The organism is Gilliamella sp. W8136, from assembly GCF_016101285.1.
In the GTDB taxonomy this organism is placed as follows: Bacteria; Pseudomonadota; Gammaproteobacteria; order Enterobacterales; family Orbaceae; genus Gilliamella; species Gilliamella apicola_N.
Genome location: NZ_JACFQU010000011.1, coordinates 57,672 through 115,342, shown reverse-complemented (window position 1 = coordinate 115,342; position 57,671 = coordinate 57,672). Strand labels below are relative to the sequence as shown.

The following is a 57,671-nucleotide window of genomic DNA, read 5'->3' as shown; positions in this document are numbered from 1 at the left end:
CAAGCTGGTGCTAAGAAAGTTGTTTTAACTGGTCCTTCTAAAGATAGCACTCCTATGTTCGTAATGGGTGTTAATGATAAAGACTACGCTGGTCAAGATATCGTTTCTAACGCTTCATGTACTACTAACTGTTTAGCGCCTTTAGCTAAAGTTATCAATGATAACTTTGGTATCGTTGAAGGTTTAATGACTACTGTTCACGCTACAACAGCTACTCAAAAAACTGTTGATGGTCCATCTCACAAAGATTGGCGTGGTGGTCGTGGTGCTGCTCAAAACATCATCCCATCTTCAACTGGTGCTGCTAAAGCTGTAGGTAAAGTTATCCCTGAATTAAACGGTAAATTAACTGGTATGGCTTTCCGTGTTCCTACTCCAGACGTTTCTGTAGTGGATTTAACTGCGCGTTTAGCTAAACCAGCTAAATACGAAGATATCTGTAAAGCTATCAAAGCAGCTTCTGAAGGCCCAATGAAAGGTGTTCTTGGTTATACTGAAGATGCAGTTGTTTCAACTGACTTCTTAGGTGAAGTTTGTACTTCTGTATTTGATGCGAAAGCAGGTATCCAAATCAGCGATACTTTCGTGAAACTTGTTGCTTGGTATGACAACGAAGTAGGTTATTCTAACAAAGTATTAGATTTAATCGCTGTAGTTTCTAAATAATAGAAGCAATTCTTACTTATTTCAATAAGCGGCCTTTGGGTCGCTTTTTTATTGCAAGATTGTTATCAATTTATAAATGCACAATTTAAAAATGCAATAAAAAGCCCATTTGGTTAAATGGGCTTTTGCATTCAAACTAATAAAGAAATTAGTTGGTTAAATAACAACAACTTCAGCTGCTGCTGGTCCACGAGGGCTATCTTGGATAGCAAATTCGACTTGTTGACCTTCAGCTAAAGTTTTAAATCCGTCGCCGGAAATAGCTGAGAAGTGAACAAATACGTCCTTACTTCCATCGGTAGGGGTTATAAAACCGAAACCTTTACTCTCGTTAAACCATTTTACTTGGCCAGTTTTCTTATTCATTTACTAGACATCCTAACAATAATTAATAATTTGCCTTTAAGGCACGAATAGACCTTCACTTAGTATTATTAATTCAACTCAAAACTAAAAATATGATTAACGTTACATAAAAAAAGTTAATCGTTTTCATAATAAAATACTGCGTTATAAGTCTGCTACTATTACCGCATAAATTATAATCGAAAGCAAGGTTTTAATGACAATTTTTTCATCTTAGAGTGCCGTTTTATATAAATTTTTGTTTAAAATAAATTTAATTTGATATAAAACAATTAAAACATGACAAAAAAATTATGTATATTTCGAAAGTCAAAGTTTACTCAAAAAAAAAGAGTCACTAAACATTTTTTAGCGACTCTTTTTTTAACGTTTACTTAATATAAGTTTTGTAAATTTTTTAGTTAAGTCTATTTTTTGTTAGCTCTTTCGAAAGATTCGATAATTTCTTTACGAGCTGCATCTGCGTTTTCCCATCCATCAACTTTAACCCATTTACCTTTTTCGAGTGCTTTGTATTGTTCGAAAAAGTGTTTGATTTGGGATTTTAGTAATTCTGGTAAATCCTCAACATCTTTAATATGGTCATATTCTTTTGAAAGTTTAGTATGTGGTACTGCAACTAATTTAGCATCTTCACCCGCTTCGTCGGTCATTTTTAATACGCCAACTGGGCGACAACGAATAACTGAACCTGGTTGTAATGGGTATGGAGTTGGGACTAATACATCAACAGGATCACCATCAAGGGATAATGTGTTATTGATATAGCCATAGTTACAAGGATAAAACATAGCTGTTGCCATAAAGCGGTCAACAAATACTGCGCCAGTATCTTTATCTACTTCATATTTGATTGGATCTGCATTGGCAGGAATTTCAATCACAACATAAATATCATCGGGTAATTCTTTACCAGCTGGTACATTTAAAAGTCCCATTTTTGTATCCTCTATCTAGATTAATAATAGTTTAGTTCATCAGTAATGAGCGTACATTATAAAACTTATTCTGTATCGCTCAATTCTTTTAAATATTGAAAAATTTGTCTTGCTGTTTTAGGTGGCTTATTGGATTGCAACTCTTTTTTGGCTAAACGAGCTAAAGTACGCAGTTGTTGCCTGTCAGCATTTGGGTATAAACCAATAATGGTTTCTGCATCACCCGTTTCAATAAGTTCATCGCGCAATTTTTCTAATTTATGAAATATTGCTACTTGTTGATTATGGCGATTTTTAAGTTTGTTTAGAGCAAGGGTTATCGGTTCGATATCACGACTACGAAGCAACTTGCCAATATATTGAATTTGTCTTCTATAACCTTCTTTTTTGATTTTTTGCGCTAATTCGATAGCGTAAAGTAAATCTTCATCAAGAGGAATTTTAACAATTTCATTTTTGCTTAGATTAACTAGCTCAATTCCGAGTTTTTTAAGTTCTTCAGCATCTCTTTTGATTTCGCTCTTACTGACGTAAATGATCTCATCTTCGATCTCGTCGACAGCTAAATTTGGCTCTTTGATTGTCTCTTGATTTTGATTCATATGATTTCTTTTGTTAACTAAAATGCAATTCTGGCTTATTATAACGTATCACTAGCAGAATTGTAGAAAATAATAAAATGAGTATAGAACAAATCAAGAAAGACGCTTTAACCCAAAAAGAAAATTTATCCGCTATCGTCGCTCATGCTATTGAGCAAGCTAAACCAAGAGTTGATTCGGTTGAAGTTTCAATTAATCAATCCACGGGTATAAGTATCAGCACTCGTATGGGTGAAACTGAAAACGTAGAGTTTAATAGCGATGGTGCATTAGGCATTACGGTTTATCAAAACCAACGTAAGGGGAGCGCATCAACGAATGATTTATCCCCACAGGCGATTGCCCAAACCATTGATATGGCCATCAACATTATGCAATATACTTCACCCGATCCTTATTCTGGTTTAGGTGATGTGGATTTGATGGCATTTGATGCACCTGATTTAGATCTGTTCTATCCAAGTGATTTGAATGTCGATAAAGCCATCGAGCAAGCCAGACGAGCAGAAGAAGCTGCTTTAGCTTATCCCGAGATAATTAATAGTGATGGCAGTTATTTTGGAAGCCGTTATGGTATTTATATGTATGGGAATAGCTTGGGTATGTTGAATGGTTACTGTGCAAGTTCTCATTCACTATCTTGTTCAGTTATCGCAAAACAAGATGAGCAAATGGAGCGCAATTATGCTTTCACTTCATCACGGGACATTGGCGATCTAAAATCACCCCTATGGGTCGGTCAACAAGCTGCCGAAAAAACGATTGCCCATTTAGGGGCGAGACAAATTGAGACCATGCAAGTACCTGTTTTGTTTAGTGCGGATGTAGCAGTCGGATTAATTAGACATTTAGTGAGTGCGATAAGTGGTGGTGCAATTTATCGTAAATCTTCGTTTTTGTTAGATAGTGTGGGTAAAACAATATTCCCATCTTGGTTAACTATTCTGGAAGATCCCTTCATTTTAAAAGGAATTGGTTCTTCACCATTTGATAGTGAAGGAACAAAAACCGTTAAACGTAATATTATTGAGCAGGGTATTTTACAAACTTATTTATTGAGTAATTACTCAGCCAGAAAATTAGGTCTAAAATCAACAGGACATGCTGGGGGTATACATAATTGGTTAGTCTCATCAAGTCAAACAGATGCAGACTTTAATGCAATGTTAGCCAAATTAGATAAAGGTGTGGTTGTAACCTCTTTAATGGGGGATGGTGTTAATAATGTCACGGGAGATTATTCACGTGGAGCAACTGGATTTTGGGTGGAAAATGGTCAAATCCAGTATCCAATCAATGAATTTACGGTTGCTGGTAATCTCAAAGATATGTATCAAAATATCGTGGCGATAGGGAATGATCTTGAAACAAGAAGTAATATTCAATGCGGATCAATTTTAATTGAAAACATAAGTATAGCTGGAAGATAATAAAACATGCAAAAAGTGGAAAACAAAGGGATATTACAAAAAATAGCATTGTGGATGCCAGGATTAATCAGTTTATTGCATTATAGACGGGAATATTTTAATTCTGATATAAAAGCAGGTTTATCGGTCGCAGCTGTTTCGTTACCGGTATCGATTGCCTATGCTGAACTAACAGGTGTAGGTGCTATAGCTGGATTATATTCAACCATTTTACCCCTTATTGTTTATGCACTTTTTGGCTCTTCCAAACAACTTATTGTTGGTCCAGATACCGCAACCTGTGCGGTAGTTGCAGCCGTTGTTTTTCCTTTGGCGGCAAATGATCCCATCTTACGTTGGCAATTGGTTATATTGTTAACCATTATGATTGGAATATGGTGTATTATTGCCGGTAAGCTGCATTTAGGTGCGCTAGCTGATTTGCTCAGTCAACCGATTCTAATTGGCCTACTTAACGGGATTTCAATCACCATTATCATTGATCAGTTGGCTAAAACACTAGGTTTTTCCTATGACTTTTCATACTTAATTGAACGAGTCGTGTATTTACCTTTTAAAATCTCTGAAATCCATATCTTAACCGCATTGGTTTCATTTTTTACTTTACTCATACTCGTTGCTTTGAAAAGATTAAGACCTCGCTATCCAGCTCCGCTTTTTGCTGTAGTGATAATGACCTTTTTTTCATGGTTATTTAATTTTGAATCGCACAGTATACGTATCATTGGTCAAGTTAGTAGTGAATTTATACCAGCTGAATCCTGGATTGGCTTTGATAAATCAAAAATGCGAGATTTAGTGGTTCCATCATTGAATATAGCGGTTATCTGTTTTGTTAGTATGATGATAACGGTTCGTAGCTTTGCTTCTAAGAATAATTATGAAACAAACGCAGATGTAGAATTTAGAGCCTTAGGTATGGCTAATATCGTAGCAGGATTATCACAAGGATTTGTGGTCAGTGGCACTTCATCGCGTACTGCGGTCAATGATGCCAATGGTGGTAAAACTCAGCTCGTTTCAATTATTGCTGCGATATTAATTGGTTTAGTGGTTCTGTTTTTCCTATCGCCTTTACAATACATTCCCACTTGTGTATTGGGGGTGATTTTAATTTACTCTTCACTTTCCCTTATTAATTTCCAAACTATATTTCGTTTTTTCAAGTTTGATCGTGATGCGTTTTACTTAAGTTTAATCACGTTTATCTCGGTATTATTGATTGGCATTATCCCGGGTATGGCGCTTGCGGTTTTGCTAGGACTCTTTCTGTTTTTACGCCGTGTTTTCCGACCGAAAGATCAACTTTTAGGGATGGATGATAGTGGTCGTATTCACTCTTTAGGTAAAGAGGTTAAACCACTAAAAAGTACAATTATTTATCGATTTAATTCTCCACTGACTTATTTCAATATTGCATATTTCAAGCGAAAAATTATAAGTTATATTGACGAATCAGAAGAGCCAATAAATTACGTGATTGTCGATGCGATTCCTTGTTTTACTTACAAAGATGTCAGCGTTTTACTCGGTGTTGAAGAATTAGTTAAATCTTTAAAAGTACGAAATGTTATTTTGATCCTATCTGGTCGGCGAAAAACACTCAAAAATTGGTTTAAACAGATGAATATACAGCTTGATGAAGAGTATATTGAATTTGCTTATGATCTCTATTTTTCAGTCAGGTTAGTGCAAAGTAAAGAGCATATAAACAATGACGAAGACGATGTGAATAGCATAGAACATATAGACAATAATGATGATGATGAAGATGTAAATAGCAAAGATATTGATAATTGATCATTACGTGGTTTATGGGGTATTTTATGAATAAAAAAATAATTAAGATCGAAATGCTCAGTACTGGTGATGAGGTTTTATATGGGCAAATAATTGATACCAACGCGGCTTGGTTGTCTGAATTGCTTTTTCAGGAAGGCATCTTAATGACTTCCAGACACACGGTTGGCGATGATTTAACTCAACTTATTTGCACACTTAAACAACATAGTTTAGATAATGATATTATTATTGTAAACGGTGGTTTAGGACCAACAAGTGATGATTTAAGTGCACAGGCAGCAGCTTTAGCCAATCACGAATCCCTTATATTGCATCAAGAGTGGGTGGATAAAATTGAGCAATATTTTTCAAGCCGTGGTAAAACGATGTCGCCAAGTAATATAAAGCAGGCGATGTTACCCCAAAGTGCTACTTTAATTGATAATCCTATGGGAACAGCATGTGGCTTTAAAATGCAGATTAATCAGTGCCTTTTATATTTTACTCCTGGTGTCCCGAGCGAATTCAAAGAAATGGTTAAAACCTCAATTTTGCCTGAAATTAAATTAAGCTTTCCAACATTAGAAAAGAAGTTATGTTATCGACTGATGACCATGGGACAAACAGAAAGTGATTTAGCAACGAAAATTGATAACAAACTAAATATACCAACTGATATTGTGGTTGGATATCGAGCTGCAATGCCAATGATTGAACTGAAATTAGCGGGGCCAGAGCAACAAAGAAATAAGATGGATGAGTTATGGCAACAAATTAAATCAATTGTGGCTAACAATTTCCTGTATGAAGGTGTTTTAACTCAACATGGCGATCTTGGCTTAGCAATGCTTGTTTCCAGAATTTTACTCGAAAAAAATCAAACCATCGCAGTTATTGAACAACAATCAGCAGGCGTTATTGCTCAGCAATTATTTGAGTGTGAAGCACCTCTGGTTAAATCGGAAATCGTTCCATTGTTTCCTAAGGATTCTAAAGACTATTTTTTAGATACATTAACTAAAAATAGGGCTGATATCGTACTTGGGCTAGTTAATTTTAGAGAAAGGAATACGGAATTTACCTTGATCATAGCTACGCCACAGCAGTTTTTAAAATTTAATTTGAGATACACAGGTCGACAACAGAATCGCCACATCACTCAAAAAATTCTTTGTGCAATTGCTTTAGATGCATTACGCCGCTATCTTGAAAACATGCCAATTATTGGAACGAATGTTTGGTTAGATTTGATTGAATAACGATTGATAGTTTTTTGTAAAAAAGTCAGCTAGTTTGGGTTTAAAAATAATATTAATATGGACAATTTGCTACAAAATTAAGTACAATAATAGATCTTTCAAATAAAGCAATTTAGTAAAACAAATTAGAGGTAAAAATGGCTCGTGTAACTGTTCAAGATGCAGTAGAAAAAATTGGTAATCGCTTTGATCTCGTTTTAGTTGCAGCAAGACGTGCTCGTCAATTACAAATTGAAAATAAATCGCCATTAATTCCAGAAGAAAACGACAAGGAAACCGTTGTTGCGTTACGTGAAATTGAAGATGGTCTTGTCAACAAACAAATTCTTGATACTGCTGATTTCCAAGCTCGTCAAGATGAAGAAGCCGAAGTTCGTTCTGCACTTCATGAATCGATTCTTCTTGATAATACTCCCTCGTACGAATAAATTCTGCTGAGAATTGCTTATGCAATATTTTGATGGTTTAAAAGAGGTTGTTACATCTTATCTTCCAGCTAAACAAGTTGAAATTATTCAAGATGCTTATCTCTTTGCTCAAAAGGCGCATGACGGGCAATTCCGATGTAGCGGTGAACCTTATATCACTCATCCAGTCGCGGTTGCGACAATTTTAGCCGATATGCGACTGGATTATGAAACAATCATCGCTGCACTCTTACATGATACTATTGAAGACACACCTGTTACCTTTCAAGATATAACGGAAAAATTTGGCAAACACGTTGCTATTTTAGTTGAAGGTGTTTCTAAATTAGATAAATTAAAATTTCGCAACAGACAAGAGGCACAAGCTGAAAATTTTCGCAAAATGGTTCTTGCCATGACCGAAGATGTGCGCGTAATTTTAATTAAACTTGCTGACCGTACCCATAATATGCGAACACTGGGCTCATTAAGACCCGATAAACGTCGTCGTATAGCAAAAGAGACATTAGAGATTTATGCCCCTTTAGCACATCGTTTAGGTATTCATCATATTAAAACTGAGCTTGAAATATTGGGCTTTACGGCGATGCATCCTAATCGCGCAAAAGTTTTAGAAAAAGTTGTTGATGTCGCTCGCGGCACCAGAAAGGAACTTATTGAGCAAATTTTGTCAGAAATTAGAGGGCGTTTAGCCGATGCTCACATTGATGCAGTCGTGGAAGGATTAGAAAAAAATATCTATGTGATTTATCAGAAAATGCAAATGCGTGAACAGCATTTTCACTCAATCATGGATATCTATATTTTTCGTGTTGTCGTTAAAGATGTGGATGCCTGCTACCGAGCTCTCGGTTTAGTACATAATCTATATAAACCACGTCTTAATCGATTTAAAGATTATATCGCCATTCCTAAAGCCAATGGTTACCAATCGTTACATTCATCGTTAATTGGTCCTCATGGTACTCCAGTAGAAGTGCAAATACGCACTGAAGATATGGATCAAATGGCTGAAATGGGTGTGGCTGCTCATTGGGTATATAATGAAAAAGATGAGATTACGCATACTACTGCCCAAATTAAGGCTCAACGCTGGATGCAAAGCTTATTAGAACTGCAACAAAGTGTTGGTAACTCCTATGAATTTATTGAAAATGTGAAATCGGATCTGTTTCCTAAAGAGATCTATGTCTTTACGCCTAAAGGTCGCATTGTTCAATTACCTGAAGGGGCAACGGCCGTTGATCTCGCTTACGCAGTCCATACTGATATTGGTCATCAATGTATTGGCGCAATTGTTGATCGCAAACCTTATCCGCTATCCCAACCATTAAGTAATGGACAAACGGTTGAAATTATCACTTCACCTGAAGCTCGACCTAATGCTCGCTGGCTCAGTTTTGTGGTGAGTTCCAAAGCCAGATCGCGTATTCGTCAAGCGTTAAAATCGTTAAAACGTGAAGATGCCATGGTGCTAGGACGTCGATTACTCAATTTAGCGCTAGTTAACACAGGTGGAATTGAAGCTCTTACTGATCAACAGATCAAGAAAATTTTGCAAATTACCAAAATACAATCCTTTGATGATGTATTGGCTGAAATTGGCTTAGGTAATATTATGAGTCACTTTATCGCCAAAGGCTTAAAGCATAATGAATTATTGCAAGATCAATCTGATCCGAGTTCAACTTTAGTGATAACGGGTAGTGAAGGTGTTTTAGTTACTTTTTCAAAATGTTGTCATCCAATACCTAATGACCCTATCATTGGTCATGTGAGTGCAGAAAAAGGTTTAACCGTACATCATGAATCTTGTCGTAATATAACCGGTTATCAAAATAATCCTGACAAGTATATTCCTCTTAAATGGGCGACAAATATTGACCAGTTCTTTGTTGCTGAAATTTGGGTAGATATTTTAAATAATCAAGGATCATTAGGTCATGTTCTTTCCATCATAAACGATGAAAAAGCTCATCTACAATGGTTAAATACGGAAGAAAAAGATCGACAAATTTATACTATCATCTTACAAATTGAAGTGAAAAACTCTCAACAACTTAATGAGTTAATGCGTAAACTGTCTTTACAACAAGATGTTGTAAGTGTGACTCGTAATATCAATTAATTATTATGGTAAACCGTTTTTTCAATCACATTCCATTAATTAACTTAAGTGGAATTGGTAGTAGTTTAGAAAAAAAATTCCATACTCTTGGTATTGATACCATTCAAGACTTATTATTTCATTTTCCCTTACGTTATGAAGATCGCTCTTCATCATGTGCCATTGGTGATGTAGCTATTGGCGAACATACCACGATTGAAGGTTGTATTATAAAAACCGAAGTGATTTTAAAACGCAAACAAATGTTAGTTTGTCATATTCAGGATGAATCAGGCATAGCGATATTGAGATTTATGAATTTCAATGCTGGCATTAAAGCAAGTTTGGCTCAAGGAAAATGGGTAAGTGCTTACGGTGAAATAAAAAGTGGAAAAAATTATCCAGAAATTATTCATCCACAATATAAAGTTAAAGCAAGTCGTGAAGATAATGCCTTAGCCGATGCGAGTCAGGAAAGATATACCCCTATATATCCGACAACCTATGGGTTAACTCAAAATGTGATTCGTAAGTTAATTCAATCTGCTTTATTACTGTTAAAACGTAATCCTCCTGCTGAGATTTTACCTCCTCAATTAGCGAGCCATTTTTTACCCGCGTTAGATTCATTAAATATCATTCATAATCCACCAATTGATACCGATATTAATCAATTAGTCACTGGTGAGCATTGTGCGATTAAACGATTTATTTTTGAAGAGTTACTTGCTTATCACTTAAGTATGTTGCTATTGAAAGTCGATAATCAAAAGCAACAAGCTTATGCCATGCATACAAGTCAGAAGTTTATAAAACCTTTTTTAGCATCATTACCTTTTAGTCCTACGAATGCTCAGCAACGTGTCGTTGGGGATATTTATAAAGACATGGCTAAACCTATTCCAATGATGCGTTTAATTCAAGGGGATGTGGGTTCAGGTAAAACTTTAGTTGCTGCATTGGCGGCATTAAATGCCATAGAAAATAATCAACAAGTTGTCTTAATGGCTCCGACCGAGATATTAGCGGAACAGCACTATAACAATTTTAAGCAATGGTTTGAACCTCTTGGCATAACTGTGGATTGGTTATCTGGGCGTTTAACTACAAAAAATAAAAAGCAGCGTTATGAAGGCGTACAAAGTGGCAATATCACTATGTTAATTGGTACGCATGCTGTTTTTGTTGATAAAGTGGAATTTGCAGCTTTAGGCTTGGTGATTATTGATGAACAGCACCGCTTTGGTGTTAATCAGCGATTAACATTGTGGGAAAAAGGTATAAAAGAAAGTATGCATCCTCATCAATTAATTATGACGGCAACACCGATCCCAAGAACGTTGGCAATGACTGTCTATGCTGATTTAGATGTTTCGGTGATTGATGAGTTACCGCCTGGCCGCACGCCTGTTACAACGGTCGTTATTCCTAATTCTCGCCGAGATGAGATTATTGAAAAAGTCAATCAAGCTTGTTTAAGTGCACGGCAAGTTTATTGGGTTTGTACCTTAGTTGAAGAGTCAGAAACACTTGATGCCCAAGCTGCCGAAATATTAGTTGAAGAATTGCGTGAGCGATTACCTAATTTATCCATAGCGTTAATACATGGCAAAATGAAATCAGATGAAAAGCAGTTGGTCATGCAAAACTTTAAAGCAGGTAACACTCAACTCTTAGTTGCAACAACGGTAATTGAAGTTGGTGTTGATGTTCCCAATGCAAGTTTGATGATTATTGAAAATGCTGAACGACTCGGGTTAGCTCAATTACACCAATTACGTGGGCGAGTCGGCCGTGGTAGTGCCGTTTCTCATTGTGTTTTAATGTACCAAGCTCCACTTAGTAAGGTCGCTCAATCCCGAATGAGAGTCATGCGTGAAAGCAATGATGGTTTTGTTATTGCCCAAAAAGATCTTGAAATTCGTGGCAGTGGTGAAATTTTAGGGACTCGTCAAATGGGTGTAGCAAACTTTAAAATCGTTGATTTAATTCGTGATCAACATCTGATTAGTGAAGTACAAAAAACATCTAACTATCTACAACAAAACTACCCACAAGTCGCCCAGCAATTAATAGCTTGTTGGCTTCCAGATCGTCAAAAATACATTAATGCTTAGTGCTAAACGATTATTTATTTTTTAAGCCTAATCAATCAGATTAAATATAACTCTAATACGACTGATCTTTTTTATAAATGATTTCTTTTTGGGAATTTCTTGGTAAAAAAGTTTCAGGTTACACCTACGTTTCAGTAAAAAATGGTTAGGATAATATGAATTGTAATGATTTAACGTTAAATCCCTGCTTATATCAGTAAAATCAGACATAGTAAAAGATCTTCTTTTTTGACTGAATAAAAGTGACTTTGTAAAAAAGTTTCAGGTAACACCTACGTTTCAGTAAAAAATGGTTAGGATAATAGTATGAGTTGTAATGCTCTAATACTATATGCCACATCTATCAGTAAAAAAAGACCAGTGTATGGATTGTTAAATAGCGTTCAAAAAAGTGATCAATATAAAATAATTGAATACGCCCATTTTTTAATTGATGTCGTTGTAGATCGGTTCATAAAAACTCATTTGATCCAAAAAAATTAAAAATTAGATTGAATGTTGCAACCTAACTCAACATAAGTAAACAAATGAATATTTTTGATATCAAAGTAATATATAACGATTTGATTATTTATGCTTTGCACGGATATGGCTATCGTGTAATATAGTCGGCATCGTACAAATGAAATAATTGTGAATGTTCTATGAAATCACCTATAAAATTACTTTCTATACTTTTAATTACATTGACATTATTGGGATGTGGACTGAAAGGACCTCTTTATATGCCTGCTGAAAACTCAACAGCATCAATGGATTCGGATTCAATTAACCAAACATCATAATGGAATAGCTTATGGATTTTCTACATTATCAAAACGGTCAATTATTTGCTAATCAAGTTGCTATATCTGATTTAGCTGAGCAGTATGGTACACCATTATATGTCTATTCATCAGATTATATCACTAAACAGTTTTTAGCTTATCAACAAGCTTTAACCGATACGAACCACTTAATCTGTTATGCAGTTAAGGCTAACAGTAATTTATCCGTATTAAAACAATTGGCAAATTTAGGCGCAGGATTTGATATTGTATCTCAGGGTGAGTTGGAACGCGTGCTAAAAGCGGGGGCAGATGCTAACAAAGTCGTCTTTTCTGGTGTGGCAAAATCAATTGTTGAAATTGAACGTGCACTGACAGTGGGTATCAAATGTTTTAATGTTGAGTCCGAACCTGAGCTTTACCGAATCAATGATATTGCTAAAAGATTAAATAAGATTGCAGCAATTTCATTAAGAATTAACCCCGATGTTGATGCCAAAACTCATCCTTATATTTCAACCGGATTACGTGAAAATAAATTTGGTATTAGCTATCAGTTAGCGTTGGATGTGTATCGTAAAGCCCAATCATTATCGAATATCAAAATAGCAGGCATTGACTGTCATATCGGTTCTCAGTTAACTGAATTATCGCCATTTTTAGATGCGGCTGATCGTATTGTGGCATTAGTTGACGAATTAAACGCTAATGACATTAATATTGAACATATTGATTTAGGTGGTGGACTTGGTGTTTGTTATAATGATGAAAAAACCATATCACCTTTACAACTTGTTACTGAGTTGAAAAAGAAATTTGCCAAATACGCTAATGTTGAGCTTCTCTTTGAGCCGGGTCGTTGTATTGTGGCCAATGCGGGACTATTAATTACAAAAGTAGAATATACTAAGCATCAAGATGGTAATCATTTTGCCATTGTGGATGCGGGTATGAACGATTTAATTAGACCAGCCCTATATGACGCTTGGATGCGAGTTTTACCAGCAAAAGAACCAAAATCATCAGATGAGACCTTGATATATAATGTCGTCGGCCCAATTTGTGAATCAAGTGATGTGTTGGCTTATCAACGTGAGCTTTCGGTTCAACAAGATGATTTGTTAGTGGTTTGTAGTGCTGGAGCTTATGGATTTAGTATGGCATCGAATTATAACAGTCACCCAAGACCTGCAGAGGTGATGCTAATTGGCGAGCAACAACATAAAATTATTCGCCAGCGAGAGTCATTTGACGATTTATGGCGAGGTGAATCTCTATAATAAATAAAATTTCTGATGATTTAGAAATTCAGTGATAGGGTTTCATTCATCAGTCATTGTGATGACCTTATTAGGTTATATAACTCAATAGATAATTATGTTTTTTTCAATAGAAGGTAGAAATAGATGAACTTTTCAAAAATGCATGGACTCGGAAATGATTTTATGGTCATTGATGCGGTAACCCAAAATGTTCATCTTTCGACTGAAATGATTAAACGTCTTGCTGATAGATATACTGGAGTTGGTTTTGATCAACTTTTGATTGTTGAGCCTCCTTATGCTCCAGATACCGATTTTCATTATCGAATTTTTAATGCTGATGGTAGTGAGGTTCAGCAGTGTGGAAATGGAGCTCGTTGTTTTGCGCGTTTTGTTCGCTTAAAAGGTTTGACTAAAAAACGGACTTTAAAAGTTAGCACGATGAAAGGTAATATTGTGTTAACTGTTAATGATGATGAGACGGTAAGAGTCAATATGGGGCAGCCTACTTTTGAGCCGAGCAAAGTACCATTTAAAGCAATCAAAGAAGAAAAAACATACATCATTCGAGCCCAAGAGCGCACAATATTATGTGGCGTTGCTTCAATGGGTAATCCGCATTGTGTTCTTCAAGTGGATAATGTCATTACCGCAGAAGTAGAAAAATTAGGACCATTATTGGAGTCGCACGAACGTTTTCCTGAACGAGCCAATATTGGTTTTATGCATATTATCGATCGTAATAATATCAATTTACGCGTATTTGAACGTGGCGTTGGTGAAACTCAAGCTTGTGGAACTGGAGCATGTGCGGCTGTCGCGGTTGGTATTAATCAAGGATTGCTTAACAGCAAAGTTAAAGTAAACCTGCCTGGGGGTAAGTTAGTCATAGAATGGCAAGGAGCAAATAAACCGCTTTACATGACAGGTCCCGCTACGCATGTTTACGATGGATTTATTGCGATTTAAATTTGGTTTGATAGTAAAGTCGATTAGTAAAATTTCATTCTTGGTTAATAAATTATTTAAAAAAAACTAACTATTATGAGTTTAAGTAATTTTTTAGCCTAGTGTGTCATATCGGTTATAACAGAGATTCAGCATGGTTGCTAAAACAACACAATCTTATAAAACAAAAAATACAAAACCAACAACTCGTAAAATGAAATTGAATGATGAGATGGTTAGTCAATATTTGAATGACAATCCAGATTTTTTTATTAGAAACGCAAGTCTTTTCGAAAATATGCGCATTCCTCACCCAATTAGAGGAGGCGTTTCACTCCCTGAATGGCAAATGGCAAGGCAGCGCAATAAAATTAGTCATCTTGAGGCTGAAATAACCTTGTTAATGGAATATGCGCGTTCTAATGAATTGTTGTTTAATCAATTTATGGATCTGCAAATTCAAATATTTAAAGCTGATGATCTTGACGAATTGGTACAAATATTAAAAAATTGGGCAAAATCGTTGGGTCTTAATGGTGCTTATTTATATCTTTTTGATGATAAATGGTTAATTAACGCTCCTTCAAAATATCAACACTATGCTTTAAATCGTTCAGGTTTTGATTTTATTCGAGTTAGGCATCTACAATACAGCAACCAATATCTAGGTCCATTAAATACTACTGAACTGGATTTTTTATTATCTGAACGTAATTATATCGGTTCTGTTGCTTTATCCTTATTAGGACAATTTGGTGATTTGGGGATCTTAATGTTTACCAGTTCTGATCCGCATCATTATCAAGAAAAACAAGGTACACTATTATTGGAAAAAGTGAGTCAACTATTACCTATATTAATTGAAAAATGGGTTATGCGAAAAAAATAAGGTAAGTTATGATTCAATCCTCTCAAAATAATCTTTGTTTACTAACCGAACCGGTTGAGCGTTTTTTAAATTATCTAAAATCGGAAAAACAGCTTAGCCTAAATACCCAAGTCAATTATCGACGTCAGCTTTATGCGCTTATCGCCATCGCAAAAGAAGTGGGTATCACCAAATGGCAAGATGTAGATTCATCAGCAGTAAGATTATTGATTAGTCATAGCAAACGAACCGGTTTACAGGCAAGAAGTTTATCTTTAAGGTTATCGGCGCTACGCAGTTTTTGTGATTGGATGATAAAAAATGAATCTATTAGTGCCAATCCCGCTCGTGGTGTTTTAAATCCTAAATTAGGGCAACATCTTCCTAAAAATATTGATATTGATGAAATTAATCAATTGCTCGATATTAATTATAATGATCCTCTTTCTGTACGCGATAGAGCAATGCTTGAACTTATGTATGGTTCAGGTCTACGATTGTCAGAATTAGTCAATCTTAATTGCCGTGAATTGAACTTGAATGAGGGCGAAGTCCGAGTGATGGGTAAGGGGAACAAAGAACGAAAATTACCACTAGGTTATGAGTCTATTAAATGGATTAATAATTGGTTATCAATGCGTAATTTATTGGATCCCAAGGATGATGCCTTATTTATCTCCAAATTAGGTAAACGCATTTCACCTCGTAATGTCGAAAAAAGATTTGCACAATGGGGTGTTAAACGCGGATTATCAGTGCATGTTCATCCGCATAAATTACGGCACTCATTTGCCACTCATATGTTAGAATCAAGTGGTGATTTGCGAGCCGTACAAGAGTTGTTAGGTCATGCAGATTTATCGACCACACAAGTTTATACTCATTTAGATTTTTCACATCTGTCTGAAGTTTATGATTCTACCCATCCAAGAGCGAAAAGAGGAAACAAGTAATGCATATTTATCGTTCCATGAACACAATTAAGGCAATCACTTTCGATCTGGATGATACTTTGTATGATAATAGTGACATTGTTGAAAAATCCGAAGAGGAAATTGTCAAATATTTACAGCGTTATGACGGTTTACAGCATTTGACCGTATCAGGACTGCATTTAGAGAAAAAAGCGGTGCTTGCTGCGAATCCAGAAATTTATCATGATGTTGTAGTTTGGCGAATTGAAACCATCAAATCTCTTTTAAATAAGGCAAAAATTCCATCAGAAAAATGGTCAAACATTATTGACGAAACAATGGATACATTTAATTTTTGGCGTCATAAAATGCATGTTCCACCGTCGACTCACTCCTTATTAACTAAATTAGCATCCAAAGTCCCTTTAGCGGTGATCACCAATGGTAATGTTGAGGTTGATAAAATTGGATTAAGTGATTACTTTCAATTTTCTTTACGTGGGGGTGCTGATGGACGCTCAAAACCTTTTCCTGAAATTTTTAATTTAGCGATTACCAAATTGGGTGTACCAGCAGGTAACATATTACATGTAGGCGATAACTTATTAACTGATGTGAATGGTGCCATCAATAACGGTTTATTAGCCTGTTGGATAAATATCTTTAATCAAGATATTTTTCATCTTGCTGATGCTCGATGTTTACCCCATATTGAGATAAGCCAATTGCCTGAATTGGATAATCTGTTATAATTTTGTAAATATCTGTATAAATAGACAGTAAGGCTAAGTAGGATTTACATTTAATTAAAAACCTTTCTTTGTATCCTATTTATTTACAGTCAATAAACAATATTTAGATACACAATGAATATATTTGTAATGCTTATGAAATTGAAACCAACTCGTATTTGTTATAACCAAAATAGGTTTAAATATAATGGAAATTAAAAAATCATTATTAGAAGACCTCAATACCGAACAACAAAATGCAGTGACTACCGATAACCAATATACTGTTGTACTTGCAGGGGCTGGAAGTGGTAAAACACGTGTTTTAGTTCACCGAATTGCATGGCTGTGCATGGAAAAACATTACTCTTCCCAATCCATCTTTGCCGTAACTTTTACGAATAAAGCGGCGGTTGAAATGCAAGAGCGTATCCAAGCATTAGTTGGCGAAGGGTATTTTAGTGGGATGTGGATTGGTACTTTTCACGGATTAACTCATCGTTTGTTACGGATGTTTTCACAGCAAGCCAAATTACCTTCTAACTTTCAGCTTATTGACTCGGAAGATCAGATTCGTCTTATTAAACGAATTTTTCGAGAGAATAAAGTTGATGAAAAACAGTGGTCAGCGAAAGAGTGTGCCGCTTTTATCTCTAATCAAAAAGAGATGGGATTACGAGCTAATGACATTGCACCTGAAGATCCTAAGCAAATAATGTGGCAAACCATTTATCGAGATTATCAAGCAATTTGTGACAGAGTTGGATATGTTGATTTTTCGGAATTAATTTTACGAGCTTATGAACTGCTCAACCAAAATCATGATGTACTAAATTATTGTCATCAGCGTTTTTCTAATATTTTAATTGATGAGTTCCAAGATACGAACTTAATTCAATATCGATTAGTAAAAAAATTGGCTGGTGATACCGCTAACGTCATGATTGTTGGTGATGATGATCAATCTATCTATAGCTGGCGTGGTGCTAATGCCGATAACTTACAGTTGTTTATTAATGATTATCCAGATACTGAAATCATCCGTCTAGAACAAAACTATCGTTCAACCAGTAATATTTTAGATGCGGCTAACATTTTAATCGCCAAAAATCAAAATCGCTTAGGTAAAAACCTATGGACGGATAGTGGCGAAGGTGAAAAGATTTCACTTTATGTCGGTTTTAATGATATTGATGAAGCAAGATTTGTAATTGGTCAAATCAAAAAACGTCATGAAGAAGGTGATAAATATTCAAGCTGTGCCATTTTATACCGTAATAATGTTCAATCGCGTATTTTTGAAGATACGTTATTACAAGCAGGATTACCGTACCAAATTTATGGTTCAATACGCTTTTATGAACGGCAAGAGGTTAAACTAGCACTGGCATATTTGCGTTTACTGCATGATCACAGCAATGATATGGCTTTTGAAGCGACCGTCAATACTCCAACCCGTGGTATTGGTAATGTTACACTTGATAAAGTGAGACTTACTGCTAAACAACATAATCTTTCATTATGGGATGCTTGTTTAATGTTAATCCAAACCAATGCATTAACTGAAAGACAGCGCTCAGGTTTGAGTCGTTTTCTTGAATTGATGGCATCAATTCATGAAGAAGTGGGACAGTTGCCATTTTATCAGCAGCTTGATGTAATGATTAAATTATCTGGTGTGCAGCAAATGTATGAGCAAGAATCAGGAATTAAAGGACAATCACGGTTAGAAAATCTTGAAGAACTGGTGTCGGCTGCGGAACAATTTTTCCATAATAATGAAAACACGGTTATTCAGGATAATGTAACGGGTAAAACACTCACAGTACTTGAGTCCTTTTTAGCTTTTACCTCACTAGAAAGCCGCGATGTTGTCAAAGCTCAAGATTCAGTGCAGTTAATGACGTTGCATTCAGCTAAAGGATTAGAGTTTGATAATGTTTTCATTGTCGGATTAGAAGAAGGCCTCTTTCCTGCACAACGTTCAGTGAAAGATAATGACCGCATGGAAGAAGAGCGACGCTTAGCCTATGTTGGTATCACTCGTGCTCGAAAACATTTGACATTAACTTTATGTGAATTAAGACGACTTTACGGCCGCGAAGAACGTAATTTACCTTCTCGTTTTTTAGCGGAATTACCGGTTGATCGATTAAACGAAGTTAGTTATCGAGGTATGATCACCTCATCTGAGTTTAAATCGAATGATCTAAACAAAAAAGACCTCAGTAAAAATGAGCAATTTATTCTTGATCGTAAAAAATCCTATCTTGAAAAACAACGCGAAAGTGAGGGTTATATTTTAGGTCGAAAAGTTAAACACCATCGCTTTGGAGAAGGCACCATTATCAATCTTGATGGTGAAGGTGATCATAAACGCGTTCAAATTGCCTTTGTTGATGAAGGGGTTAAATGGTTGGTGATTAAATTAGCTAATCTTACTTTACTTTAATATTGAAAACTTGAGTAATAATAAAGGCAAAAATTTAATTTGCCTTACCTATTTTTAGAACTTTGTCGTTATATTGTCGCTTGATCCGTTACCGATTGGGAGAAGATTTGATCAAACGATTGCTTAGTGCGAGTGCATACCCAATCGTTTTCTGAATAATCAAAATGATAGCCTTGTTTTTCTGTCGCTAGCCAAACTTGGAAAAGGGGTTCTTGAGTATTGACGATAATTTTACTGTAATTGGGAAAAGTTATGGTAATCACATTACCATTTATTTCATAATCAATGTCAATGTCTTGTTCTTCGGCAAAGTGATCTAAAAATAATTCGATCTTATTAAATAGTTGATCGGTAATAGCATGAAATTCAGTGATGTTCATAGGAAATTAATCAATATTGATGTAGTAAAATGATATTAGCATAATCGATAACTATCTGCCACAAGAAGTGGCAGTCAGATATCAACAAAAAATCAGTAATATTTAATGAGCAATAGATAATGAACAACCAACAATTAACAATCGACGTTGTTCATTATTGTCAATTGCATTTGCCCATTGGTTAGGCGTGTCATTGGTACTCACCAAACGACCATCACCAAAGTAATTTTCAAATAATTGGATTATTCCTTTGGCGATTTCTTTCTTGTCACAGTTTGCGAAATGTTGAATTACAATTGATCGGTATGTGATTTTTTCACCTTCACTATTTTCTTGCACGAGTGGAGGAATAAAATTCACCACCTCATTAAATACGCGAATTTTTTTATTATAGGGATGCAGTACAATAGAACTCCTATCAATAAAAGAATAGCCTATCGATTTATCTTCATTAAATTTAGTCATTGGGATAAATTGTTCCCCAATGCGCGAATCTTTTAAATTTTCATTTGTTTCATGAGAGCTATTTGTATTACTTTTATTATTACTGGTTGAAGTTGAAGTGTTAAAATCATTACCTAAAGCTGAAAAAGAAAAGAGAATAAATAACAAATATAATTTTTTCATTTAGAGTTTATCCCCATTTTTTGAATTAGTTATAATTAACTTTTGATTAATATCTTTTTCTTGCTGGGATTTCAGTTTTTCTTGGTTCTCTTTTTGTTTTAATCGGTTATAATCTTCAATTCTTTTTTTACGCTTTGCTTCATATTCCTTATCGATAGGTTTCATATCTGGGCGTACTGAATAGAGAATTTTTTTATCAATATCTCCTTGTATTGAGCAAATTATACGACTTTGATCATCTGTAATCGGTTCTAAATATAAGGATTTTTCAACAGTACCCGGTTTTGGTATCACCATGTCAATTGAATAAGGGTTATCTAACCAAGTTTGATTTTTACTTTTGCGATCATAAATTTTAGGATTAGCAAAATAAATTTTTTCGTTAAAATTTAACCAGTTAATATTAGTAAGCGACTGTTTAACGTCTTGAGATTTATTGTCTAAAATAAATCCCCAATAATAAAATTGGCCAGATAATGGGGTTGGAATAAAGATATTTTGATAGCCTACAATATTTAACCCTTTGTATTCAAGTGGTTTTTTAAATATCACCTTATTTTTATTATTATATTCAACCGAATCGACAACAATATAAGCAAAGTTATCAACAGTGGCTAAATCCGCATACTGACCGAAAGTGTCTTTACTTATTGCTAATTGCTTGAAAAATTGATTATCACACTGAAAAAAAGAATCAACTACTTTATTTGTTTCATTTACGATAGTTTGGTCTTGTGCATAAACCACAAAAGAAATTAGTGAAGAGCAAATAAGCACAAACAGTTTTTTAATGAACATGGAGGAGGCCCTTTTTAAGTAATTCTTCTGCTAATGTGTGTATAGTTGTGTATGGTATTGTAAAGTAATGTAAATGTTATTGTCAATCTTGTGTAGATTTATTTTCTATAAAAACAAGTAAGTCACCGTTTTTAAACGATATTTCGACAAAATCCATGATAGCTTTATTTCTTAAGCTTGTTAATCCTCTTAACGTTAATGTTGCATTAATTAATGGATATTTAACGCCTGTAACTGTGACATTTGTGACTTTAGACAATGGGATAAAAGAAATGATATGGTTTTTTACATCATAAATAGTTTGCTGTTTTTTGGAAAAAAAGAACTGACAATAGTTATCATAAAAAGTAAAATCCAATCGATGATAATAATGCATTGCAACTGATAAATTTCCTAAGAAATGGTCACTGGCATGACCAGAAGCACCATAGATATCAAATTTTTTCACCCCTTTATTTGCTAAAAATAAGATTGCTTTCTCAAAATCCGTTTTATTCTGATCAGGGGTATGAATAATTTCGATTCCTCTTGGTAGAGTACGGCTTTTATCTAAACTATCTAAATCACCAATAATATAATTAGGGATTATTGATGAAGTATAAAGATAGTTATGATAAGCGCCATCTGTTGCGGCAATAAAAGCATATTTATCTATATTGTCGGGATAGCGCTTGGGCGGTTCCCCATTTACAAAAAGTAGGGCTCTATTGCTTTGCATTGTCATATACTTTGCTGTTTTATAAAGTTAAGGTATAGGCCATTATAATGGCATCTTCCTGTTTTCCATCAACAGTTGGATAATAATTTTTTCTGATTGTTATTTGGTTAAAACCAAGTGAATGATATAAGCGAATCGCTGCATCATTGGATTTTCTCACTTCTAACCATAAAGAGGCAATAGGTTTATTAGAATTGAGTGACATCAATTCTTCAATTAATTTATTTAAAAGCTCTTTAGCTAATCCTTTCTGTCTAAATTCAGGGTGAATTGCAATGTTAAATAGATTGGCTTCATCAGCAACCAGTTGGCAGATGCAAAAACCAATTATCTTATTATCTATGGTCAGCTTTAAATTTAAATAACGATCGCCTTGATTTGAAAAAAACGTCGTTTTAGACCATGGGAGCGTATGACAAAGCTGCTCTAAAGCAAAAGCCTCGGTTAAATCATTATGATTGAGGATGGAAATAGTTTTCATATTGGCATAATTGTCGCCAAAGTTGGCGTTTTTGTTGTGGTGCATTAGCTAAAACATCTAAACTTGCTGTTTGTATGGTTAATTGATTTTGCCAGTTTTCATCAGGCGTAATATCGATAAACCAAACTACCGTTTTTATATCGCTAGCTGGAATAATCAATTGTGATGGTGTAAATATTAATACTTGATCTTCTTTTAGCCGAATAGCATTAAGAATATCTTTGTATATTTTTTGCATTGGTTTTTGGTCGGCAACAACAATTAAACGAATTTCATCACTAATATGGGTTGCCATTTCACCTTTAAATACGGCTGAATTACGCAAAATGTATTGAGTAATATTGCATTGTTGCAAATACCAATCTTGTTCAGTCATTATGGAATTACTATTTTTTATTAGTGAATAATAAGGGTTAATTGTATAATCAACGACTAAAATTATAAAGGTTTTTTCATTGAGGTACTATGGCAACATCTGTTTTTACTCCAGCAAGTCAGGTAATTGAACGTCATCAAACATTTTTTAATGATAAAAATGTGATTATTGCAGGTGATATACAAGATAGTTATCCTGCAATAATGGTCGCAAATCAAGTTAAAATTCACTGTACTCAATTTCATACTTATTTGCGTCTAAAAAATAGTGTGCGTGGTGCGCAAACTAATTTTTCGTTACTCCCGGATGCTGAATTTTATGCTGGAATGAATACGCTAATTTATTACTGGCCAAAAACGAAAAGTGAAGCACAATTTCAGCTCTCTTATTTACTTAATAATATGCCCAAAGGGAGCGATATCTTCATCGTCGGTGAAAATCGTACCGGTATAAAAAGTGTTGAAGCGTTATTAAATGATTTTGGTACCATTCAAAAAATTGATAGCGCAAGACGCTGTGGATTGTATCATTTTCAAGCTGAAAGTCGTTTAGCGTTTGATTTAAATGAATGGTGGTTGAGTTATCATCTAACCATTGAAAATCAAAATATTGAAATTAAAAGTTTGCCAGGCGTGTTTAGCCAAAAAGGTTTGGATTCTGGAACCGAATTATTACTCAATGCTTTAGTTGATCATGCTGAAATCATCAAAGGCAATGTGTTAGATGTTGGTTGTGGTTCGGGCATATTATCTACGGTTGTCGGTAAACTATATCCAGATATTGAGCTTACCTTGTCAGATGTGAGTAGTGCAGCAATTGAGTCAAGTAAAGCTACGCTAAATTGTAACCATGTCAAAGGAAGTGTTGTTGCAAGTGATGTATTTTCTAATTTAAATGATAAATATCATCTTATCATCTCTAACCCGCCTTTTCATGATGGTAAAGAGACAAATTACACAGCCGTCAATACGCTAATTAAAGAAGCCAAAAAACATCTAAAATTAAATGGTTATTTGTGCATTGTGGCAAATTCATTTTTGCCTTATCAATCGATTTTAGACGAAACATTCAAAAGTGTGGAAGTCATTGCACAAACAACTAAATTTAAAGTTTATTTAGCGAGTCATTAAATAGCTAAAAGCATTTGTTTCAATTTATTTAAATAAGTTACGGTGTTAGCCGTAACTTTTTTGGGTTTTACTAAAACTAAATTACTCGCGAAAACTGCTGTTGTCTTGCCATTTTACGCATATAAGTATCAAAACACATGCAGATATTACGGATCAATAAGTGACCTTTAAGGGGAACTTCAATTTTATCATTATGAATGATGACCAATCCATCTTTCTGCAATGGCTGTAAAAGTGCTAAATCTTCGGCAAAATAATCGTCGAAATTAATATTGTATTGCTGTTCAATCATTTTCTTATCAAGATAAAAATGACAAATTAATTGTTTTATCACATCACGACGGATAAGGTCATCACGATCTAATGTGAAACCTTTCCATAAACCATTACCGATCTGTTCGACTTGTTGTTGATAGGTTTTAAGATCTTTTTGATTTTGCGCATAACTATCGCCTAACATGCTAATTGAAGAGACGCCTAATCCGAGCAAATCTGCATCACCTTGTGTGGTATAACCTTGAAAGTTTCGATGTAATTTATTGTTCTGTTGAGCAAGAGCAAGTTCATCGGTTGGCTTAGCAAAATGATCCATACCAATATATTGATAGCCTGCTTGGGTTAGCTTTTCAATACTGGTTTGTAAAATCAATAATTTTTGCGCCGCATTGGGCAAATCGTTATCTTTGATTTTGCGTTGAGCTGCAAAGCGACTTGGTAAATGTGCATAATTGAACACACTTAAACGATCCGGCGAGATATCAATCACTTTATTGAGTGTTTCGGTAAAGCTGGCAACCGTTTGTTTGGGTAAACCATAAATTAGATCAAGGCTAATTGAATGAAAACGATTTTTGCGAGCTTGATCGATCAATGACCGAATTAAATTTTCGTCCTGTTCGCGATTAATCAGATTTTGGATCTCATGATTAAAATCCTGAATCCCCATACTTAAGCGATTAAAGCCAACACTGGCTAAATGATCGATAGTTTGTGGCGTAATTTCACGAGGATCGATTTCAATTGACAGCTCGGCATTATCAGCAAAGTTAAAATGGGATTTTAGAGAGGTAATTAATCGGCTAATTTCTTGATCCGTTAAAAAGGTGGGAGTTCCTCCTCCCCAGTGCATTTGTGTCACCACTCTGTTTTCAAAAAGTTTGGCGCGTTTTGCTATTTCAATGTCTAAAATATCAAGGTATTTAGTGACTTTGTGTGTTTGACGAGTAATAAGTTTGTTACAACCACAAAAATAACAAAGTTTATGACAAAACGGAATGTGTACGTATAAGGATAAGGGTTGAGTAGGGTAACGAGAAGTCGCGTTCAAAAAATCCTGTTCATTATAACTTTCATTAAATTCAAGTGCAGTGGGATACGAAGTATATCTTGGACCAGAATAGTTATATTTTTCAATTAAGGCCTGATCCCATAATTGTGTTTCAGTCATGCTTCTGTTTCCGTTTAAGTCTGTGTTTAGCGTTATTATATCCATGACTTATTAAAGTTGGTTTTCGCTTAGTTATACGTTTTGCTCGGGTTATTGTTTTCAGTTTAATCTGGTTTGTTTTATGCAAATACAATAATGTGCAAATTAATAATCCAAAATATAAACTTAACATTATCAATATTGGCATTACTATTTGCTCGCTATTTGTTATAAATTATGATTTGAATAAGATATCCATTATTATCAACGTGTGTCAGGGATTTTTTATGACACAATCCCTGACGTTACTGAAAAAATAATATTAGGCAAGCTAAAATTATTGCCTACAATTAATTACGTTTTAATAAACTCACAATATCTTCTTTCTGATCATCGAGATCTTCAAAATCATCGTCGGTATAACCCAATTCTTGCATCAGTTCATCAATTCGATTTAATTTGCTGTCCAAATAAGTTTGTTGCTCTTTAGTCAACTTGCCATTTTGTTCAACTAAATCGAGTAACATATCCAATTTAGGATCGTTTTCAAGTTGCTCTAATTCTTGTTGTGGTGAAAGAACCGTTTTTTTAGGTTTAGGTTGTTTAACTACTTTAGTCGTATTGATATTTGTATCAACGACTAAAGCAATCGGCGTTTTACTGCCTATACGTGGATCTTTTACTGCTTTTTGAGTATTGTTATTTTTGTTATTATCTGTATTATTAAAACGTGAACCACTAGGCAAACCTTTATGTTTGCGTTTACGTTTGAGTTCGCGAGACTCTTCATTAATTTCTTGACGGCTTTTTTTGGGTTTTTGTTTCGATTTAGTTTTTAACATACTATCTCTGTTTTACACTTTGGTTAATCATTTATTCAACGTATTTTATCAGTAAGTCTAAAATATAGCTATGAGGAAGACACATTGTGAATTTGTGATTGTAAAATTACAGTTTTATGTATAATCTGAGCCGAATATTCTAGAATCAATCGTTATAGAGAAATAAACATGAATAATCATTTGAGTCCATACATGCAATTTAGCCGTAAAGAATGGGCAAGCTTGCGTAATTCGGAACCAATGACTTTAACACCAGAAGAACTCATTTCCTTACAGGGAATCAATGAAGATTTATCAATGGATGAAGTGAGTGAAATTTACTTACCTTTATCAAGATTGCTTAATTTCTATATTAGTAACAGTTTTAGTCGGCAGGCAGTATTATCCAAATTTTTAGGTAAAAGCCAAAAAATCCCTTATATAATTGGTATTGCAGGCAGTGTTGCTGTTGGTAAAAGTACTACAGCACGTGTATTACAGGCATTGTTAACTCGCTGGCCAGAACATAGAAAAGTAGCTTTAGTTACAACAGACGGTTTTTTATATCCAAATAAATGCCTTGAAGAGCGAGGCATTATGAATAAAAAAGGTTTTCCACAATCTTACAATCTTAAAAAGCTCATTAACTTTGTTGCCGATATAAAATCAGGACAAGCAGAAGTTAAAGCACCGGTTTATTCACATTTAGTTTATGATATTGTTGAAAATGAAGAGATCGTGATTGACAGTCCAGACATTTTAATTTTGGAAGGATTAAACGTATTACAAGGTGCGGTCAATTATACTCAAGCACATAATCGAGTCTTTGTTTCGGATTATGTCGATTTTTCAATATATGTTGATGCTGATTTATCTTTATTACATCAGTGGTATGTGAACCGTTTTTTAAAATTTAGAGCAGGGGCTTTCAGTGATCCTAATTCATACTTCAATCACTATTCTAAATTGCCAGAACAAGAGGCAATCAGTATTGCCAATCGCTTATGGCGCGATATAAACGAATTAAATTTAGTTGAAAACATTTTACCAACCCGTGAAAGAGCCAGTTTAATTTTGACAAAAGGTGAAGATCACAAAGTAGATTATGTTCAATTAAGAAAATAAACTTAGGAGGTTCAATATGAAATCAGCAATAGGGTTATTAAGTAAATTAAGCATTATCACTTTAGTTACAGCGTTTTCAGTAAATAGTTATGCATCAAGTAATGATACACGTGAAGAATTAACTTGCAATGCTAAAAAGCAAGCAATCGAAACAAAAATAGAACAAGCTAAAAAAGCCAATAATACTTTTGAAGTAACAGGACTTGAAAAAGCACTTCAACAAGTTAACACCAATTGTTCCGATGAAACATTGGAACAAAAATTTAAAAGATTGGTGGATGAAAAAAGCAAAAATGTTTCTGACAAAACCAAAGAATTAGCCGAAAAAACGAAAGAGTATGAAAAAGCTGGAGTTGATGCAAATCAAGATAAAATTGATGCATTAAAATCTAAATTACATGATGCAGAAAAAGAACTTTCTGAAGCAAAAAATAACCTAGCGGATTATTATAAAAAAGCTAAAACTAAATAATCTGAATTTTTTAATTTTGTCCAAATTAAAAAGATAGGTTCACACGGCAAAATAATATTGAAATTTATTTAATCAACATTGACCTCAAGTAGTTATTTAACTATTTGAGGTCATCTTTTTTATGCAATTTAACTAAAATTCTGGCAAATATATTTTCATTTCACTTAGATTATTTTTGTAAAAATGATTTATAATCCTTAAATATTAATTAACATAATAAGTATAATCATTCAGAAAGAAATATAATGGAACATGTTTCTAAAATTCGTCAATGTATAAAAGTTGCTACTCAAGGTTTTATTGGACGTGAACAACTAGCGGAACTGATCATACTCGCAGCTATTGCCCAAGAACATTTATTAGTCATCGGACCGCCAGGTACAGCAAAAAGTGCTGTAGTAAGGCGAATGGCTAAAATCATGAATGGTAACTATTTTGAATATCTATTAGGCCGTTTTACAGAACCGTCCGAACTGTTTGGAACCGTAAATCTTAAAAAACTTCGTGAAGGGACGGTTGAAACCGATACTCAAGGAATGTTACCTGAAGCAGAAATTGCTTTTTTAGATGAAGTATTTTTAGGATCAACTGCCATTTTAAATACTTTACTTGGCATATTAAATGAACGTAAATTTAGACGTGGACATACTCAAATAAGTTGCCCATTAAAAATCTGCATAGGGGCATCAAATTCACTTCCTCAAGATGAAGAGCTGGTTGCTTTCGCTGATCGTTTTTTAATTCACCTTTTTATTGATCCCGTAACGGATAATTTTATTGAAGATATGTTAGTAGGTGGGTGGCAAGCTGAATTTACTGATGTTGATTCATTGAGTTCATTAACTGAACTTTCAGCAATAAGTGATAATCTTAAAAATGTTAATTTAGATAACATTATTTCTTTTTACGCAGATGCTATTCGGTTACTTAGACAAAATGGAATCATTTTATCCGACAGGCGAGTAGTAAAAACACTAAAACTTATTGCTGCTGCTGCGTTAATAAATGGTCGATTTGAAGCTCAAAAACAAGATATCTGGCCTTTATATTACGTATTACCTACTTTAGATATGCAACAACGCGGACAAGAAATCTTAAATGATTTTTTTACACTCTCAAATAATTCTCAATTGTTTTATGCAACTGAATTGGCTACACAACAACCGAATGCACGTCTGCAACGCCTAATTGAACAGGCTAATAACTGCCTAAATAATGGTGGTGTTCGAATTGAACATGTGTTACGTGAAATCGATGCTAATTACACCATCGATACTCTACCTGAGCCATTAAAGCAGTTAAGAACACAATTAATTAAATTGATTGTCTAATATGAACAACAAGATTGTTATTAACTGGCATTGGCAACCCAATGATGATGAAGCAATAACCCCTATCGCGGTTGTTGCTTGGCATGAAACGGTTAAACACTTACTTACTCATCTTTCAAAAAATTTAGATAAATTCGATTTAACTAAATTTCAATTTATCAAAGGTAACCATTTTATTATTATCATCGGTCCGTCCTCTCAATTACCTTGGGTTGATGGTGTGCAATATGCTATGGTTGACAACCAGACCCCTTTACTTTGGCTACCATGTCATGCCAAACCCTCCGTTCCTTCTTTACTTCTAGCCGATGCTATAGCGAATAAATTTGAGCATAAGCATGTCCTGTTATGGGATCGTCCGCAGGCTATCATTCCATTAAGTTTTAGCTGGCCTTTAACTAAAGAGTTTATTCAATATGCCTTATAAACCACTACCCAAACCATTTCAAGCTTGGCAACATTGGTTATCAAGGTTTGATGAGAACTTACAACCGATTATTGCTGATTTACTTTTGCAATTTAATCTTTTTATAGGTTCAATCAGCGAAAGTCGATGCAGTAAACAACTATCATCAGATTCAAGCGATTTGCAAAAGCGAGGAAAATATGAACATTTGTTAACAACTGAATGGTTAATTGCTCAAGAAGAACCTGATGAATTTATTCGCCGAGCAGCCAATAATGAGCATCTTTTTTTAACGCCAGCATATGAAAAACCAAAAGCGAATGGAGTGATTATCGCTTTGTTTGATTGTGGATTACTACAATTGGGTATGCCTCGTGTGGCACATCTAATTTTGATGATATTATTTGATATCCGTGCTCATAACCTTAATAGCCAATTTTATTGGGGCATCTTACAATCTAACTCAGAATTGATGTTATTTTCAGGTATTGAAGAGCTAAAGTTATTATTAAAAAATCGTACTATGAATTGCCTCGATACTAAACATCTTGATTATTGGAAAGATTATTTAAAACAGTCTGAATTACTTTATGATGAGTGCTGGATAATTGGGAATAATTTTTCAAAAGTTGATTTTGCTACGCATAAAATATCGATAAATCGATTAATAAGTAAATTTACAAGTCTATCTGTTGATATGACTAATAACAAAATATCAAACCATTTTGAGTTAAAATTACCCAATGAAGTTATTTGCGCAAAGATGTTATCTGGACTATTTGAGTCTGGTAGTAATTACGCTGTTATTAATGAACAATCGTATCTTCCTTTAAATGCCAACTTGCATCTTGATATTTCACCTAATAGTAACCACGTTTTAGTATTTAATAGTGAAAATAACAAAATTTGTTTTATTACGATTAATGATATCTTGTCTCAAAGACAGGTATGTCGTGTCAAAAATTATTCTTTAAAATCTCATGTACTGGGTTTAGATATTCAAGGAAAACATATCGTAGCCTTGTATCAAGAAAATCAAAAATATTATTTATGGGGATCAGATATCCCAAAAAGAGAGCTATCGGAAGAGATCAACATTAACGCTATCAATCAATTATCTTATTTTCTATATCTATATGGCGATCATAATCCAAAACTTTTATACATAGACGAGCATCAATCACTTTATTCTGTGTATTGGATAAATTATTATGGTGATATCCTTAATTCTCAACATGAAATTGCCAAAAATGTAATAGTATTGTTCAAACTGAGTGAAAAACAGGCCTGTTATATTTACCAAGATGATCAAGCACAGTTTTGCATTACAGGTTATGCATTAAATCATTTGTCCTATTATTTAAGCATTAAAAAAATTAATGAAAATTTGCAATATTTTATTTCATCCGAAAATTTATGGTTGACTGGATTTGGTCATTTAGCTGTTGGTTTTGAGCATCAATGGCAAGTATTTGTTGATGAAAACAGCTATGTCGAAGTAACAACCCCCTTAGAATGGCAGGTTTTTGGTTTTTTCTATGATAATCATGAAGAAAAAATTAATTTCTTAATAATTGATAAAGATAAAAAACAAGTAGCATTGTTTGATTATCTCAGTCATAAAATTGATGTTTGTTTCAAGTCATCATATAAAATTGTTCTCTATCATTATAACTCATTGGCTCAATCGTTTTCAGTTATTATGGATAACGGGGAATTGATTTTATATTCTTTGAAAACACAATCAATAAGATTGAAATTGCATAAAGCTGATTAATGATATGAAAGAAAAAGCTTTTTTTATCCCAGAACCAACCTTAAAAGGCGTTCAAAACGTAGCGGGAATATGGTTTCCAACGCAGTGGTTTGATCGCGAGCAGCGTCAACGTCTTTTAATAAAATCATGGTTTTTAGGATGCTCAATTTATCAATTTGAACATGGTGATTTACTTAAGTTTCCATCGGCAAAAGCCGTGAATTGTGATACCTTACTTGGTTGGCCATTAATTTTAGATAACGGGATCCTCAGTTCTATGCAACTCCCCAAAAAACTGAGTTGCAAAATAATTAACTATGATTTGGTCATTGTTATGGGTAATGATATTCAATGTTATCGTTGTGAAGATGCCAACAATATCGATCCCGCTAATTGGGTTGATCTTAGTGAATATCAATTGTATGAAACCAATCGTTATTTAATAAATATCGTCCATAATGAACTACCAGAATTCAGTTTAGAGAGTCGATCCTTTGAACAAATATTTGATGGCAAAATACCATTACCAAGTCCTCGAAAATTACAATTTATTGATAGTAATGAGATAACTAATCAAGATAAAGAAATTGATGAACAAAATAATCATTTGTCTCAAGAAAAACTCATTAAAAAAAGTCATATTATTTTAGCAGTTGTTATTCCTTCAATATTGCTGATAGCATTGTATGTTATTTATTCTCTAAAAATATCTTCATTTAATACTTCACTTGGTAAAAATCTCTATAAAATATTTATTTTTATAATAGTAAGCTTTTTTCATGTGAGTATTTTTGTTATTTTTATTAAAACCATAAAAATGCTAAATCGAATATTCTCGGAAGAAACAAAAGAAGATTTAGTTGATGGCATGTTAAAAAAATCATTTTCTTACAGTATTAATGCCAATGAGTTACCACAAGTTAATCACTCATCTTTGTCATCTCCCTCTCAGCATAAAAAAAAATCACTGCTTAACAGCCATTCTTTTTTAACATTATTTTCAAAATTTAGTCATTTGTTTTCTTTTCGACAGAGTAACTACATTGAAACAATGATTAAAAAGTTTGAGAAAGGTGATTTGTTAAATGCCTTGCGTTACGCTCTTCCGATCAATGATGAGAAAAATTCAATCGAAAAAACCTATGGTACACCCAATCCACGAAATAAACTGTCGATAAGTGATTGTGTTTATGGCGATTCATCCTCAATTTATCTTGATTCTGAAAAGCTTAAATACCTGAAAAAACTATATCGACAAAGCTTTGAGACGTTAGCCAAACAAAATAAAATAGATGAAGCGGTTTTTGTTCTAGTAGAACTGCTCAATCATTTAGAAGAAGGAATAGAATTTTTAGAACAACACAACCGATATAAACAAGCCATGGAGTTAGCAATTGCAAGGAATGCTAAAACTCAGTTATGTATAAAACTTTGTTGTTTGGCAAATGAATGGAATACAGCGGTTATGTTAGCCAGACGCGATAATGCCTTTGAAGCTGTAATTTTGATGCTTGAAAAACAACACTTTGAAATAGCCAATAAATTAAAACTTTACTGGGCTAAGACTTTAGCCGAAAAAGCAGATTGGTTAGCTGCAATTGATGTCATTTGGTCACTCTCGGAATATCGTTATCTTGCTGAACAGTGGTTTAATAACATGGATATATACGATGCTAAAGCGATCGTAAAGCGTCTTATTTTAATACCTAATTCGATAATAAAACTTGAAAGAACTTTGATTGATATAAAAACTGAACAAGCTCATTATCGAGTAAGATTAGAGCTGGCTAATGAAATTTTAAAAAATCAGCAAAATATTCAAAAATTGCAAGATTTATTACGAATGATGATCAACGAGATAATTGTTGATGCCATTACTTATCCTAATGAGTTAACTAAAGCTAAAATTGCAAAATTAATTTCTCTTACTGAAGATAGAACATTACAGATAGATCTGCCTATCTCTTCATTAAAACTGGTTAGGCATAAATCTTTATTAATGCAATATCATTTGGATCATTATCAGAGTCCGCACAAAGGCCATAGAGCGATTTATGACATGATCCCGCTAATCAATAATCAATATTTGCTCGCATTAGGTGAAGCAGGGATTATAAGAGTGGATAATAAAGGCAAGCAACTTGATCATTTTATGATTGTTGCCGATAAGTTTGTCGTATCTTCGAATCGATTGCAAATTTTAGCGTTGGCTAAACAAGATAATTACTACCGCATTCATAAACTAGATTTGAGTACCAAGAAAACAATCGATTTAGGCGTTGTTAACTTCCAATTATGCTGCTTTGAGTTTGATGGTATAAATTGGGCTATCATTAAAAATAATTGCCTTGAACTGATTGATATTAGTCATAAATTATCTGTGGTACGGCGAATCGATCTTTATCCTAATATGATAAATAAGTTGGTAATAAAAAATCATGAAATAATGGTTTTAAGCCACAACGCAGAGAAAAAAGTTGAAATTTTGTATTATTGTTTACCTGACTATAGTTTAACAAAGCGATTGGAAATTGATGGGTATTATGACCGGTTAATAATGGGTCATAATCACAAGATCTTAAAAGTTGAATATATTGAATCGTCTAAACGCTTGCAATTTAAATATCACCATTACAATGATTTCGAATTTCAATTACAGATCGAGAAAAAACAATTTGATAATCTAATTATATTATCTACAGGTGAACTTATAGCTTTAGTCATTCAACGAATAGATGAAACAGGTTATGAAATTAATCTTTATCATCCCTATACTAATCGCAAACATATAACGATTGATTGGCAATCATCAACAATTGTGTCGTGTTCTTCTATCGGTAATGAATATTATTTTTTTGATAAACAAGGTAGAGTGATGCACATAAACATTAGTGAAAATAAAGTAACTTCTTTTTCTTTATAAAATTTGATTAGACAGTTAATTTTTTAAAGAAATATTGGCTAGTTTTTACAGTTAACTATTACATTCGTTCACAAGTCATATGTTGATGCCGAGCGTGATAAATCACGCTCAAATTAAGTGATAATTAACTATTCTGTATTTTTCATCATATGAAAACAAATTACAAATATTAAGCTTTAATTTGTAAAATATATTTTTGTAAACTTTCTAATTCAGATATTGTATCGTATGCATAGATCCGAATTTCATCATAATGTTCAGTTTCATTAATTTCTAGTTCGTGAGAATTTTCATTTGTTACTACTGTTTTGTTTAGCTCACCAGCTAAATAATATTCAATATGATATTCAACGGTTTCTGGTTTATCAATATTACCTTCATTATATGCAATGAGATTATCTTGTTGTATTTCTTTGTTTCGATGTAACCATGTTAATACTATTGTTTCTTGTTCTTTTAGTGTTATTGTCTCTGTAATAACACCATTTACCTGTAAATTAGCTGGAGGATATGGCCGTGCAGCTCTTGCGTCAAATTTTAGTGCTCGAATGGGGGCTTTATTTGCACTGAGTGTTTCAGCATTAGTTTGTGTTAATTGTTGAACATAAACAACTTCGCCTTTTAAATATTCCATACCATCCGTTTCGAATAAACTATCAAAAAACCAGATAAACGAATCTTTATTATGTGTTTGTGGTAATGTGTCTGCACATCCCCTTGCTATGATTAAGGTGCCATTTAACTCATCAAATGCATCAATTCGAACAATTTCATTATCAATAATAGCTGCACTACCAATTGAAACATCTGTCATATCTTTGTTAAAAATCACGTTTAATTGAGTATCTATTTTACTTAACTGACGTTTATTGATTAAGATTGCACTTGGCGTAAAGTCGCCTGTTCCTCTTATTGTAAAATCAGCACCTTTAGTTGTAGTTTGTAATAAATAGTTAATTGAGTGTGAATTTGGCTGGGCAGAAACTAGGAACATATAACCTGACTCGTTATTAACGTCATAATTTGATAACTGGCTCATTGCAAAATAGGGAGATTCAAATAACATATAATTTTTAACCGGTGTTGGTGTTATATCTTGGACTATCCCTGTCCCAGATTGATTACCACTATTATAAACGGTGTCAGCCAACCCAAAAACATCCTGAATTGCGGTAATTTCAATCATTCCATCTTCGTGTTCGTTAATAGAGCCAACCCTCATGACCATATCTTTGATATCTCTGTCTGGAAGTGATACCCGAAAACAATCAGCGGGAGTTAATATTTCACCGCGTCGATCAAACTGAATCGTTAGACGAATTAAACCCGCAATTCCAGATTCCAGTTCTCGCTGTGCAACACGTGCAGCCAGCTCAAATGTTGGTAGTGCTTTATATTCAATAGAGCTACTGATTAAACCAACAGCTTGAATTGCCCCTAAATTTTGTGCCCGAACTTCACTATCTTCATTTGTGACTGGATTATGCCATTTTACCGCAACTTCATTTGGCACGTTATCGGAAGCGCTACTATCATCGTCCTGTACAACTAAAATACCATTATCATAATTAAACAATGGTAAATCTTCTGTTTTGTAATTATCACGAATCAGTTTTAGTTTAATTTTTCCTGTTGTTAAATCAGCATATTGTACTGCGCCTATATGATCTAACACCTGCTGTACAAATGTATCTAACCCATCTTGTCGATTGTAACGAAAGCACAGACCGAATTTTTCATTATATAGAATATCAGCAGCAGTTTTAAATGAATCTAAATCAATATCCTCATATAGTTGCAATCCTCGTCCCCAATCATTGTCGGTTGCGCACTCTATCAAAATATGCGCAGGATTCATTGCGTGAATAGTTCTTAAATTGCTATTTATTCCATTATCTTTTTCATTTATTGTTGATTTATCATCATATAACATGATAATACATTTTTCTGGGTACCATACATTGTTATTTGACCAACCTTGTGTTGTCCGTCTGACTCTATATTTCCACGGTTTTGGACTTGCTGAATAAGCACTAATTAAACCGTCAAAGAACGTTGTAACCATGCCCCGAAAACCAGGCACAACGCCGCCCAGTAAATTTTTTACACGACTAGTTGGCTCCTGATCTGCATCACCCATTGCGATTTCAAATATGCCTTTAATTCCACCTTCACCACCAACATTAGTACCACCAAACAAATTCGGCTTATTAATATAAATTGATTTGCTAACAGTAACTTCATTTGCTCGACCTGCAAACACAGTTTTATCATCAGCGGTAATAGCAACTAACTCATTAATTGGTCCACGCCCAAGCCCAGACTGAATACTGAAAAAGTATTTATAACCAACTGTTATTTTTTTCTTTTTACTGCCCATACTTACCCCTTAAGCACACTAGCTTGCTTTGCAAGTTCAACAATACGAATAGCTAATGCATCACCTGTACTTAAAAACGTTGCGCTATCAATCCCACCATTTTGAATAAAATCGTTAAAACTCAGTCCATAGTGTTTAAACCAGGCTCTTAATCCCCACGCACAGCCTCCACCTCGGCGAATATCTGCCATAGTTATCCATATACTATTTTCTAATTGCTTCATAACGATAATTTCCATAAGCAAGCACAAACCAATCCGCAGTCCAACAGTCACCAAAAAACACACACTGCGGCGTTCCTTCTGTTGGCTGGGGATAATCAAAGTCATCAAACGTTGCAGCATTAACCTTATTATTATTATTTTTTTTGGCTAATGCTTGATTTAGAAAATAGGATGCAACCAGTACAACAACAAAACGCGCAATCGCCCACCACATAATTAACCTCCTAGAATAGTTTAGTAATGCTATACGGTGATTTGCCGGGCAGGTGTGGGCAACCACCATAATTCAAATGGTTATTAAATTTATTTTTACATGTATCAATCGTATTATCACAACCAGGATATACATTAATTATCAAACCTATACTCAAGCCATAACTCCCACCGTACAGACTTAAATTATTGTTGTTATGCATGCGAATACCTCGTCTTTCTGTTAGACCTTCAAACTCATATTCAATATAGCCTCCGCTAAAGTAACCATTATTAATACCCTGAGGCGCATTGAATGTAATTGATTTACCATCTAATGCAGTGATCTCTAATCCTGAAATGACATAATGACGAGCTTTAACATTACATCTACTATCATAAAGTGCATGGGGGCACTTTCTGCCCCAAGTCAGCCTCAATCCCTGACGACTAAATGTATTGACAATATTAGTTGTTATAATTTTGGATTCACCAATTTTTTCACGTTTTACTTCAGTGATATTACCTACCCATGCCACCCGTAACTCTTGTTGATTATCATGATAATGCATGCGATAAATTGTAATTTTTACCGATGTACTCGGTGGCACACCTCGATAAAAAGAAACAACTTTATTCGTAACGGGTAAGGTAATTTCAACATTATTATTACTGCTTGCTGATAATCCGTTATCACTAATTGCAATCGCTTCCCACAGTGCATTATTAACCATTATCGAGCGATCGGCATTTGTATAGCGGTAATAAAAATTCTGCCTTTTAAACTCATACAGTGTTAATGGTTGTCCATTTGCAACAGAATACTCAAACTCACTCCAACTCATATCTTACCTCCCTAAATGTAACGTTTACTCTCGCCGTGCCGTCAGCATCAGTTAAATGCTCCCATACAACTTTGTCATCATTTAAACGGCATAGACGCATTATGGATATTTTGATTACTTCCTGGCACATAAATGCAACTTTTTTATTGAGCAATAACCGAAGTCCACCTTTGTTATTGCTTTTTACGTTGACAATTTCACGATATAAAATGCGGTTACCACTCAGTAAAATTCTTAAGAACTGTCCGCCGAGATCAGTTTCAGTCATATTATTTTGTTCAATATCTAAAATTTCACTGGTTGCATCATCAACCAGTTTGCAATCATTACTAAACGATGGTACAAAAATTGGTTTTTGGCGACCACGTAGGGCATAAAACAAGGCACGCAGTTCAAGTTGTTTATTACGTCCATTAATTAAAAATTCATGAGATTGAGTACTAAAAACACGATTCGCGCTATCTGAGTAGTACACGATACCCGTTTGATTGTCGATTTCACGTCTCATTGATTCACATGAAACATGTACATCATCTGACCAATCTGGTTCTTGCTCCAACACATAAAAATTATTGTATATAGGTAGCTCAACATTAACGTTAATGTCATTTTTTTCAACAACTAAAAATCGTAACTCTGCGGTTGCTAATTCATCTGTTCGCCTGATAATTTTAGGTGGTTCAGTCAATTTTGCCGATTTAATAGGAAATACTTTTGCACCTTTTAAAACAGCTGTATATATCGGTTCAGATAGTGTAATACTTGAATTTTTAATTGATTCAATATTTCCAACAATTGTATTACTACCATCGATAACTGTTAAATTACCTCCTATATGATAATCTCGACCGATTGTTGATAAATAAATTGTCTTATCACCTGGTTTAATTTCTCTATCTAGTAATCCTATATCACTATAAATCGGCAATGAAAATGAGCTTAAATAGTTCTGAAATAGTATATTTTCAATTTGTCGACGTTCGTGTTTATGGATAAGCGTTTGAAACTCAAATGTCCGACGAGGTGTTAATCGCATTGCTACCCGTTGTTCTGCTCCTGTTTGTGATTGATGTACATTGGTTTTCCATTCTAATGTTTCTGTAATACCATGCGACCAATTTGGAGAAAGAGGAAGTGGTAGCGAACGATTACCGTTAACCACTAATGTAACAGTTTCAGCGTTTAAAAAATGAAACGAAATTGTACAGTTAATGCTATCCGTGCCGTAGCTATCAATATCAATTGATAATATTTTTAGGCTTAATCGGCTAAATAAAAGTGGTAACGTAACATTACTGACAGTGACCCCTTGTTTATCACTATAGGTAATACTAGTCAGAATTTTACTGCTGAAATAACCGTTGAAAATTGATACTTCTATAGTGCGCTGATTACTGACATAGCCAACATTAATAGTAGATGGGTTAATATAAAGCTTGTTATAAATAAAATTTAAAAATGATTGTGTAATATAACCTTTTTGCACATTGAGTAACTGCAAAGGTATACCATGTATAACAACCCCCGTTTCATCTTCAACAACAGATGAGAGCTTAGCCATACCTTGATATAATTGTAAATCAAAGCTACGTTGACCACGAATTTTTTTCAAATCATTAATAACGTATCCTGTATCTTTGTTACTCATTACTCAATTACTCTATAAAAGTAGCCAAGGTCATAACTATTATCTTCATCTTGAACATTGGATGTGACAGTTTGAAACATTGTTGCCGCACAGCAATAATATTTTTCACCATTAATCTCACGAATAGTACCAGGAACAACGCTATCAATTCTGGCAACATAAAAATCAGGAACTACACCGATGCGTTGATATTGTTCACTAGCCAAATGCAGATAAATCGATTGTGGCACCAGCGTTATCAAATTATTAAATTGAGATAAACTTGCCTCAACAAGCAACATATCAGGATGGGGTTTCATATCACGCTGAATCGTTGCATCACCAATGCCTATTGCACCTATGCCTTCATAACCTGACTCATTTACTCCAAAAAAATAGTCTTTTTTGTTAACTCTGACAACGTTAGCAAATGAACGATACTCTCGGCTTCCGATAAACAAGTACATATCACTGGTGAATGGATATGATGCGTTACTTGTATCATTGGTGTTTGTTGAATGTGTTCCGTACGCGTAATGACCATCATTGTAAATTCCATCTTTTTTTAGCGTTCCGAACCCAAAATGTCGAAAACGGCGAGAATCAACACGTACAACAACATGAATATATTGCGTTGTTGCTAAAAATGTATATGATGCAAATGGCTCATGATGAAAATTGGTACCAGCCCCCCAATAATAACTATAGAAATTTGCTTTACCATTAACAGAGCTTGAACCAGCTTGGTTATCCCAGGATAAATTTGCGTTAAACTGATTGTTGATAACAATGTACAACGTGGGGAGTGAATTTGATGATCCAACTCTTAGGCTCCAAAAGCAATTTTCATTATGTAAATAGAGTTCTTTTGCTTTAGTATCAATTTTATCAACAACCCACCCATCAACTGATTGTGCAAACTTTGCTAGTTTTGATAATAAATCTACGACTGATGAGGCGTTACCCGTTTGATATGCCATGTTTAGCTCCAATTTCTATACTTTTTCAATTGCAAAAAAATCAATATTCGTTACACGAAAACCATTTTGAAAAATAATAAATTCACGTCCATCATCGGTTTTAATCGTATCCTCCGCCGCTCGACTCAATCCAGGTATCCAGTAAACACCGTCTAACGCTCCCCAGAATTGTGTGGCACCTTTTGTCACGTCAACAATGGATACAGGATAAAGTGGTGAGTAGCTATCGGGTGATGCTGTTAATATGTCGATTATTTTTTTATAGGTAAAACCAGTAATTCCACGCGGATAAAGTAAATTTATTTGGCTACCTTTTGAACCGTAAAACTGTTGCCAAGATTGTGATGGTGTAAATAGGTAAAAATGATTGATACGAGGGTCGATAATTGACGTAAAATAATCTGTTGTAACGGAATATCGTTGTAGTTCATCATTACAGCTACCTGCAATCACTAGTGGATAAGGGTACTCATTTGGCAATGCGTTTGGTAGCATAAAACCGCAATAACAACTTGAATAAACAGTTGTCATTTTCGTTATCACAATAAATCGACGATTATTGGCAAAAAACCAATAATGTAATGGATTATTATCAGCAAATAGCCCGACTTGTGTACGATTTAACATACCATTAAATACATTTTCAGGCTGATTGACTAATTCGACATTAAAATAGGTTCCACCACAAAAATAAAGATTATAAATATCATTTGAAATACTGTTAGCTGTTTTACACGCAACATAAATATTATTGCCAGTAGTCGCACCCGGCGCACTCCATGCATATGATTTTCGTTTTGCTATAGTTGCTGTAGCCGCAGTTTCACCGTTGTAAATTTCTGTCCAGTTATCACCTGTTTTAACTAATTCACTATCAGTTGTTAAAAATAGATTTAATTTATCCAGTAAATCGATTTCGTTATCTGCAATTCCACTTTGATAAGCCATAGATTAAATCCCCAAATCTTGTTTAATTGTTTGTTTATTTGCTCGAATAAATGTTTTAAATGCTCTGCCACCCGTTACGCTATTGATGCCACGACTGACCATATCACCCGCATCAATGACTAGTTCCTGCTGAATAACGGGACTCAATACAGTTGGTGAGCTTTTGCGTTGTTGGTTATCATCAAGTAATGGCGCTTTTGGGATATTGACATTACTAACAAGTCCACCGGTTGCATAACGATGTAATCGACCCGTGTTGATAGCGTGAAAATAGTCAAGGCCATATTTTTTGACCGATTCTGCTTTCACAACAAATTCACCGTTTGATAAGCGGGCTGGAATTGAATCTGATGTACTTGTACCGGGTCCACTGATATAACCACCAGTCGCTGCCGCAACAGTTGCTGCACCCGCTAATCCCGACATAGCGGAACTACCCGCACTAGCTGATGTAATTGCTGTGTATAAGGTCGCTGCACCACTTGAAAATGCGGCTGCCATTGCGCCGGTTAATCCTGCGGTGCCTGTTGTCATTGCGGTAGTTAATGAGGTACTAAGTTCAATCGAACCAACATTTGTGGCAGTGGTGATTGCTGTACCCATCAATTCTGCTGAAGTGATAGCACTGGTATTTTCAACTGCTGTATCGGTTATTGAGCTAAAAAGTGATTTACCCAAGTTACTAAGTTGATCCATGGCAATATCAGCAAGACCTTTACTTGCTACTTGAGCCATTGCTGATACAATACTCTGTGCAAGGTTTAATAATGCATCTTTTAATTCAAACGTACCTTTTGCTAATGAATCAAGACTACCTTGGATACCGCTTTGTAACCCGTTTTTAAATGCATTGGTTAATGCATCGGTAGTTTTATTTAGTTCTACAATTTGTAGCTGAAGTGTAGCAAGTGCTTTTTGTGCATTTTCTCCAACTTGACCAGGAAGCGCTGTTATAGCTTGCAAAATAGGTAAATATTTAGCAAGTTCTTGCGCTGTTTGCTTGTGCAAATCAACTAACTGGCTTTGTGCTTCAATTTGTGTTATTAAACCAGCAGTTACTTGTGCTTGTATACTTTGTTCTTTAATTGACTGTTGTGATTGTGCTTGCTGAACTTTTGCTAAAATTTCGGCAAGATTTGCTTCAGCTTTTTTTAGTGGTAACAACTGGTCAATTAGGTCAATACCTTCGATATTTTTATTAGCTTTAAGTTGAGTTATTACGGCTTGATACCATCTATCAATCTCTGCCTTTTTAAGTCGGGTAGGGTCAAACAATAGCGAATTGAGTTGATTTTGTAATTCGTCATTAAGTTTTTTATTTTCGTGTGCTGTAATTGCATTATTTGCCGCATTAGCTCGATTACGTTGCTCTACCGTTAATTTTTGAGAATCAATCAACGCCTGACGAGTTGCGTATGTTTTTTGTGCCTGCTTATCTGCTTGTGATTCCAGCGATTTTATAAATTGCTCTGTTTCACGTGCAGCAGATTTTGCCGCTTGGGCTGATTCTTGTATTGCTTTTTTCTTTGCTTCGTGCGCATCTATCAATTGAGCATTAGCGATAATTTCTTTTTTGAGCTCTGGGCTGGCATTTTTATACTGACCTTTTTCTATTTCATAAAGTGCTTTAGCAACTGCAGTGCTTTTTTCCTGTAATGCGACCTTATTTTTTAATTGTTCGTTATACTGCCTGAGCGATTTATCTGTTATTTCTTTGACATCTTTATCATACTGGCCACCGGAAAATGACTGGCCATCAGCTGATGTAACCCCTTGCGCTTCTAGATCTTTACGCCCTGTTTTATCTGCCCATAATGCCTGGTAGTTTTTATTTAGCTGTTCGATAGCTTGAGATTGACGTTCTGCATCAGTTGTATTTTTTTTATGAAGTTCATCCAGCTGCCTTTGGGCTAAAATAGCTTTTTCGGCATTAACTGATTGTTCACGTTCTTTATCCGCTTCCTTTTTCAGCTTATCTCGTTCGGCATATTTTTGTTGTAACAATTTATCATCATTTTCATTGTACTGAATAGAATCGGCTCCAGGTACAATATAAAAACCTCTTTTCTTGGCTTGTTCAATTTTTTTAATTTCTTCATCTAATGTTGCTAAGCCAAGACTGAACTTTAATTCCGTTGTTATAGAATTGCCGAGATCGCTAATACCATTTTTAAAATTTACCCACGCTTTTTCTAACCAATTTAATTGGTTTTTCATTTCTTCAGCACGTGCTTTGAGTACATCTGCATATTTACCAGTCGCAACAGCAATCGCCTCTTCCGTATCACCCTGAGCTTCCAGTGCAGCAATACGTTTATATGTGGCTAGATCCATCCAATGATATTGTTTATTTGTTTCAAATGCCCATTCAGTAACTGATTTTTGAATATTGTTAAAACTGGATATCGCTTCTTTACTGCTTTGTCCTGTTAGTGCTGACATATATGCAGCAGCCGTACCTATATTTTCGATTGACTTGGCTGACAATTGGCCCTGTTGAGTTAACTGTGCGATGTTTTCTCTGGTTTCGGAATAATTGTGGCCAATGCTACCAATTTTTTGAGACATGGCTTCTAGGTTTGATGCTGTTGTACCAGCATAATTTCCTGTTGAAATAATCGATTTTTTAAAAGCTTCTTGCTCAGCTGAAATGCGATACAAAACCTTTGCAATTCCGTATGCTGCTGCAATAAACCCGACAACAGACAATGTTGCTGCACTGAACAATGGTGGCAACTTACCAGTCATGCTAGCTATCGAAAATATCGACTTACCAATCCCGTTGAAATTACCCGCAGCTAATTGTTTTGACATCATAAATAAACTACGTTGTGCAGCTTTTGAATTTAAATTTAATTTTTTGGTGCCATCGTTTAGAGATTCAACGGTTGATAATGCTACTCGTTGATTGTTGATTTTTCCCAGATAATCATTAAACGTTTCGTCATCTATTACTCCTGCTTTTTTGGATTTTCTTAATTTACTTTCTAATTCATCTAATCTGCTTAAACCTTTAGTTGCCGGGTCAATACTCGCCAGCAGAGAGTCCAATCCTTGTCGTAATTTTTCAACTTCTTTCTGATGTTCCTTAGCCGCTTTTGCAGCCGCTTCTTGCGCCCGTTCTTCAGCTTTTTCTTGTTCAATTAATTTAATAATGGCTTGCTGGCCGCGATTCATCTCATCGGTTTGTTTTTCATAAACTCTATTTAATTCATTACTGGTATCGGTTTTACCTAACTGCTCTAATCCCTGACGTAGTTTCCCAACTTCTTTTTGATGTTCTTTGGCGGCTTTGGTGGCTGATTCTTGTGTTTTTGCTTCTGTTTGCTCAACTTTTACTAAATCAGAAATGGTCTGTTGTTCGAGGTTTATTGCTTCCACGACTTCTTGAATATTTTTTTTGGCACGATTCACATCAGCCGTAAATTTCATTGATATATTCATGTCGTTATTATTAGCCATTTCACTCTCCACGTAACTCTTTTACAAACTTCGTAATTTGTTTACCGCCATTGAAACCGATGCAAACATCCTCTATCCTGTTTGCTCTCTCTCTATTTTGCAGCTTAATTATTTCATCGTAATACAGCAGTAGTTGTCGTTGTGTGTAATTTGGTAACTGCTGTGCACCATGTCCATTTTTAATTAATAGCGTAAAAACTTCGCTCCATGTTACTGGTTTACCTGTTTTGTGGCGTTTTGCCGAATGATTTTGCGTGTTACCGCGTTCATAAAAAAACCAGAATTAACGACCCACCACCAGTCTAATAGTTGTAATCCATCCTCATACGACAGCGCTTCAATCCACGTAATTGGTTTTTGAATTGATGTGCTGATTAATGAATAAACAAGTTTTAGATTATTAATAATAATTAAGTCTGCTTGCTCAATTGATAGTGTGTTTGTGCTATTCATTTCTGCAACAATTAATGCAACAAACTGGTCAATTTCATTACCGATTGTTAGAGCATCTTTAAATGAATATTCTCGGACTGTAATTGTTTCACCAGCTAGTGTAATTTCCCGATTTGGCATTAAAACTTCCAAATTATTGAATTCTTCTTTTGTTGTTGTCACTTTTTCTGCCATTTTATTTACCTGCAATTAAAGCGGTGAAATATCACCGCAATGAATAATTAATCATTAGTTTATTATTTTGCTTTTTGAATATATGAACCAAAATAACCGAGAGAACTGGATTTTGTTTGACTCATATCAGCCAGAACAGTCGCAGTTAACGGTAGTTCACCATAACCTTCGTTATGTAGTAATGAAAAATTTGAGATTGGATTAAATTTGACGCGGAATAATTCAACAATAACGTGTTCATCATCGCGATCTGTATTAATGCCATCTAACATAAACCAGCGTTCTGGTGGTTGACGAGTGAAAATGCCTAGGTTTTCAGTCTGAGCATAGGAATAATCAACTGTTGCAGTTAATGCTGGTGTAGTTAATAGTTTGATTAACCCCGCATGCGCTGATTCAATTTCATAATCGGTACCCAAAATTAAAGTCGAACCATCAACAGCTTTTAATTCAACATCTGACACAAATGGATGCGCTAATTTGATGCGGTCGTCAACAACTAATCCATCTGGCAATTTTTCATCAGTTGCTATACCAGAATTAACTGTAATTACTTCACCATAGAGCGCGAGAGCAATATTTTCAATTGACCAATCTTTTAATGTGAGGTTCAGAGTGCCACTTTTGCCCAGTGTTAATTCACCAACTTGCAAGCGTTGACCCGTATATGATTCATTTTGTGTTACTGTTTCAACACTCAGTTCCATCTCGCATGAATCAGCAGTTCCAACATGTCGAAACGCATTAGGGCGAACAGGTGAACTTGCAGTATTTCGGGTAGCAAGATTAATTGTACCTTGCAAACTCATTAATAAATCTGACATATATTTCTCCTAAAATTATTTATCTATCGGCTACCAATAAAATGTTGGGTTTGGTATGAATCAATCCACACTAACACACCATTTTGGAAGCCTAATGTCTGCCCACCAACCCAGCTAATAGGGCGTACTCCATCAATAAACTGAACTGTTTTACCAATTAACAAATCACGCACAGCACCTATAACCGGATTTGCTAACTGTTTTACAGTTTGAATATTCGTAGCCCGACTTGAAACATCACGAGCAACAATTACTACGCCAAAATTGACAGTCACTGATTGCCGTGTGCTAACTGGCTTATCATTCGGTGTTTCTTTACCTAACAATACATAAGCAGCCGGAGTTGGCGCCGAAGTTAAATCGGTCAATTTACTGTATTCAGCACTAGTACCAACAAAAACTAAGGTTTTATCAGACATTAAACCTTTTAGTTTTTCTGCAATGACTGATACATCAAATGGTGCGCTACTCATCGCCCAAAATCCCTAAGTGTATCCATATCAAAAATACGAGTCGGACCTGTTTGTCTTGGCACCCCGCCAGCTGGTGGTAATTTGTCATCAATACCCAGTGAATACTTGCCTTCTGCCACCAATTTTAAAAATGCCAAAACTTGCTTATAGTCACGTACAATTGGATCGCTTTTTTCATCAGAAACACGATTGCGATGCAATTTGTAACGAACAATAATGCGTGCCCAATCTGTCAATAATCGAGGCACAACAGTTAATGGCAGCTTATGCCCACGCTGACGCAAAAAACCATTGATTTCAGCTTCCGAATCGTTGATTGACTCAGTAATGCGCGAAATCGTTGCATGAGCCGCAGCCACATCATCCGTCGACCAGGAAGACGTATCTTGTTCATGAATAATTGTACTAAGTAAATCACTCGAAACAGGGATTTCACCATCTTGAGCAACTGTTTGCGACAGTTCAATAAGACCCGGGCGCTCAGCGAGGTTAAGCAATGTAATATATGGAACATTCATCTTATCTCCCTCAAACCAACAATAATTTATTGTTGGTTTTAGTTCACATTATTAGCCATTTACCGGAATAACATTTTCAAACAGATAGCCCGCATCTTTAGCTACAACTAACTCTTTGACTGACTCACCAACTCGAACACGTTGACCGCCACGTAAACCGATATCAGGATCAACAATCGAACCCGAAACACGATCTTTAAATTGAGCTGTATAACCGAACGTCACACCACCTTTAGTATTTGCTAATTTATTGCGAACGGTGAAACTAGCTTTATTGCCCCATGCACGTAATAGGGTTGGTGATTTACCAGGTTTAGCACTATTTAGGAATGCATCACCAATATAAATCGCTTCTAACTCTAATAAGTCAGCTAAAAATCCGAGAGGAACTAAACCACTTTCACCGGCATTTCCATGATATGCTGAAACAATCTTTGGATGACGACGTAATATTGTGGCAACTCGACGCCCTAATGTGCCAATATTTGGACGCTGAACCATTGCATCAAATGCATCCGTTATTAATGCTACTGGGTCACTATCAGGATTATTCCATTGCTGTGCAGAAGTTAATGTTTGTTTATTGCTGTAATTTGCACCATTAAATAGCAAATTTGCAGCTCGAACCTCACGATCTAACAAAATTAAATCAGTCGTGGCTTCAACGGCATGACCAAGTGGGTTATAGCCTGTAATAGCTGTATCAATATCATCTTGAGGGACAGGGCTATCGAGTCCCCAATCTTCAACTGAGCTTTCTTTTTCTTTGGCACTAAACTCAACTTGATTTGGTTGTGACGTCCGACCAACTTTGGTATTAGGCAAAGTAAATCGCTCTGAAAAATCAAATTCAAGCCATTTAAATGATGTGCTAGAAACGGGTACACGAGGTAATACTTCATCAGCTATTAACTTGTTATTTCGGTATGCAATCGCTATTGCAGTTAGCTGTGGTTCAACGGGAAAAGGGCGTTGCATGGTATATTCTCCTAAAACTTGTTTTTTTAATGTTCTTAGTTCGTTAGTTAAATAAAATGGTTTATGCTTGTTTACTCGGAGCAATCCATACAGAGCCTAATTCATCGGTATCGCCAACTTCCTCAGCGTAGCCAATAATAAAATCACCCGCCGCCGCCTTTTTCGCTCTGCCATCTGCTGCCGCAGTAATTGGATCACCTAAAGCAATTGCTTCGCTATAAAAAACTTGTGCCAATCCGCTACGTACAACATCAAACACGTCACCGTTAGCACCACCAACAATTGTTGATACACCAATTAGTAATGCGGTACCGTCAGTTGCTTGTTTTGCTAGCCCGTCTTCACTACCATGACACACAATTACACGAGGTTTAACTTCGCCTTCAGCTGTTTTTGCTACTATTAATCCTGGAATATTCATATTTTCTGAACCTTTGTTTATCTTGTTTGATTAAATTGAGTTATTGATAATTGATAAAGCAATCTATTGTTTTTTCTCTTTAGTTACATGCGCTACAGCTTGACTGATCGAAATAGCATTACCTTTGTCTGCTTGCTCTTTTTGATATGCAGCAGCAGCTTCGGCGATCGCTTTTGGATCTTGGGTATCAATTTCGCCTTCGTCATTAGCCGCAGATTTTTCTGAAAAGTTCATAAACGCCGGGCGTTCTGAAAGAACTTTTTTGATTAAATCGGCGGATGAAGCATTAACAGTTGTATCACCTTCAGCAAATGAGATTGGCTCATTACCAAGTGACATAAGCACTTCAACAACTGAGGTTTTATGTGTTGGTAGTAACTTACCTGCGATTATTAGTTCATCTGCAAATGATATGAATTCATCACGTTTTTGCTTCTGTTCTTTTTTAAATAATACTTGCTCTCGTGCTGCTAAATCTGCATTTTTAGCATCAATTGCAGCCTGTTGTTCGGCAAAGCTTGCGTCTAAATTAGGTTGTGGCATTTCTTTCTCCTTTTGTTTTCGGTCAGATATTGCACGCAATGATTCAATGCGCCATTGCGGTAAAAATAGGTCAGCACTAGCAATACCGATTTCCTCAATCAATAAGTCACGTAAATTTGATAAAATTGAAATCAGATTTTCGTCAAATTCTTCATCGGCCATAGAGAACTCAGCAGCACCTAGCTCACCCTTAGACTCCGCAAAACTGGCGTCAGGCAAGCCTTTAATAGCAGGAGCTGCTGCACCTAGAAAACCAATATGACGAGCATAATAATGACCTGGTTTTGGGTTGCCTGGTGAATCAGGTAGGTAAATTGAAAGTGAGCGTTTTTTATAGCTGCCCGCATTATATGCTTCAGCAAATTCTGGATTAATCTGATCTAACTTGGCATATACCAAACCGTCTTTTACTTCGAATGATTTAGCCCAAGCATAAGCTGGTGCGGTTAGTTTTGGATGACCAATAACAGCGGGTGCTTCAGATAAACTTGGATCATAGCTCTCTGCTAAATCAACACAGTTCTCTAAAGTGAACGTGATTCTTCGACCATCAACAGCTGTGTGCGTGCCGGGTTTAAAAACGGGAATAAGTGCCATAAAAAATGCTCCAATAAATTGATATAGAGCATCATGATCTATTTTGAGAAAAGGGTAATCTGAACGCGGGCAGATAATTTTTTAATGATTTGGAAAGTGGATTGGCAAAACAATAAAAGAAATATACGTTAAAAACTTATTATAAAGCATTTACAACACGATTAAAGCGATTCGTAAATAAACTGATTAGTCTTTTTTAGTAAAGTGGCTTAAAACGCGTTAAATTGCGTTTTATGTGAAACCAAGATGTTCACGAACGACATCAACTAACAGCAATTTATCTTGTGCGCTAACACCAAGCCATGGACGTGCTGGAATTACAACTTGTTTTACTGGACGTCCTCCAACATTCAACGCTTTTGCAGTAACTGGCTTAATTGTGCCACCATATTGATGAATTGCGCCATAAACTAAGTTGGTACCAAATAACAGTGTATTACCCTCAATCTGCCATCGCAGTGTACTGCGTAACGTACCGTCCAGTGTCAATATTTTATCCTTCTGTTTTGGTTTAGATTCTTGATACCATGGTGAAAGAGATTGCCAAGGCACGCCGTCTGGTGATTCTTGCGCATTAAAGCGTGCTTCATGAATATCAAGCAATATTTCACCTATATGACTAAATAATCCGTGCATATCATCAAGGTTTGATTCTATTTTAATCAAGGCATCCAATGCATCTTGTATATTAAACTCAATATTTACGCCAGTCATTTTAGGACCTCCAATCCCACAAGCTGCCTACCCAATCGCAGACACGTTAGGTTTTATTGTCGCTTAAACACTCTAATACCAACTCGCAATTGCTCTAGGTAATCAGGATTATCCGGTGCAAATGTTGTAACTCCGAGCCAACCGTCATCACCAACCTCAAATATTGCCAGCATCGGTTTATCTTCACCATCAATCCTGACGCGTGAGATATAACGCCGACGAACTACCGATTTTTGCAGATGATCAAAGTATTCCATTCTCGTCCAAATCTCATCCGGTAGTTTTAACGAATCAGCTAGTAACAATAAAAATTGTTCATGACCGCGCTTAGTCACTTTTAGTTCACCTGTTTTACTGACAGTAAAAAGCTGTTTGCCGATTACTAGTGCTTCACCCGCTACATCTCTAAAAATAGCTGGGTTGGTTAACGTTGCACCAAATTGATTTAAGAAAATAGTGGCATAATCTTCTTCAGTTAAACCTTTTTCTAATAACCTATTTTTACTAACTTCACGTATGGAAGGCCATTCATCAACAGCTTTAACAGATGGCACGCCAAGTTTTAATGTTGGGTCACTATCAAGAGGGTTAGGTACGAATGTATCAAGCCTTGTCTGTCCTGGAATATGTTCAAAACTTGGATCAATCCCTTCAGGTACTCTAACAATTCTGGGATCATCGCTATTTTCTCCGATAACTCTATCAACCCAGTTTATTGTTGGGGCAGTATCGGGGCCATCCTTACCCATCCTTTTTAAATCACCTTTAGTTCGTCCACGAACGCGACATTGGCAACCATACCCGTTTGGCGGAAAGTGGCTATCCCACCACGGATCATTAAAATTTAATACTAAATGGTTCCAAGACTCATGAAGCTCACGAGGATGCTCAACATAATCACTATGCAAATATTCAAGATAAGGAAACTTAGCATCACGCAATTGCTGATAACGCCCAGCTTGATAAGATGAATTTAGATTGGTTTCATAGATGACACGGGAACGCCAATTGAAACTGCCGTTATAGCTCCAACCGTGTTTTTCGACTATTTCGGCAAAATCCTTTCTAAATTCTTCAAGTGTCGTGCCTTGGCTAATTGCTTTATCAATTGCTGCACGGAAATCATTTAGTAATGCATTACGATTAGCTCCTGCCACAACAAACGCGTAATCGTGTTCGTCGTTATAGATATCAGCATAGCTGTTTGTAGGCACATTCGCTTTACGACGAAAAAATTCAATTTGTTCTTTAAATGGCAAAGAGCCATATGCCACATTAGCCATTATTGCTATCCTCAATTAATTCTTTTCGTCCTGCTAAATTAGCAGCGGTTAATGCTTGCGCCATGACCTCAGCATAATCATCAAGTTGTATATCTGGAATTAACTCAAATAATTTATCACGTAATTCTTCTAACGATTTAACATTATCAACAAGTTCTTTGATTTGATTAATCCATTGGTTGGTAGCTGGTTGTATTTCCGAATTTAAACGATTTGCTTGCAATGCAGGTGCAAAGGCATTTGATTGCTGTTCGGAAAAATCAACGTTTTTTGAAAATTGTGCATTAATCAGCTCTTCTGGTTGTTTTTTTTCCCATTCACCACCATAGGTATCCTGCACATGAGCCAATGTTGGGCGGTAGCCTGTCGATTCAATAATGTTCTTATCCCGTTCGGATAGCGATTTCAGATCTTCAGGCTCATCAAAAATGCGTGAAACTTGAGGAACAGCAGCATCGGGAAAATTCATTTGTGTGAACCATGTTCCTGGTCCGCGGTTCCACGATTCACACATAACATCAGAATCTGATTTTGCTATTGATGCAAGCACAGCTGCCTGTAATGATTCATCTCCGCCGATTGAACTAGATGCACCACCTGAGGAAGTAATTTGTCCAACGGTTACACGCCTAATTGCTTCGTTCATTGAGTCGTAAAACGCTTTGTAATCGCCTGCGCCTGAGCGTGCTATTTGTAGCAATTCAAGCGTCATGCCATCTGGCATGATGATGCCTGAATCGGTCTGAATTGCACGAGTGAGTGACAGTAAGTCCCGTTTTTGTTCAGGTGTTGCACCTGTACTATATTTGCCCACTGCCGTTGGCATACCAAATTTTTCCAGAAAAATTAGCCAGAACTTAATATCATTGCGTTTAAAAAAGCTTGGCCAGTAAAGCCAATGAGCCAAGCCTAGGCCATACGGTTCATCATCATGATCGGCACCAGTTGCATAATGCCAAAAGTACGGTGCATCACAAGCAACACCTTCATGCATATTATTGGGCGTTAATAAGCGCAGTTCACCCATTGGAGTAAACCGAAAACGACGGCGATCACGAACTTTGATATCATCAATCCAATATAGATTATCTTTGATGCCATAAATTAACTCCGCCACAGCATAACCGTAAAAAACACCGTAGTGCATTAGTTTAGTCACTCGGTCAAACCCAACCGATTTTAATAACTCGCTCATTGCATCAGCTGCTTCAATATCAATCGGTTTATCGCCTCCGGGTTCCACTTTCCACTCACGAGATATAACAGCATCTTGACGCTGAGTAAATGCCGATTTCACTTCATCATCATTTAAAACTTCTTTGTAAATATCTAAACGACCGCCACCACGATTTTTTAGAACACTGTCATCAGATTGAGCCAATGGACCCACAAATGGGCGCGTAATGTCATTACCATCACCTGTTCCGGCTAATTCTCGGCCAGTTTCAATCTTTGTTTTTTTTCCACTTTTAAACCAATTCAACATTAAATAAATCCTCCAAAATCATTCCCACCACGAACGGTACCAAAGCCGGTATTAGTGAATTGTCCGAATGATGAATCATTCACATAGCCATATAGCTGATGATAAATATCTCGCTCACCAGTTGATTGTCCCTCAATTTGTGCCGTTTTATTTAAAGTGGCATACCAGGCTAAACAACCAGCGATTGCAGAGTCACCATGGCGGACAAGATCTGGATCTTTTAAATCTTTTCTTTCTAGTTTTGGTACCATAGGAATACCGTCAACAGAACGTACTGCCCGCAGATCTTGTTCAATATTTAAATCCCGTGGAATATCAATTACACCATCCTCAAATGCGCTGATAAATTTTTGCATCCATAGGCCATACCATTGACGGTTTAGATTAATTTCCGCAATAAATGGCCGCCCAAATTTATCTGCAGTATATTCTGCTAAGACCATCCCCGGTCCGGTAGCATCAATAGCTCCTCCCATCAAATGTGGTAGCTTACTGATAATGTAAAACAAAATTTGCTGTTGTTGTGCTGAGGGTACATTGTTTAACTCAATGCAAAAAGGAACTTTTCGCGTCAAATTTTGTTCTATCTCCATTGGCCATATAACTGAAAAATGGCGGTGACGGGCAAAGTCCATGCCAAAGACATGTTCATTCTGATTATTTAATGTAGCAATTAATGGATCTAAGTCCTGAAAAATCCAATTATCACACCATGCGATGCGATCTAACTCATCTTTAGCTGCAAAGTCATCACCACAAATTAGGCGCACAACAGGTCTTTCTTCTCGCATCGCTCTATCAATCCAAACACCCGGAATACATACGCCGGCGCCATCACGAGGTATTGCGTCAAGCTCCTCTCGCATAGCTGCTTTGTTTGGTCCATATGAATTACGGATAGTTGTATACCACTTCTTTTTACCTTCAGCGGTTGGGGTTTCGTTTTTCATATAACAAACACGCTCATATAAACCATTTGTTACAGCATCATCAAACGTAACTAGATATGTTTTTGCTGTATCACCATATAACCCATTTTCAATATCAATACAAAATTGGTTAAATGGATTGGATTTACCATTGTGCGACGAAATAACAATAATTCTGCCACCCCAAATTAATAGCGCTGTTGCAGCATCCAGCACACCTTGCACATCTTGATGAAATGCAGCTTCATCGATAATAACTAACCCTTGCAAACCGCGGATATTTGCAGGGCGAGAAGATAATGCTGTTATCTGAAAACCAGAGGAATAACGAACACGATAAGCAGTAATATTGCGAGTGTTACCATATTCATCCTGATCTTCAAATAAAAACTCTTCAATATTGGAAACTAGTGATGATTGCTGTTCAGCTATTACTTTTGAGAACTTTGAGCAATAGCCAATAAACTCAAGGCCTTTCTCTTTTGTATCACCGATATAGAAAACATTCATTCCACCAGCTGATTTACGAGCAGCGGCTGTCAAAACAGCTTCAAAACCAAATGAGAAAGTAATACCAGTTCGTCGGCCTTTAGGTATTGCTAGAATTGAAGCTTTAATTTTCAAACAATCAATTTGATGTTGCATTAAAACGCCATTAGCTAGTGGATTAAATCCATCCGGAATATCCCTTGCCCTTGGCGGTAACTCATCCCATTCAACCTCTCTAACTGTTGTCGCCAATTTTTTCATTATTTAATTCCCAGTACTTTTTCTTTCCAGAATAAGATTGACTGCTCATCAAGCCCTTGAGCTTTTGCGACACTGTTTAAATTAGATTCTTGTTCACGCAATAGTTTTTCACGTGCCGCTTTTTCAATTTCCTGCCGTTCTTTAAAACTAAGTTGTCTAGCTTGCATAGCTTCCTTAGCGGCTTTAGCTAAAAAACTAATTTCTTTAATAGTGATATCTTCTGATTCATGCGCTTTAAATGCCGCTCGTGTAGCTAGCGTTGTAACCGCCTGAGCAAGTAGTGCTCCTGATTTATCATCAACACTGTCACCAAGCTCATCAACCAGAATACGTGATGCTGTTTCAATTTCACGTAAACTATTAGTCATTTCATTAAAGCCTTTTTGATAGCGGTGAAGACTGGAACGGCTGGGTGTGTCAGTACTTGGAAACTTTTGTTGCAGTTCTGTAATCATTTCATCCAGTGTTAACTGATCAGCTCGTAATAGTTTTTCAATGTATGAACGAACTTCAGGTTCTAATTTGTGGATCGTTGATTTACGTCCCATAATTACGCCCCTGCATTTGGACGTTTTACACCAGGCACAACAACTTTACCGGTAGCCACATCAGCACCAAAATCGGTTAAACGTGCAACAATAACACTACCGATTGTTTCGGTTTTAATTAAGTCTTGTTGTCCCAGCCAACTTAAATGTGTTTTAACCTGATCACGACTAATAGCGTGACCGTAATGATCTAACGCACTATAGATAATGCTAGAATTACTGCTATAGCTCGGCATTTCATATAAGATACGCAAAATAACCAAACGTTGATCTTCTTTTAAAAATTCAGCGTAACTCATAATCCCTCACTTTGTTTTTAATAAAAATTGATTAATGTTATCTAATTGACGAGATAATCCCGAAAGCCGATCAGACAATTGATTTAAAGTAGCTTCATTGCTACTTAATTTCTCAATCAATTTAGTTACTTGATGTTGAGTCGGCAACGACTTAACCGTTTCTTCAATTTGTGTTACCCGAATACGTAAGTCTAGTAGTTCTTTTTGGCTAGCCGATTGACGACCAATTAACCACGAGTAAACACCAACTACCGCCATTACAGCCCATTGCAGGAACTGCCAATTGAAAGTGAGCTCATTAAAATTCATCGTTTATTCCTTTTTTCCTCTATTTCTGCACACCCAATACATAAATCGGTAACTAAAACCTTTCGACGTTTTTCTGCTATAGGTTCTTCACAAATTCGGCAATAAAAACTTGACACCCCTGTTCTGACTTGATGATTAGCGATGGCTCGTTCACGTGCATCGTTTTCTAATGTTGATGCTCTATCAGCGTTGTCCACTATTTACCTCATTAATATATTTTAGTAATTCAATAAAACGACCAGAGCATTGTCCATATTGGTCGTATAATTCTTTTAGTACTTCAGCTAAAGCATCTGCTGTATTATTTCTGCGTTGAGCTGGTATTTCGCATGGCACGTTTAGTTGTGCTGGTAATACCATTTGTTGTTGCTTCAGCTGCACGGGTGCGTGCTGAGTCGATAAATTGCAAGACACGATCATCAAACACACAATTACTACGGTTAGTAGCAGTGGAATTAAGTGCATCACGTAGCGCATTTGTTGATTGATCATCATATAATTTCCTTTCTGCCATTTGTTGTGATAATGCTGAGCTGGCATCAACAGCATTTTTAGTTAGATGTTTAGTACTATCAATCAATTGATTTAATACGTTAATTGTTTGTGTGGCTTGTGTTATTGCCTGTTTCTGTTTTCCATTATTAACACCAAAACTATAGGCTGTTATGACGGATGTAATTACTAATGCAATTACTAAAAAATAGTTTTTATTGACCACAAAAAAGTTTTTGATTAATTTGTATATATTTTTAATCATCACAAACTCCTAAACCCCAATTTTCAGCTATGTAAACAGGTTGCCAACGGTAGATAATGCGAATCGGATAATTACGGTTTTCTTTAAAATTCACGTTTTTGCGACCGCCATTAATATTTTCAACTACCCCCCAGTAATGAGTTGCATCTTGGTATTCTCGTTTTGCTCGCTGACGATCTCGATTCACCCAACCAAGCCCACCGTTATATGCTGAGAGCGTGAATCCCCATCTATCACAATCACTAGCAGTTTCATTTACGCGTTGATATAACCAATAATCATATTGAACTAAGGCACGCAGTGCCCATGATGGATTGTAAGGCTCATTATTTGCCAGTGTTTTTGGATAAGCATTTGCAATCCAATCCGCCGTTGTAGGCATAAATTGAGCAAGCCCCTGTGCGCCTACTGGTGATTTTGCGTTTACTTTCCATCGAGATTCCTGATGAATTTGCGCTGCAAATAATGAAACAGGTGCATCAAGACCAAATATTGCTCGTGCATTACGTGTCAGTTCCCGTTGATGTTGCTTAGCATCATTAGGCACAGA

Annotated in this window: 57 protein-coding genes (2 of these 57 cut by a window edge); 21 read left to right on the top strand and 36 right to left on the bottom strand. The window is 35.6% G+C overall.

All coding sequences use genetic code 11. The annotated features are described in order from the left end of the window. Window positions 1–666 carry the 3' portion of a glyceraldehyde-3-phosphate dehydrogenase gene (gene gapA / locus H3T96_RS09045; RefSeq protein ID WP_025315031.1) on the top strand. Its footprint begins 330 nt before the window's first position, so 666 of the gene's 996 nt are visible here — the last part of the coding sequence; its start codon lies beyond the left edge, outside the window; its stop codon occupies window positions 664–666. A 156-nt stretch (window positions 667–822) separates the two neighbouring features. Here gapA and H3T96_RS09040 read toward each other — a convergent pair whose 3' ends face one another. The 3 genes from H3T96_RS09040 to yjgA all read right to left on the bottom strand — a co-directional run bounded on the left by H3T96_RS09040 (window position 823) and on the right by yjgA (window position 2,572). Continuing rightward, the gene (locus tag H3T96_RS09040; protein WP_065619463.1) at window positions 823–1,032 is read right to left on the bottom strand and encodes a cold shock domain-containing protein; all 210 of its coding nucleotides are present in this window, start codon (window positions 1,030–1,032) and stop codon (window positions 823–825) included. Between the two features lie 407 nt (window positions 1,033–1,439). After that, window positions 1,440–1,970 carry an inorganic diphosphatase gene (gene ppa / locus H3T96_RS09035; protein WP_025315033.1) on the bottom strand — a complete coding sequence of 177 codons (531 nt, stop codon included), beginning with the start codon at window positions 1,968–1,970 and terminating at the stop codon, window positions 1,440–1,442. Window positions 1,971–2,035: 65 nt separating this feature from the next. Further along, on the bottom strand, window positions 2,036–2,572 hold the full coding sequence (gene yjgA / locus H3T96_RS09030) for a ribosome biogenesis factor YjgA (RefSeq protein ID WP_065737435.1): 537 nt from the start codon (window positions 2,570–2,572) through the stop codon (window positions 2,036–2,038). Between the two features lie 77 nt (window positions 2,573–2,649). Between yjgA and pmbA the strand changes: the two genes are divergently transcribed. The 13 genes from pmbA to uvrD all read left to right on the top strand — a co-directional run bounded on the left by pmbA (window position 2,650) and on the right by uvrD (window position 19,637). Beyond that, a complete protein-coding gene (gene pmbA / locus H3T96_RS09025; RefSeq protein ID WP_144092314.1) occupies window positions 2,650–4,002 on the top strand; it encodes a metalloprotease PmbA in 1,353 nt (450 codons plus the stop codon). A 6-nt stretch (window positions 4,003–4,008) separates the two neighbouring features. After that, on the top strand, window positions 4,009–5,802 hold the full coding sequence (locus tag H3T96_RS09020; RefSeq protein WP_198248636.1) for a SulP family inorganic anion transporter: 1,794 nt from the start codon (window positions 4,009–4,011) through the stop codon (window positions 5,800–5,802). Window positions 5,803–5,828: 26 nt separating this feature from the next. Continuing rightward, window positions 5,829–7,043, top strand: a complete 1,215-nt coding sequence (locus H3T96_RS09015) for a CinA family nicotinamide mononucleotide deamidase-related protein (protein WP_186279258.1) — start codon at window positions 5,829–5,831, stop codon at window positions 7,041–7,043. Window positions 7,044–7,180: 137 nt separating this feature from the next. Then, window positions 7,181–7,471 (top strand): DNA-directed RNA polymerase subunit omega, encoded by a 291-nt coding sequence (gene rpoZ / locus H3T96_RS09010; RefSeq protein WP_025315037.1) that lies wholly within the window; start codon window positions 7,181–7,183, stop codon window positions 7,469–7,471. 19 nt (window positions 7,472–7,490) lie between these two features. Continuing rightward, window positions 7,491–9,599, top strand: coding sequence for a bifunctional GTP diphosphokinase/guanosine-3',5'-bis pyrophosphate 3'-pyrophosphohydrolase (spoT, locus tag H3T96_RS09005; RefSeq protein WP_086326710.1), 2,109 nt, complete (start codon window positions 7,491–7,493; stop codon window positions 9,597–9,599). A gap of 5 nt (window positions 9,600–9,604) precedes the next feature. Continuing rightward, window positions 9,605–11,695 (top strand): ATP-dependent DNA helicase RecG, encoded by a 2,091-nt coding sequence (gene recG / locus H3T96_RS09000; RefSeq protein ID WP_144092310.1) that lies wholly within the window; start codon window positions 9,605–9,607, stop codon window positions 11,693–11,695. A gap of 644 nt (window positions 11,696–12,339) precedes the next feature. Then, window positions 12,340–12,480, top strand: a complete 141-nt coding sequence (locus H3T96_RS08995; RefSeq protein ID WP_086327526.1) for a lipoprotein — start codon at window positions 12,340–12,342, stop codon at window positions 12,478–12,480. A gap of 11 nt (window positions 12,481–12,491) precedes the next feature. Continuing rightward, window positions 12,492–13,742 carry a diaminopimelate decarboxylase gene (gene lysA, locus H3T96_RS08990; protein WP_086327525.1) on the top strand — a complete coding sequence of 417 codons (1,251 nt, stop codon included), beginning with the start codon at window positions 12,492–12,494 and terminating at the stop codon, window positions 13,740–13,742. Window positions 13,743–13,868: 126 nt separating this feature from the next. Further along, window positions 13,869–14,693: a diaminopimelate epimerase gene (gene dapF / locus H3T96_RS08985; RefSeq protein WP_039126192.1), complete on the top strand. Its 825-nt coding sequence runs from the start codon at window positions 13,869–13,871 to the stop codon at window positions 14,691–14,693. Window positions 14,694–14,826: 133 nt separating this feature from the next. Then, window positions 14,827–15,561, top strand: coding sequence for a DUF484 family protein (locus H3T96_RS08980; RefSeq protein ID WP_081301648.1), 735 nt, complete (start codon window positions 14,827–14,829; stop codon window positions 15,559–15,561). A gap of 8 nt (window positions 15,562–15,569) precedes the next feature. Beyond that, window positions 15,570–16,493 carry a tyrosine recombinase XerC gene (gene xerC, locus H3T96_RS08975; RefSeq protein WP_144092308.1) on the top strand — a complete coding sequence of 308 codons (924 nt, stop codon included), beginning with the start codon at window positions 15,570–15,572 and terminating at the stop codon, window positions 16,491–16,493. Continuing rightward, window positions 16,493–17,206, top strand: coding sequence for a 5-amino-6-(5-phospho-D-ribitylamino)uracil phosphatase YigB (gene yigB / locus H3T96_RS08970; protein WP_144092306.1), 714 nt, complete (start codon window positions 16,493–16,495; stop codon window positions 17,204–17,206). Before xerC ends, yigB begins: the two co-directional genes overlap by 1 nt. A 187-nt stretch (window positions 17,207–17,393) precedes the next feature. Further along, window positions 17,394–19,637, top strand: a complete 2,244-nt coding sequence (uvrD, locus tag H3T96_RS08965; protein WP_144092304.1) for a DNA helicase II — start codon at window positions 17,394–17,396, stop codon at window positions 19,635–19,637. Window positions 19,638–19,705: 68 nt separating this feature from the next. Here the strand turns inward: uvrD and cyaY are convergent, their stop codons facing one another. The 6 genes from cyaY to H3T96_RS08935 form a co-directional block, all read right to left on the bottom strand. Further along, window positions 19,706–20,017 carry an iron donor protein CyaY gene (cyaY, locus tag H3T96_RS08960; protein ID WP_039126182.1) on the bottom strand — a complete coding sequence of 104 codons (312 nt, stop codon included), beginning with the start codon at window positions 20,015–20,017 and terminating at the stop codon, window positions 19,706–19,708. 102 nt (window positions 20,018–20,119) lie between these two features. Then, complete coding sequence (locus tag H3T96_RS08955; protein WP_144092301.1) at window positions 20,120–20,644, bottom strand: surface-adhesin E family protein; 525 nt, start codon at window positions 20,642–20,644, stop codon at window positions 20,120–20,122. Beyond that, a complete protein-coding gene (locus tag H3T96_RS08950; RefSeq protein ID WP_144092299.1) occupies window positions 20,645–21,442 on the bottom strand; it encodes a hypothetical protein in 798 nt (265 codons plus the stop codon). It abuts the gene before it with no gap. 82 nt (window positions 21,443–21,524) lie between these two features. Continuing rightward, entirely contained in the window at window positions 21,525–22,160 is a 636-nt protein-coding gene (locus H3T96_RS08945; protein ID WP_186279257.1) for a thiamine diphosphokinase, read from the bottom strand. Window positions 22,161–22,179: 19 nt separating this feature from the next. Further along, on the bottom strand, window positions 22,180–22,641 hold the full coding sequence (gene rimI, locus H3T96_RS08940) for a ribosomal protein S18-alanine N-acetyltransferase (RefSeq protein WP_086308598.1): 462 nt from the start codon (window positions 22,639–22,641) through the stop codon (window positions 22,180–22,182). Then, the gene (locus H3T96_RS08935; RefSeq protein WP_144092295.1) at window positions 22,613–23,017 is read right to left on the bottom strand and encodes a DNA polymerase III subunit psi; all 405 of its coding nucleotides are present in this window, start codon (window positions 23,015–23,017) and stop codon (window positions 22,613–22,615) included. The genes rimI and H3T96_RS08935 overlap by 29 nt, the downstream gene beginning before the upstream one ends. Window positions 23,018–23,106: 89 nt before the next feature. Between H3T96_RS08935 and rsmC the strand changes: the two genes are divergently transcribed. Next, the gene (gene rsmC / locus H3T96_RS08930) at window positions 23,107–24,147 is read left to right on the top strand and encodes a 16S rRNA (guanine(1207)-N(2))-methyltransferase RsmC (RefSeq protein WP_144092293.1); all 1,041 of its coding nucleotides are present in this window, start codon (window positions 23,107–23,109) and stop codon (window positions 24,145–24,147) included. A gap of 76 nt (window positions 24,148–24,223) precedes the next feature. Here rsmC and hemN read toward each other — a convergent pair whose 3' ends face one another. Together hemN and yihI are read right to left on the bottom strand one after the other, a co-directional pair. Continuing rightward, window positions 24,224–25,594 (bottom strand): oxygen-independent coproporphyrinogen III oxidase, encoded by a 1,371-nt coding sequence (gene hemN, locus H3T96_RS08925; RefSeq protein WP_144092291.1) that lies wholly within the window; start codon window positions 25,592–25,594, stop codon window positions 24,224–24,226. A 329-nt stretch (window positions 25,595–25,923) separates the two neighbouring features. After that, a complete protein-coding gene (gene yihI, locus H3T96_RS08920; RefSeq protein ID WP_144092289.1) occupies window positions 25,924–26,415 on the bottom strand; it encodes a Der GTPase-activating protein YihI in 492 nt (163 codons plus the stop codon). Window positions 26,416–26,583: 168 nt separating this feature from the next. Between yihI and coaA the strand changes: the two genes are divergently transcribed. From coaA to H3T96_RS08890, 6 genes are all read left to right on the top strand, one after another. Next, window positions 26,584–27,519, top strand: coding sequence for a type I pantothenate kinase (gene coaA, locus H3T96_RS08915; RefSeq protein WP_039126161.1), 936 nt, complete (start codon window positions 26,584–26,586; stop codon window positions 27,517–27,519). A 16-nt stretch (window positions 27,520–27,535) separates the two neighbouring features. Continuing rightward, window positions 27,536–27,991 (top strand): DUF1090 family protein, encoded by a 456-nt coding sequence (locus H3T96_RS08910; protein ID WP_144092287.1) that lies wholly within the window; start codon window positions 27,536–27,538, stop codon window positions 27,989–27,991. A 245-nt stretch (window positions 27,992–28,236) separates the two neighbouring features. Further along, the gene (locus H3T96_RS08905; RefSeq protein WP_039126158.1) at window positions 28,237–29,322 is read left to right on the top strand and encodes an AAA family ATPase; all 1,086 of its coding nucleotides are present in this window, start codon (window positions 28,237–28,239) and stop codon (window positions 29,320–29,322) included. 1 nt (window position 29,323) lies between these two features. After that, a complete protein-coding gene (locus H3T96_RS08900; RefSeq protein WP_144092285.1) occupies window positions 29,324–29,749 on the top strand; it encodes a hypothetical protein in 426 nt (141 codons plus the stop codon). Continuing rightward, window positions 29,739–31,505: a hypothetical protein gene (locus H3T96_RS08895; protein WP_144092283.1), complete on the top strand. Its 1,767-nt coding sequence runs from the start codon at window positions 29,739–29,741 to the stop codon at window positions 31,503–31,505. Before H3T96_RS08900 ends, H3T96_RS08895 begins: the two co-directional genes overlap by 11 nt. Before the next feature lie 4 nt (window positions 31,506–31,509). Then, on the top strand, window positions 31,510–34,407 hold the full coding sequence (locus H3T96_RS08890) for a bpX6 domain-containing protein (RefSeq protein WP_144092281.1): 2,898 nt from the start codon (window positions 31,510–31,512) through the stop codon (window positions 34,405–34,407). A 169-nt stretch (window positions 34,408–34,576) separates the two neighbouring features. Here H3T96_RS08890 and H3T96_RS08885 read toward each other — a convergent pair whose 3' ends face one another. The 25 genes from H3T96_RS08885 to H3T96_RS08765 form a co-directional block, all read right to left on the bottom strand. Further along, window positions 34,577–36,787, bottom strand: coding sequence for a phage tail protein (locus H3T96_RS08885; RefSeq protein ID WP_144092279.1), 2,211 nt, complete (start codon window positions 36,785–36,787; stop codon window positions 34,577–34,579). A 2-nt stretch (window positions 36,788–36,789) separates the two neighbouring features. Continuing rightward, on the bottom strand, window positions 36,790–37,011 hold the full coding sequence (locus H3T96_RS08880) for a hypothetical protein (RefSeq protein ID WP_198248635.1): 222 nt from the start codon (window positions 37,009–37,011) through the stop codon (window positions 36,790–36,792). Next, a complete protein-coding gene (locus H3T96_RS08875) occupies window positions 36,992–37,225 on the bottom strand; it encodes a hypothetical protein (RefSeq protein WP_144092277.1) in 234 nt (77 codons plus the stop codon). Before H3T96_RS08875 ends, H3T96_RS08880 begins: the two co-directional genes overlap by 20 nt. Window positions 37,226–37,235: 10 nt before the next feature. After that, window positions 37,236–38,048 (bottom strand): phage BR0599 family protein, encoded by an 813-nt coding sequence (locus H3T96_RS08870; RefSeq protein WP_144092275.1) that lies wholly within the window; start codon window positions 38,046–38,048, stop codon window positions 37,236–37,238. After that, window positions 38,035–39,696 (bottom strand): hypothetical protein, encoded by a 1,662-nt coding sequence (locus H3T96_RS08865; protein ID WP_144092273.1) that lies wholly within the window; start codon window positions 39,694–39,696, stop codon window positions 38,035–38,037. The genes H3T96_RS08870 and H3T96_RS08865 overlap by 14 nt, the downstream gene beginning before the upstream one ends. Then, on the bottom strand, window positions 39,696–40,655 hold the full coding sequence (locus H3T96_RS08860; RefSeq protein WP_144092271.1) for a hypothetical protein: 960 nt from the start codon (window positions 40,653–40,655) through the stop codon (window positions 39,696–39,698). The genes H3T96_RS08865 and H3T96_RS08860 overlap by 1 nt, the downstream gene beginning before the upstream one ends. A gap of 15 nt (window positions 40,656–40,670) precedes the next feature. Then, window positions 40,671–41,603 carry a hypothetical protein gene (locus H3T96_RS08855; RefSeq protein WP_144092269.1) on the bottom strand — a complete coding sequence of 311 codons (933 nt, stop codon included), beginning with the start codon at window positions 41,601–41,603 and terminating at the stop codon, window positions 40,671–40,673. 3 nt (window positions 41,604–41,606) lie between these two features. Continuing rightward, complete coding sequence (locus tag H3T96_RS08850) at window positions 41,607–45,065, bottom strand: phage tail length tape measure family protein (protein ID WP_144092267.1); 3,459 nt, start codon at window positions 45,063–45,065, stop codon at window positions 41,607–41,609. Window positions 45,066–45,275: 210 nt separating this feature from the next. Further along, the gene (locus H3T96_RS08845; protein WP_144092265.1) at window positions 45,276–45,692 is read right to left on the bottom strand and encodes a DUF6631 family protein; all 417 of its coding nucleotides are present in this window, start codon (window positions 45,690–45,692) and stop codon (window positions 45,276–45,278) included. A 62-nt stretch (window positions 45,693–45,754) separates the two neighbouring features. Continuing rightward, entirely contained in the window at window positions 45,755–46,516 is a 762-nt protein-coding gene (locus tag H3T96_RS08840; RefSeq protein WP_144092263.1) for a hypothetical protein, read from the bottom strand. A gap of 23 nt (window positions 46,517–46,539) precedes the next feature. Further along, entirely contained in the window at window positions 46,540–46,989 is a 450-nt protein-coding gene (locus tag H3T96_RS08835) for a hypothetical protein (protein ID WP_144092261.1), read from the bottom strand. Continuing rightward, entirely contained in the window at window positions 46,986–47,486 is a 501-nt protein-coding gene (locus H3T96_RS08830; protein ID WP_198248634.1) for a gp436 family protein, read from the bottom strand. Before H3T96_RS08830 ends, H3T96_RS08835 begins: the two co-directional genes overlap by 4 nt. 72 nt (window positions 47,487–47,558) lie before the next feature. After that, on the bottom strand, window positions 47,559–48,485 hold the full coding sequence (locus H3T96_RS08825; protein WP_144092257.1) for a phage capsid protein: 927 nt from the start codon (window positions 48,483–48,485) through the stop codon (window positions 47,559–47,561). A 61-nt stretch (window positions 48,486–48,546) separates the two neighbouring features. Next, window positions 48,547–48,906 (bottom strand): DUF2190 domain-containing protein, encoded by a 360-nt coding sequence (locus H3T96_RS08820; protein WP_144092254.1) that lies wholly within the window; start codon window positions 48,904–48,906, stop codon window positions 48,547–48,549. A gap of 63 nt (window positions 48,907–48,969) precedes the next feature. Further along, the gene (locus H3T96_RS08815) at window positions 48,970–50,046 is read right to left on the bottom strand and encodes a peptidase (protein ID WP_144092252.1); all 1,077 of its coding nucleotides are present in this window, start codon (window positions 50,044–50,046) and stop codon (window positions 48,970–48,972) included. Between the two features lie 231 nt (window positions 50,047–50,277). Further along, window positions 50,278–50,760, bottom strand: a complete 483-nt coding sequence (locus H3T96_RS08810; RefSeq protein WP_144092250.1) for a phage virion morphogenesis protein — start codon at window positions 50,758–50,760, stop codon at window positions 50,278–50,280. Between the two features lie 53 nt (window positions 50,761–50,813). Continuing rightward, the gene (locus tag H3T96_RS08805; protein WP_144092248.1) at window positions 50,814–52,043 is read right to left on the bottom strand and encodes a PBECR2 nuclease fold domain-containing protein; all 1,230 of its coding nucleotides are present in this window, start codon (window positions 52,041–52,043) and stop codon (window positions 50,814–50,816) included. Next, window positions 52,036–53,529, bottom strand: coding sequence for a DUF935 domain-containing protein (locus tag H3T96_RS08800; protein ID WP_144092246.1), 1,494 nt, complete (start codon window positions 53,527–53,529; stop codon window positions 52,036–52,038). The genes H3T96_RS08805 and H3T96_RS08800 overlap by 8 nt, the downstream gene beginning before the upstream one ends. Beyond that, window positions 53,529–55,208: a hypothetical protein gene (locus H3T96_RS08795; protein WP_144092244.1), complete on the bottom strand. Its 1,680-nt coding sequence runs from the start codon at window positions 55,206–55,208 to the stop codon at window positions 53,529–53,531. The genes H3T96_RS08800 and H3T96_RS08795 overlap by 1 nt, the downstream gene beginning before the upstream one ends. Further along, entirely contained in the window at window positions 55,208–55,756 is a 549-nt protein-coding gene (locus H3T96_RS08790; protein WP_144092242.1) for a phage protein Gp27 family protein, read from the bottom strand. Before H3T96_RS08790 ends, H3T96_RS08795 begins: the two co-directional genes overlap by 1 nt. 2 nt (window positions 55,757–55,758) lie before the next feature. Continuing rightward, complete coding sequence (locus tag H3T96_RS08785; RefSeq protein WP_144092240.1) at window positions 55,759–56,055, bottom strand: ArsR family transcriptional regulator; 297 nt, start codon at window positions 56,053–56,055, stop codon at window positions 55,759–55,761. 6 nt (window positions 56,056–56,061) lie between these two features. Then, entirely contained in the window at window positions 56,062–56,364 is a 303-nt protein-coding gene (locus H3T96_RS08780; protein ID WP_144092237.1) for a DUF2730 family protein, read from the bottom strand. Next, window positions 56,361–56,561 (bottom strand): TraR/DksA C4-type zinc finger protein, encoded by a 201-nt coding sequence (locus H3T96_RS15065; RefSeq protein ID WP_186279256.1) that lies wholly within the window; start codon window positions 56,559–56,561, stop codon window positions 56,361–56,363. Before H3T96_RS15065 ends, H3T96_RS08780 begins: the two co-directional genes overlap by 4 nt. Window positions 56,562–56,665: 104 nt before the next feature. Next, the gene (locus H3T96_RS08770) at window positions 56,666–57,121 is read right to left on the bottom strand and encodes a hypothetical protein (protein ID WP_144092233.1); all 456 of its coding nucleotides are present in this window, start codon (window positions 57,119–57,121) and stop codon (window positions 56,666–56,668) included. Then, window positions 57,114–57,671 carry the 3' portion of a transglycosylase SLT domain-containing protein gene (locus tag H3T96_RS08765; protein WP_144092231.1) on the bottom strand. 66 nt of this gene lie beyond the right edge of the window, so 558 of the gene's 624 nt are visible here — the last part of the coding sequence; its start codon lies off the right edge, out of view — the gene reads right to left on this strand; it ends in the stop codon at window positions 57,114–57,116. Before H3T96_RS08765 ends, H3T96_RS08770 begins: the two co-directional genes overlap by 8 nt.

What these genes read in the sequence shown, in the direction of transcription:
- H3T96_RS09040 (WP_065619463.1), bottom strand. Translation starts at nt 1,032, where the DNA reads ATGAATAAGAAAACTGGCCAAGTAAAATGGTTTAACGAGAGTAAAGGT.
- ppa (WP_025315033.1), bottom strand. Translation starts at nt 1,970, where the DNA reads ATGGGACTTTTAAATGTACCAGCTGGTAAAGAATTACCCGATGATATT.
- yjgA (WP_065737435.1), bottom strand. Translation starts at nt 2,572, where the DNA reads ATGAATCAAAATCAAGAGACAATCAAAGAGCCAAATTTAGCTGTCGAC.
- pmbA (WP_144092314.1), top strand. Translation starts at nt 2,650, where the DNA reads ATGAGTATAGAACAAATCAAGAAAGACGCTTTAACCCAAAAAGAAAAT.
- H3T96_RS09020 (WP_198248636.1), top strand. Translation starts at nt 4,009, where the DNA reads ATGCAAAAAGTGGAAAACAAAGGGATATTACAAAAAATAGCATTGTGG.
- H3T96_RS09015 (WP_186279258.1), top strand. Translation starts at nt 5,829, where the DNA reads ATGAATAAAAAAATAATTAAGATCGAAATGCTCAGTACTGGTGATGAG.
- rpoZ (WP_025315037.1), top strand. Translation starts at nt 7,181, where the DNA reads ATGGCTCGTGTAACTGTTCAAGATGCAGTAGAAAAAATTGGTAATCGC.
- spoT (WP_086326710.1), top strand. Translation starts at nt 7,491, where the DNA reads ATGCAATATTTTGATGGTTTAAAAGAGGTTGTTACATCTTATCTTCCA.
- recG (WP_144092310.1), top strand. Translation starts at nt 9,605, where the DNA reads ATGGTAAACCGTTTTTTCAATCACATTCCATTAATTAACTTAAGTGGA.
- H3T96_RS08995 (WP_086327526.1), top strand. Translation starts at nt 12,340, where the DNA reads ATGAAATCACCTATAAAATTACTTTCTATACTTTTAATTACATTGACA.
- lysA (WP_086327525.1), top strand. Translation starts at nt 12,492, where the DNA reads ATGGATTTTCTACATTATCAAAACGGTCAATTATTTGCTAATCAAGTT.
- dapF (WP_039126192.1), top strand. Translation starts at nt 13,869, where the DNA reads ATGAACTTTTCAAAAATGCATGGACTCGGAAATGATTTTATGGTCATT.
- H3T96_RS08980 (WP_081301648.1), top strand. Translation starts at nt 14,827, where the DNA reads ATGGTTGCTAAAACAACACAATCTTATAAAACAAAAAATACAAAACCA.
- xerC (WP_144092308.1), top strand. Translation starts at nt 15,570, where the DNA reads ATGATTCAATCCTCTCAAAATAATCTTTGTTTACTAACCGAACCGGTT.
- yigB (WP_144092306.1), top strand. Translation starts at nt 16,493, where the DNA reads ATGCATATTTATCGTTCCATGAACACAATTAAGGCAATCACTTTCGAT.
- uvrD (WP_144092304.1), top strand. Translation starts at nt 17,394, where the DNA reads ATGGAAATTAAAAAATCATTATTAGAAGACCTCAATACCGAACAACAA.
- cyaY (WP_039126182.1), bottom strand. Translation starts at nt 20,017, where the DNA reads ATGAACATCACTGAATTTCATGCTATTACCGATCAACTATTTAATAAG.
- H3T96_RS08955 (WP_144092301.1), bottom strand. Translation starts at nt 20,644, where the DNA reads ATGAAAAAATTATATTTGTTATTTATTCTCTTTTCTTTTTCAGCTTTA.
- H3T96_RS08950 (WP_144092299.1), bottom strand. Translation starts at nt 21,442, where the DNA reads ATGTTCATTAAAAAACTGTTTGTGCTTATTTGCTCTTCACTAATTTCT.
- H3T96_RS08945 (WP_186279257.1), bottom strand. Translation starts at nt 22,160, where the DNA reads ATGCAAAGCAATAGAGCCCTACTTTTTGTAAATGGGGAACCGCCCAAG.
- rimI (WP_086308598.1), bottom strand. Translation starts at nt 22,641, where the DNA reads ATGAAAACTATTTCCATCCTCAATCATAATGATTTAACCGAGGCTTTT.
- H3T96_RS08935 (WP_144092295.1), bottom strand. Translation starts at nt 23,017, where the DNA reads ATGACTGAACAAGATTGGTATTTGCAACAATGCAATATTACTCAATAC.
- rsmC (WP_144092293.1), top strand. Translation starts at nt 23,107, where the DNA reads ATGGCAACATCTGTTTTTACTCCAGCAAGTCAGGTAATTGAACGTCAT.
- hemN (WP_144092291.1), bottom strand. Translation starts at nt 25,594, where the DNA reads ATGACTGAAACACAATTATGGGATCAGGCCTTAATTGAAAAATATAAC.
- yihI (WP_144092289.1), bottom strand. Translation starts at nt 26,415, where the DNA reads ATGTTAAAAACTAAATCGAAACAAAAACCCAAAAAAAGCCGTCAAGAA.
- coaA (WP_039126161.1), top strand. Translation starts at nt 26,584, where the DNA reads ATGAATAATCATTTGAGTCCATACATGCAATTTAGCCGTAAAGAATGG.
- H3T96_RS08910 (WP_144092287.1), top strand. Translation starts at nt 27,536, where the DNA reads ATGAAATCAGCAATAGGGTTATTAAGTAAATTAAGCATTATCACTTTA.
- H3T96_RS08905 (WP_039126158.1), top strand. Translation starts at nt 28,237, where the DNA reads ATGGAACATGTTTCTAAAATTCGTCAATGTATAAAAGTTGCTACTCAA.
- H3T96_RS08900 (WP_144092285.1), top strand. Translation starts at nt 29,324, where the DNA reads ATGAACAACAAGATTGTTATTAACTGGCATTGGCAACCCAATGATGAT.
- H3T96_RS08895 (WP_144092283.1), top strand. Translation starts at nt 29,739, where the DNA reads ATGCCTTATAAACCACTACCCAAACCATTTCAAGCTTGGCAACATTGG.
- H3T96_RS08890 (WP_144092281.1), top strand. Translation starts at nt 31,510, where the DNA reads ATGAAAGAAAAAGCTTTTTTTATCCCAGAACCAACCTTAAAAGGCGTT.
- H3T96_RS08885 (WP_144092279.1), bottom strand. Translation starts at nt 36,787, where the DNA reads ATGGGCAGTAAAAAGAAAAAAATAACAGTTGGTTATAAATACTTTTTC.
- H3T96_RS08880 (WP_198248635.1), bottom strand. Translation starts at nt 37,011, where the DNA reads ATGAAGCAATTAGAAAATAGTATATGGATAACTATGGCAGATATTCGC.
- H3T96_RS08875 (WP_144092277.1), bottom strand. Translation starts at nt 37,225, where the DNA reads ATGTGGTGGGCGATTGCGCGTTTTGTTGTTGTACTGGTTGCATCCTAT.
- H3T96_RS08870 (WP_144092275.1), bottom strand. Translation starts at nt 38,048, where the DNA reads ATGAGTTGGAGTGAGTTTGAGTATTCTGTTGCAAATGGACAACCATTA.
- H3T96_RS08865 (WP_144092273.1), bottom strand. Translation starts at nt 39,696, where the DNA reads ATGAGTAACAAAGATACAGGATACGTTATTAATGATTTGAAAAAAATT.
- H3T96_RS08860 (WP_144092271.1), bottom strand. Translation starts at nt 40,655, where the DNA reads ATGGCATATCAAACGGGTAACGCCTCATCAGTCGTAGATTTATTATCA.
- H3T96_RS08855 (WP_144092269.1), bottom strand. Translation starts at nt 41,603, where the DNA reads ATGGCTTATCAAAGTGGAATTGCAGATAACGAAATCGATTTACTGGAT.
- H3T96_RS08850 (WP_144092267.1), bottom strand. Translation starts at nt 45,065, where the DNA reads ATGGCTAATAATAACGACATGAATATATCAATGAAATTTACGGCTGAT.
- H3T96_RS08845 (WP_144092265.1), bottom strand. Translation starts at nt 45,692, where the DNA reads ATGGCAGAAAAAGTGACAACAACAAAAGAAGAATTCAATAATTTGGAA.
- H3T96_RS08840 (WP_144092263.1), bottom strand. Translation starts at nt 46,516, where the DNA reads ATGTCAGATTTATTAATGAGTTTGCAAGGTACAATTAATCTTGCTACC.
- H3T96_RS08835 (WP_144092261.1), bottom strand. Translation starts at nt 46,989, where the DNA reads ATGAGTAGCGCACCATTTGATGTATCAGTCATTGCAGAAAAACTAAAA.
- H3T96_RS08825 (WP_144092257.1), bottom strand. Translation starts at nt 48,485, where the DNA reads ATGCAACGCCCTTTTCCCGTTGAACCACAGCTAACTGCAATAGCGATT.
- H3T96_RS08820 (WP_144092254.1), bottom strand. Translation starts at nt 48,906, where the DNA reads ATGAATATTCCAGGATTAATAGTAGCAAAAACAGCTGAAGGCGAAGTT.
- H3T96_RS08815 (WP_144092252.1), bottom strand. Translation starts at nt 50,046, where the DNA reads ATGGCACTTATTCCCGTTTTTAAACCCGGCACGCACACAGCTGTTGAT.
- H3T96_RS08810 (WP_144092250.1), bottom strand. Translation starts at nt 50,760, where the DNA reads ATGACTGGCGTAAATATTGAGTTTAATATACAAGATGCATTGGATGCC.
- H3T96_RS08805 (WP_144092248.1), bottom strand. Translation starts at nt 52,043, where the DNA reads ATGGCTAATGTGGCATATGGCTCTTTGCCATTTAAAGAACAAATTGAA.
- H3T96_RS08800 (WP_144092246.1), bottom strand. Translation starts at nt 53,529, where the DNA reads ATGTTGAATTGGTTTAAAAGTGGAAAAAAAACAAAGATTGAAACTGGC.
- H3T96_RS08795 (WP_144092244.1), bottom strand. Translation starts at nt 55,208, where the DNA reads ATGAAAAAATTGGCGACAACAGTTAGAGAGGTTGAATGGGATGAGTTA.
- H3T96_RS08790 (WP_144092242.1), bottom strand. Translation starts at nt 55,756, where the DNA reads ATGGGACGTAAATCAACGATCCACAAATTAGAACCTGAAGTTCGTTCA.
- H3T96_RS08785 (WP_144092240.1), bottom strand. Translation starts at nt 56,055, where the DNA reads ATGAGTTACGCTGAATTTTTAAAAGAAGATCAACGTTTGGTTATTTTG.
- H3T96_RS08780 (WP_144092237.1), bottom strand. Translation starts at nt 56,364, where the DNA reads ATGAATTTTAATGAGCTCACTTTCAATTGGCAGTTCCTGCAATGGGCT.
- H3T96_RS08770 (WP_144092233.1), bottom strand. Translation starts at nt 57,121, where the DNA reads ATGATTAAAAATATATACAAATTAATCAAAAACTTTTTTGTGGTCAAT.